General features: G+C 49.2%; 55 protein-coding genes (2 of these 55 running past the window's edge). 34 read left to right on the top strand and 21 right to left on the bottom strand.

Annotated features, from left to right (window positions below):
* The 5 genes from DUW71_RS00985 to rsgA form a co-directional block, all read right to left on the bottom strand.
* Positions 1-225 carry the 5' end (the start) of a ProQ/FINO family protein gene (locus DUW71_RS00985; RefSeq protein WP_119393365.1) on the bottom strand. The gene continues 378 nt to the left of window position 1, outside the view, so 225 of the gene's 603 nt are visible here — the first part of the coding sequence; the start codon lies at positions 223-225; the stop codon falls past the left edge of the window.
* 85 nt (positions 226-310) lie between these two features.
* Positions 311-1,144 carry an archaetidylserine decarboxylase gene (gene asd / locus DUW71_RS00980; RefSeq protein WP_119393364.1) on the bottom strand — a complete coding sequence of 278 codons (834 nt, stop codon included), beginning with the start codon at positions 1,142-1,144 and terminating at the stop codon, positions 311-313.
* Positions 1,145-1,236: 92 nt separating this feature from the next.
* Complete coding sequence (locus DUW71_RS00975) at positions 1,237-2,586, bottom strand: hypothetical protein (protein WP_119393363.1); 1,350 nt, start codon at positions 2,584-2,586, stop codon at positions 1,237-1,239.
* Between the two features lie 47 nt (positions 2,587-2,633).
* Complete coding sequence (locus DUW71_RS00970; protein ID WP_119393362.1) at positions 2,634-3,101, bottom strand: DUF7931 domain-containing protein; 468 nt, start codon at positions 3,099-3,101, stop codon at positions 2,634-2,636.
* Positions 3,079-4,050 carry a ribosome small subunit-dependent GTPase A gene (rsgA, locus tag DUW71_RS00965; protein ID WP_119393361.1) on the bottom strand — a complete coding sequence of 324 codons (972 nt, stop codon included), beginning with the start codon at positions 4,048-4,050 and terminating at the stop codon, positions 3,079-3,081. Before rsgA ends, DUW71_RS00970 begins: the two co-directional genes overlap by 23 nt.
* 80 nt (positions 4,051-4,130) lie before the next feature.
* Between rsgA and orn the strand changes: the two genes are divergently transcribed.
* Positions 4,131-4,673, top strand: coding sequence for an oligoribonuclease (gene orn, locus DUW71_RS00960; RefSeq protein WP_119393360.1), 543 nt, complete (start codon positions 4,131-4,133; stop codon positions 4,671-4,673).
* Between the two features lie 58 nt (positions 4,674-4,731).
* Here the strand turns inward: orn and DUW71_RS00955 are convergent, their stop codons facing one another.
* The gene (locus tag DUW71_RS00955) at positions 4,732-5,283 is read right to left on the bottom strand and encodes a hypothetical protein (protein WP_119393359.1); all 552 of its coding nucleotides are present in this window, start codon (positions 5,281-5,283) and stop codon (positions 4,732-4,734) included.
* A 64-nt stretch (positions 5,284-5,347) separates the two neighbouring features.
* Positions 5,348-6,394, bottom strand: coding sequence for a hypothetical protein (locus DUW71_RS00950; protein ID WP_119393358.1), 1,047 nt, complete (start codon positions 6,392-6,394; stop codon positions 5,348-5,350).
* A 133-nt stretch (positions 6,395-6,527) separates the two neighbouring features.
* On the opposite strand from DUW71_RS00950, the gene DUW71_RS00945 reads away from it, so the two are divergent.
* Genes DUW71_RS00945 through DUW71_RS00930 form a run of 4 tightly spaced genes read left to right on the top strand, consistent with a single transcriptional unit; the run spans position 6,528 to position 10,570 of the window.
* Positions 6,528-8,036, top strand: coding sequence for an ATP-binding cassette domain-containing protein (locus DUW71_RS00945; protein WP_119393357.1), 1,509 nt, complete (start codon positions 6,528-6,530; stop codon positions 8,034-8,036).
* 50 nt (positions 8,037-8,086) lie between these two features.
* On the top strand, positions 8,087-8,593 hold the full coding sequence (locus tag DUW71_RS17525; RefSeq protein ID WP_158583816.1) for a hypothetical protein: 507 nt from the start codon (positions 8,087-8,089) through the stop codon (positions 8,591-8,593).
* Positions 8,593-9,252 (top strand): response regulator transcription factor, encoded by a 660-nt coding sequence (locus DUW71_RS00935; RefSeq protein ID WP_119393356.1) that lies wholly within the window; start codon positions 8,593-8,595, stop codon positions 9,250-9,252. The genes DUW71_RS17525 and DUW71_RS00935 overlap by 1 nt, the downstream gene beginning before the upstream one ends.
* On the top strand, positions 9,194-10,570 hold the full coding sequence (locus DUW71_RS00930; protein WP_158583815.1) for an ATP-binding protein: 1,377 nt from the start codon (positions 9,194-9,196) through the stop codon (positions 10,568-10,570). The genes DUW71_RS00935 and DUW71_RS00930 overlap by 59 nt, the downstream gene beginning before the upstream one ends.
* Before the next feature lie 23 nt (positions 10,571-10,593).
* Here the strand turns inward: DUW71_RS00930 and DUW71_RS00925 are convergent, their stop codons facing one another.
* Positions 10,594-11,592, bottom strand: a complete 999-nt coding sequence (locus DUW71_RS00925; RefSeq protein WP_119393354.1) for an alpha/beta fold hydrolase — start codon at positions 11,590-11,592, stop codon at positions 10,594-10,596.
* Position 11,593: 1 nt separating this feature from the next.
* Positions 11,594-12,136: a PadR family transcriptional regulator gene (locus DUW71_RS00920; protein ID WP_119393353.1), complete on the bottom strand. Its 543-nt coding sequence runs from the start codon at positions 12,134-12,136 to the stop codon at positions 11,594-11,596.
* Between the two features lie 102 nt (positions 12,137-12,238).
* Here DUW71_RS00920 and DUW71_RS00915 point away from each other — a divergent pair, with 102 nt between their 5' ends.
* Entirely contained in the window at positions 12,239-12,631 is a 393-nt protein-coding gene (locus tag DUW71_RS00915; RefSeq protein ID WP_158583814.1) for a transporter substrate-binding domain-containing protein, read from the top strand.
* An 18-nt stretch (positions 12,632-12,649) separates the two neighbouring features.
* On the opposite strand, the gene DUW71_RS00910 is transcribed toward DUW71_RS00915, so the two are convergent.
* From DUW71_RS00910 to queG, 5 genes are all read right to left on the bottom strand, one after another.
* A complete protein-coding gene (locus DUW71_RS00910; protein ID WP_233546000.1) occupies positions 12,650-13,192 on the bottom strand; it encodes a GNAT family N-acetyltransferase in 543 nt (180 codons plus the stop codon).
* Between the two features lie 82 nt (positions 13,193-13,274).
* Entirely contained in the window at positions 13,275-13,829 is a 555-nt protein-coding gene (locus DUW71_RS00905; RefSeq protein WP_119393351.1) for a glutathione peroxidase, read from the bottom strand.
* Positions 13,822-14,433, bottom strand: a complete 612-nt coding sequence (locus tag DUW71_RS00900; protein WP_119393350.1) for a hypothetical protein — start codon at positions 14,431-14,433, stop codon at positions 13,822-13,824. The genes DUW71_RS00905 and DUW71_RS00900 overlap by 8 nt, the downstream gene beginning before the upstream one ends.
* A gap of 65 nt (positions 14,434-14,498) precedes the next feature.
* On the bottom strand, positions 14,499-15,476 hold the full coding sequence (locus tag DUW71_RS00895; RefSeq protein ID WP_119393349.1) for a transposase: 978 nt from the start codon (positions 15,474-15,476) through the stop codon (positions 14,499-14,501).
* Between the two features lie 440 nt (positions 15,477-15,916).
* A complete protein-coding gene (gene queG / locus DUW71_RS00890) occupies positions 15,917-16,990 on the bottom strand; it encodes a tRNA epoxyqueuosine(34) reductase QueG (protein WP_119393348.1) in 1,074 nt (357 codons plus the stop codon).
* 49 nt (positions 16,991-17,039) lie between these two features.
* Here queG and tsaE point away from each other — a divergent pair, with 49 nt between their 5' ends.
* The 23 genes from tsaE (at position 17,040) to DUW71_RS00775 (ending at position 44,108) form a co-directional block, all read left to right on the top strand.
* Positions 17,040-17,492 carry a tRNA (adenosine(37)-N6)-threonylcarbamoyltransferase complex ATPase subunit type 1 TsaE gene (gene tsaE / locus DUW71_RS00885; protein WP_119393347.1) on the top strand — a complete coding sequence of 151 codons (453 nt, stop codon included), beginning with the start codon at positions 17,040-17,042 and terminating at the stop codon, positions 17,490-17,492.
* Between the two features lie 12 nt (positions 17,493-17,504).
* Entirely contained in the window at positions 17,505-18,836 is a 1,332-nt protein-coding gene (locus DUW71_RS00880; RefSeq protein WP_233545993.1) for an N-acetylmuramoyl-L-alanine amidase, read from the top strand.
* Positions 18,829-20,721 carry a DNA mismatch repair endonuclease MutL gene (gene mutL, locus DUW71_RS00875; protein ID WP_119393346.1) on the top strand — a complete coding sequence of 631 codons (1,893 nt, stop codon included), beginning with the start codon at positions 18,829-18,831 and terminating at the stop codon, positions 20,719-20,721. Before DUW71_RS00880 ends, mutL begins: the two co-directional genes overlap by 8 nt.
* Positions 20,722-21,666, top strand: a complete 945-nt coding sequence (gene miaA / locus DUW71_RS00870) for a tRNA (adenosine(37)-N6)-dimethylallyltransferase MiaA (RefSeq protein ID WP_119393345.1) — start codon at positions 20,722-20,724, stop codon at positions 21,664-21,666.
* Between the two features lie 198 nt (positions 21,667-21,864).
* Entirely contained in the window at positions 21,865-22,107 is a 243-nt protein-coding gene (gene hfq, locus DUW71_RS00865; RefSeq protein ID WP_119393344.1) for an RNA chaperone Hfq, read from the top strand.
* A gap of 10 nt (positions 22,108-22,117) precedes the next feature.
* On the top strand, positions 22,118-23,428 hold the full coding sequence (gene hflX / locus DUW71_RS00860) for a ribosome rescue GTPase HflX (protein ID WP_119393343.1): 1,311 nt from the start codon (positions 22,118-22,120) through the stop codon (positions 23,426-23,428).
* Between the two features lie 56 nt (positions 23,429-23,484).
* Positions 23,485-24,555 (top strand): FtsH protease activity modulator HflK, encoded by a 1,071-nt coding sequence (gene hflK, locus DUW71_RS00855; protein ID WP_119393342.1) that lies wholly within the window; start codon positions 23,485-23,487, stop codon positions 24,553-24,555.
* A gap of 10 nt (positions 24,556-24,565) precedes the next feature.
* Positions 24,566-25,492 (top strand): protease modulator HflC, encoded by a 927-nt coding sequence (gene hflC / locus DUW71_RS00850; RefSeq protein ID WP_119393341.1) that lies wholly within the window; start codon positions 24,566-24,568, stop codon positions 25,490-25,492.
* A gap of 98 nt (positions 25,493-25,590) precedes the next feature.
* Positions 25,591-26,763 carry an ATP phosphoribosyltransferase regulatory subunit gene (locus tag DUW71_RS00845; protein ID WP_158583813.1) on the top strand — a complete coding sequence of 391 codons (1,173 nt, stop codon included), beginning with the start codon at positions 25,591-25,593 and terminating at the stop codon, positions 26,761-26,763.
* A gap of 1 nt (position 26,764) precedes the next feature.
* The gene (locus DUW71_RS00840) at positions 26,765-28,057 is read left to right on the top strand and encodes an adenylosuccinate synthase (RefSeq protein ID WP_119393339.1); all 1,293 of its coding nucleotides are present in this window, start codon (positions 26,765-26,767) and stop codon (positions 28,055-28,057) included.
* Positions 28,058-28,445: 388 nt separating this feature from the next.
* The gene (rnr, locus tag DUW71_RS00835) at positions 28,446-30,890 is read left to right on the top strand and encodes a ribonuclease R (protein WP_119393338.1); all 2,445 of its coding nucleotides are present in this window, start codon (positions 28,446-28,448) and stop codon (positions 30,888-30,890) included.
* A complete protein-coding gene (gene rlmB, locus DUW71_RS00830) occupies positions 30,891-31,643 on the top strand; it encodes a 23S rRNA (guanosine(2251)-2'-O)-methyltransferase RlmB (protein ID WP_119393337.1) in 753 nt (250 codons plus the stop codon).
* Positions 31,644-31,717: 74 nt separating this feature from the next.
* The gene (locus DUW71_RS00825; protein ID WP_119393336.1) at positions 31,718-33,904 is read left to right on the top strand and encodes an ATP-binding protein; all 2,187 of its coding nucleotides are present in this window, start codon (positions 31,718-31,720) and stop codon (positions 33,902-33,904) included.
* Positions 33,905-34,033: 129 nt separating this feature from the next.
* Positions 34,034-34,477: a 30S ribosomal protein S6 gene (rpsF, locus tag DUW71_RS00820; protein ID WP_119393335.1), complete on the top strand. Its 444-nt coding sequence runs from the start codon at positions 34,034-34,036 to the stop codon at positions 34,475-34,477.
* 17 nt (positions 34,478-34,494) lie between these two features.
* A complete protein-coding gene (gene rpsR / locus DUW71_RS00815; RefSeq protein ID WP_119393334.1) occupies positions 34,495-34,725 on the top strand; it encodes a 30S ribosomal protein S18 in 231 nt (76 codons plus the stop codon).
* A 79-nt stretch (positions 34,726-34,804) separates the two neighbouring features.
* Complete coding sequence (rplI, locus tag DUW71_RS00810) at positions 34,805-35,251, top strand: 50S ribosomal protein L9 (protein WP_119393333.1); 447 nt, start codon at positions 34,805-34,807, stop codon at positions 35,249-35,251.
* A 162-nt stretch (positions 35,252-35,413) separates the two neighbouring features.
* The gene (locus DUW71_RS00805) at positions 35,414-36,856 is read left to right on the top strand and encodes a hypothetical protein (protein WP_119393332.1); all 1,443 of its coding nucleotides are present in this window, start codon (positions 35,414-35,416) and stop codon (positions 36,854-36,856) included.
* Positions 36,857-37,349: 493 nt separating this feature from the next.
* A complete protein-coding gene (gene dnaB / locus DUW71_RS00800) occupies positions 37,350-38,708 on the top strand; it encodes a replicative DNA helicase (protein ID WP_119393331.1) in 1,359 nt (452 codons plus the stop codon).
* Positions 38,705-39,781: an alanine racemase gene (gene alr, locus DUW71_RS00795; protein ID WP_119393330.1), complete on the top strand. Its 1,077-nt coding sequence runs from the start codon at positions 38,705-38,707 to the stop codon at positions 39,779-39,781. Before dnaB ends, alr begins: the two co-directional genes overlap by 4 nt.
* 31 nt (positions 39,782-39,812) lie before the next feature.
* Entirely contained in the window at positions 39,813-40,796 is a 984-nt protein-coding gene (locus DUW71_RS00790) for a YhdH/YhfP family quinone oxidoreductase (RefSeq protein WP_119393329.1), read from the top strand.
* Positions 40,793-41,464, top strand: coding sequence for a uracil-DNA glycosylase (gene ung, locus DUW71_RS00785; RefSeq protein ID WP_119393328.1), 672 nt, complete (start codon positions 40,793-40,795; stop codon positions 41,462-41,464). The genes DUW71_RS00790 and ung overlap by 4 nt, the downstream gene beginning before the upstream one ends.
* A gap of 132 nt (positions 41,465-41,596) precedes the next feature.
* On the top strand, positions 41,597-42,130 hold the full coding sequence (locus DUW71_RS00780; protein WP_119393327.1) for a hypothetical protein: 534 nt from the start codon (positions 41,597-41,599) through the stop codon (positions 42,128-42,130).
* 244 nt (positions 42,131-42,374) lie between these two features.
* Positions 42,375-44,108 (top strand): AMP-dependent synthetase/ligase, encoded by a 1,734-nt coding sequence (locus DUW71_RS00775; protein WP_199671114.1) that lies wholly within the window; start codon positions 42,375-42,377, stop codon positions 44,106-44,108.
* Here the strand turns inward: DUW71_RS00775 and DUW71_RS00770 are convergent.
* Positions 44,105-44,755 carry an SOS response-associated peptidase family protein gene (locus tag DUW71_RS00770; protein WP_119393325.1) on the bottom strand — a complete coding sequence of 217 codons (651 nt, stop codon included), beginning with the start codon at positions 44,753-44,755 and terminating at the stop codon, positions 44,105-44,107. The two genes, DUW71_RS00775 and DUW71_RS00770, sit on opposite strands and share 4 nt — an antisense overlap.
* 120 nt (positions 44,756-44,875) lie before the next feature.
* Here DUW71_RS00770 and DUW71_RS00765 point away from each other — a divergent pair, with 120 nt between their 5' ends.
* The 3 genes from DUW71_RS00765 (at position 44,876) to DUW71_RS00755 (ending at position 46,922) form a co-directional block, all read left to right on the top strand.
* On the top strand, positions 44,876-45,871 hold the full coding sequence (locus DUW71_RS00765) for a hypothetical protein (RefSeq protein WP_119393324.1): 996 nt from the start codon (positions 44,876-44,878) through the stop codon (positions 45,869-45,871).
* Positions 45,872-46,010: 139 nt separating this feature from the next.
* Positions 46,011-46,475 (top strand): hypothetical protein, encoded by a 465-nt coding sequence (locus tag DUW71_RS00760; protein WP_119393323.1) that lies wholly within the window; start codon positions 46,011-46,013, stop codon positions 46,473-46,475.
* Between the two features lie 30 nt (positions 46,476-46,505).
* Positions 46,506-46,922 (top strand): META domain-containing protein, encoded by a 417-nt coding sequence (locus tag DUW71_RS00755; RefSeq protein ID WP_119393322.1) that lies wholly within the window; start codon positions 46,506-46,508, stop codon positions 46,920-46,922.
* On the opposite strand, the gene cbiB is transcribed toward DUW71_RS00755, so the two are convergent.
* Positions 46,888-47,808: an adenosylcobinamide-phosphate synthase CbiB gene (gene cbiB / locus DUW71_RS00750; RefSeq protein WP_119393321.1), complete on the bottom strand. Its 921-nt coding sequence runs from the start codon at positions 47,806-47,808 to the stop codon at positions 46,888-46,890. The two genes, DUW71_RS00755 and cbiB, sit on opposite strands and share 35 nt — an antisense overlap.
* Positions 47,805-48,797 (bottom strand): aminotransferase class I/II-fold pyridoxal phosphate-dependent enzyme, encoded by a 993-nt coding sequence (locus DUW71_RS00745; protein WP_119393320.1) that lies wholly within the window; start codon positions 48,795-48,797, stop codon positions 47,805-47,807. Before DUW71_RS00745 ends, cbiB begins: the two co-directional genes overlap by 4 nt.
* Positions 48,798-48,919: 122 nt before the next feature.
* On the opposite strand from DUW71_RS00745, the gene DUW71_RS00740 reads away from it, so the two are divergent.
* Positions 48,920-50,845: a cadherin repeat domain-containing protein gene (locus tag DUW71_RS00740; RefSeq protein WP_119393319.1), complete on the top strand. Its 1,926-nt coding sequence runs from the start codon at positions 48,920-48,922 to the stop codon at positions 50,843-50,845.
* 36 nt (positions 50,846-50,881) lie between these two features.
* On the opposite strand, the gene DUW71_RS00735 is transcribed toward DUW71_RS00740, so the two are convergent.
* Positions 50,882-51,829: a TRM11 family SAM-dependent methyltransferase gene (locus tag DUW71_RS00735; protein ID WP_119393318.1), complete on the bottom strand. Its 948-nt coding sequence runs from the start codon at positions 51,827-51,829 to the stop codon at positions 50,882-50,884.
* Positions 51,830-51,968: 139 nt separating this feature from the next.
* Between DUW71_RS00735 and DUW71_RS00730 the strand changes: the two genes are divergently transcribed.
* Positions 51,969-55,706 (top strand): metallophosphoesterase, encoded by a 3,738-nt coding sequence (locus DUW71_RS00730; protein WP_119393317.1) that lies wholly within the window; start codon positions 51,969-51,971, stop codon positions 55,704-55,706.
* Positions 55,707-55,763: 57 nt separating this feature from the next.
* On the opposite strand, the gene DUW71_RS00725 is transcribed toward DUW71_RS00730, so the two are convergent.
* From DUW71_RS00725 to DUW71_RS00715, 3 genes are all read right to left on the bottom strand, one after another.
* Positions 55,764-56,252 carry a GNAT family N-acetyltransferase gene (locus DUW71_RS00725; RefSeq protein ID WP_158583812.1) on the bottom strand — a complete coding sequence of 163 codons (489 nt, stop codon included), beginning with the start codon at positions 56,250-56,252 and terminating at the stop codon, positions 55,764-55,766.
* A gap of 73 nt (positions 56,253-56,325) precedes the next feature.
* The gene (gene metQ / locus DUW71_RS00720; protein ID WP_119393315.1) at positions 56,326-57,114 is read right to left on the bottom strand and encodes a methionine ABC transporter substrate-binding lipoprotein MetQ; all 789 of its coding nucleotides are present in this window, start codon (positions 57,112-57,114) and stop codon (positions 56,326-56,328) included.
* Positions 57,115-57,123: 9 nt separating this feature from the next.
* Positions 57,124-57,671, bottom strand: partial view of a methionine ABC transporter permease gene (locus DUW71_RS00715; protein ID WP_267896634.1) — the 3' portion only. It continues 124 nt past the right edge of the window; 548 of the gene's 672 nt are visible here — the last part of the coding sequence; its start codon lies off the right edge, out of view; the stop codon is at positions 57,124-57,126.

The following is a 57,671-nucleotide window of genomic DNA, read 5'->3' as shown; positions in this document are numbered from 1 at the left end:
TAGTTTGCCATCTTCTGCCAAAGCTTCATGGATACCAACTTTTAGCGGCCTAGCATTCTCTAAGGTGAATACTTCAGGATAGGCATCTAACAAAAGCTGCATCGCGGCAAGGTTTGCTTTGCGGTTTTTTTCCCGCTTGGCCTGCTCAGCTGCTTTCGCCTGGGCATCGTTTTCCGGTGCGGCATCTTGCTTGGCTGGCGGAACCTGTTTTTCTGCTTCTGACATAGATTTCAAACTACATTAATGACTAAAGCAGCGAGCATAACGGGACTTGCTGCGTTGCTCAAGACCCCAAGTGGTTAAATACACCTCAAATATCGTCTTTTCTGTAATTTAACGGTACATGTACCTGAACTTTTGTGCCTGGTTGGCAGTTTTCAAAGCTCGCTACGTCCTTAGGGGTTAACAGAATGACCGTTGATCCGAGTAAGAAGCGCCCCGACTCTTCACCTTGTTTTAACTTGTGATCATGACCACGGTTGCGTGGTGCTCGAGTAAGGACTTCACGGCCACCCCAGGGTGTTTCAATGCCAGCAACAATTAAAGCGCCCACGTAAACCATATAAAAGGGGCCTTGCTCGCCTTCAAAGCGACAAACGAGGCGCTCGTTACGGGCAAACAGAGCATCCACGCCTTGTGCGGTTTTCTGATTCACCGAAAATAGTTTGCCAGGAATATAACTGGTGTCAGTCAGCTTGCCATCACAAGGCATATGTATTCTATGGTAGTCACTCGGTGATAAGTAAATTGTGCAAAAGTCACCCCCTCGCACTTCTTGTGCCCAGTTGCTGTTGCCCAATAGTTGTGTGGCTGTGTAGTGCATGCCCTTGGCTTGTAAGATGCGGTCACCGGTGAGCTTGCCTGCTTGGCTAATTTCTCCATCAGCCGGCGATAACCAAGCGTGCGGGTTTGGCGAAAAAGGTCGCGCCTCGGGCGCTAGGGCGCGCGTAAAGAAGTCGTTGAAGCAGTCATAGGCTTCTAGGTTGGGCTCAAGCGCTTCGGCCATATTGACCTTGTATGTTTTGCTAAACCAGTTGATCAGCGGTTGTTTAATCCAGCTGGTACGGCTAGCCGCTAAACTCCCAATAATGCGAGTCAGAAGGTGTTGTGGGGTAATATGCTGTAGCAAAACAAACGGTGACATAAAGGTTCTCCTTTCATCACCATATTGTGCATTGATATTGAGCGTGCGGCTAGTGCAAGGATAAATTAGTTCAGTTGCCGTTTGTATGGTAGTTAAACGGCGTCTAAAGCGGTGCCGAATGCTGTCGCTAACTGGCGGAAGCGTTGATAATGATCTGGTGTGGCATTTTGATAGACGGCGACAATAACCGCTTGGCAGCGCCCTTGGTTCACAACCGAGCGCAACATGATCTCATTTTGCTCTGCTAAACCAGCCAGAAATGCCGGTAGATGAGGCAGGGTCGCGGCTCTGTTTTTTTCGTTTATCCACAAGCTAACCGACTGCTCACTCAGCTTCTTCATAATTGACGAAGGAGCGATTGCGCTTTGTGGTTTGCTCATGCCACGCCAGGCCATCACGTCATACTTGCCTAAGTGTGGCACAGCGATCAAACAGGCTTTGCTGTGCAAGCAGCTTTGCATGCCGCCCAGTAAACCATCGAATAAATCGATGCGGTCCAAATAGGCCAGTTGCTTGGGGTGCATTTTATAAAGCAGCGAGTTGAGACCATCATGATCAATAGGCTTTGCCATGACTGGCGCAGGTCGCGGTTTAATCTTGTGTTCGTATGGCTGGTCGGTGACGTACTGGCGCATTGCTTGGTTAGCCAAGCTTTGCGGATTGTTGTGGGTCACGTCTAGCATCCAGCCACGCAGCTGAGTGGCAAAATGATTGATACCCAAGGCAATGCCACCACGCCGGCAAGCATCAAGGAACTGATCACTACGCCAAGAGCGGCGAGCGCAGTGGGCAATTTCATGGCTAAAGGGTAAAAAGTACTTCATTGCCATGGCTTTTGGGTGTTTGCTGTTGGCTAGATTCAGTGCTACCGGTAGCTCCCATTGCATTTGCATGGCTTCTAATACTTGCAAGTAGCGGCAGTCTAAATGGCCGGCGATGCGCTGCTGAATCGACTTGGTAATAGCGGTGTTATGGTCAGCGCCTTCCATAATTAGCGGGTCTGTCCACCACATCGCAAAAATTGGTGCGCCATCAAAAATGGTTTGCCAATAGTCGGCTTCAGTAAATTCAATGTGGCGCATAGCAAACCAGCACTTGAGTAGCTCGGCGGCGAGCAGGGCATCGCCAACGCTGCGCAATAAGCCTTGATGAAGCGTATTGTTAAAATCGATACGTTTCATGTCTTTGCATAGCGCCAGCACTTGGCGAGGCCCGAGTAAATCGATTAGCTGACTTGCTGTCTCAATTGGCTGGCCTTTGGGAATGTGCTTGGCTGCCTGAAATAGACGCATGGCTAATAAAGGGTCGTTAAGTAACAGCGTCGACAATTCACCCGCCTCGACAGCACGCTCGATGTCGTGCTGTTGGCTAATGATGGCAATAGGCGTGCCACTAACGCGCCTTAGCCACTGGGTTAATTGACTGGCTTGAGTACTAATCACTATCGGCCCTCGGTCACTATGCGTTACGTTATTTTTATTGGTGAACGCTATATGGTTAACGGCAAAAAATATTTTGAACGCTGACTATAACGGCTAATTGATTCAAAGTCGTCTATCAGTGATCGATGCTCACCTGGTTGATTATTAATTATGCGAACTTGGTCATCTTTTTGCCAAGGGTAGAGCACGGCAGTGCCTTGGTCATTGGCTAAAAATGACGTGGGGAGGTCGTAACTAGGGGGCAGGTTGGTGATAACATTTACCGACGTTTTGCTGGTAACACGCTGGCAAAGTCGATTAAGGCCTCTTAGTTGTTCGTAGGCTGACCGTTCGTCCTGCAATATAATTTGCAGGTGATGGTTGCGGTGTTGTAGTAGCCAATCTTTGACCGGTTCTAGCCATTGCTCGTTCTGCAAAGCCTTCGGGATATCACTGCGCACAAACAAGTAAATGGTACGTAGTGCTTGGTCACTCAGTGTTGAATAATCCGGTTCAATTGAGTTGGCTTGGGTCATGGCGCATATCAACTTCTGTCAACGACTGAATAATGCCGTGCAAGCTATCGAGACGCCTGATTAATATGCGATCCTCTTCAACTGCTTGCAGTACAGCGCAGCCGGGTTCATTCCTGTGGGTACAGTCCCTAAACTTACAATATGCCGATTCTTGCTGGATCTCCAGAAAACCGTTGTATACATCTTGTTCATCTAGATGCCATAAGCCGAACTCGCGAATGCCTGGTGAATCGATCAAACTGCCGCCACTGGCTAGATGATAATAGCGAGAGGTGGTTGTGGTATGACGGCCTTTGCCCGTTGCTTGTGAAATGTTGGCAATGTCGATTTCTTGTTCGGGTAGTAGCGCTTTGGTAATGGAAGACTTGCCAACACCAGATTGGCCAACGAGAATCGAGCTATGATTGCCGAGTATTGCTCGAATTTGTTCAATGCCTTCTTCACTGTTCGCACTCACAACTTGAGTTGCATAGCCTAGCGCTTGGTATTCTGCTAGGTATTCATGGTATGGCGAGTCGTCCGTTAACAAATCGCTCTTGTTTAGTACGATTATTGGCTGCAATTGACTTGTATGGGCTGCCACTAGGTAGCGGTCGATCAAGTTAACCGGTGTTGGCGGGCTAGGCGCAACAATAACAACTAGCTGGTCTAGGTTGGCTGCCACGGGGCGCTTTTCACCACGCCAGTCAGGGCGAGTGAGCAATTGGCGTCGCTCGGCAAGCGCTACAATACTGCCCTCATTATTGTCTAGTTCAAGCAATACCTTGTCGCCGGCAACAACAGGCGGTACCGACCCTGACTTGCTGCACAAAAGCGATTCACCATCATGCTCAACAATAATTTGTCGACCATGGTGCGCCACCACCAAGCCGTTGGCTTCTTCTGGTTGGCAAAATCGACGTTTATTTACGCGCCCGCGCTGCTGCTTGCTAAGTTTTCTTTTGCCCATGTGTGCATCTATGTAGTTGGCGTGCCAAAATAGTAAAACAAAAAGCCTCGGGATGACACACGCACAGTAAGGGTGGCACAGTGAATAAAGAAACGAATTTAATTTGGCTAGATATGGAAATGACCGGCTTAGAGCCTGAGCGTGACCATATCATTGAAGTTGCAACGCTAGTGACTGATGAGCAGTTAAATGTGTTAGCCGAGGGGCCGGTGATTGCGATTCATCAGCCCGACAGTGTGTTGGCGCTAATGGATGACTGGAACCAAAAAACGCACGGTGAAAGTGGCTTGGTTGAGCGTGTGAAGCACAGCAACGTGAGCCTTACACAAGCCGAGCAGCAAACGTTGGACTTCCTGAAAGAGTGGGTTGCGCCGGGTTGCTCACCACTTTGTGGCAACTCCATTGGCCAAGATCGTCGCTTCATTTATCGATACATGCCGCAGCTTGCCAATTTTTTGCATTACCGCTCTATCGATGTGTCGACCATTAAAGAGTTGACTCGCCGCTGGGCACCAGACGTGCTGAAGGGCTTTGAGAAAACGGGTACGCACAAGGCAATGGACGACATTAAAGAGTCGTTAGCGGAGCTTAAGTACTACCGAGAGCACGTAATAAAGGTGTAGTTTTTATTTTAAAAAAGTAATTAAATTTAATTTATTATTTTACTTTATTTGATTTTTATTATTTTTTACTTTCTATGTTTTTTAGGTGGGCAATGAGCGTAAAACAAAGCTCGATATACTCTACCGCTTCAGTGCTCGCCACTTCGTAATCGACAGCGTGCGCAACCTTGTTGCGCAACTGGCGAAGTTCACTGAATAGCTTTACCTTTTTTGTGTCAATCATCGATTCACTGGCCAGTATGTCTTCTAGCAGCTTGTAGCGCCTGTCGATATTTAAATCTACATTTGGTTGGCGTTGGCGAATGAGTAGTTCAGCAGCATCGTTTACTTCTTTCCAAGCCCCTAGTACGGCAGCATTGGGCAAGTGTTTAGCTGTGGCAATGAGCTGCGCCTTGCGATCTTGCTTGAGTTCTGGGAAAGCGCCTTCGGCTTTTTGTTTTACCACGGCGAGCCCTTGGCCAAACTCAACTTCTAACTCTTTATACTTAAGCCGTTTGGCAAGTGGGATTAACCGGGCGAGCGGGGCGCGCAGGGACACCAGTGAAAACACGAGAACCGCAGGCCACACCAAGATGTCGATTAGCTCAATGGTGTACTGCATCCAAGTCATGGCTGTCCCTTATTGTGTTTCGCGTCAAGCATGGCGACGATGCCATTTTCCTGCGGTTTATCGGTTAAAAGTTCACTTCGAGCCCGACTAGGTACTCTTGTTCGGCAAATGTCTGGTTAGGAAAATCTAGTTTATCGTCGGCTAAGTCAACTTCGCTAAATAGTGTCCAGTTCGCAGCATAAAACTGACCAAGGTCGTAGTCTACTGTTAGCTCTATGCGATGTGCAACGTCGCCAGTCCAGCCTTCAAGATTATCCGACGTTTGCCATTTTTCTTGCGGCTGGCTAAGGGTGTGCTCACTTGCAAGCGTCAGTGCTTTGGTCGGGCGCCAGGTGAGCTCATTACTTAACTGCCAGTTTCTTTCTGTGGCCTGTCGATTGGCATCAAACTCTCGTTCTATACTGGCTTGCAACTGCCAACGCAAGCTGGAAGCAAGGCTATGGCGGGTTTCGAGCGCTAGTTCGATTTGGGTATTGTTGTCTTCACTGGTCGCCACGTATCTTTGGTGGGTTATCTCTCCGCTCAGCACTACTCGCCAATCGTTCAAACGATGCGATAAACCCGCCACCGTTTGATACAAATTAAAGTTGCGGTTGTCTCGTATCGGGTACTGCTCTTTGTACCAACGTCGGTCAAACTCGCCTTCAATAAACAACTGAGTATTGGCTGATATACGTGTGCGAAACTCGCTGCCAACTTCTAGTTGCCAGCGATTAAAGGCGCCACTGACATCAATTGTTTTGCCTTCCGCATCCTTAGTGCGTTCAGGCTCGCCGTATTTGTCTACATTAATGCGATTGGCGCTATGGCCGCTTAACCAATACTGCCAGCGCCACTGGCGAGTACTGTGCTGGTGCTGCAGCTTGCTGGCGATTACCTGGGCATTCACGGTATTTGGGTCGGCTATTGTTTGGCGAGCCGATAAGTCGAAGCGCCAGTCGTCAATACTTGCGCGCCCTCGCGCCGAGGTTTCAGCCACAATAGCAGACTGAGCCGGGGTGATGCCATGTGGGTTGTTTTGCCATGCGAGGGTTTGCTCGCCCACCCCCTGCCATTCAACCGCGTTGGCCATGCTGGTGGTAGCGAGCAGTGGAACTAGAAATCGGATCATTGCCTTTCCATAAAGCCGTTTGGTTTGACCAAAGTAAAAAATACTAGCTGACGAAAAGCTTACAGCTTTACTCAGGGCAATGTAATTTAGCCTAAGTAAGATAAGCAGAAATCTATTCATAGGACGTGTAAAGATGAACTGGCCTACCCTTTGGCAGCAGGCATGGCGTCGCCAAGTAGTCACCCTAGTGCTGATGTCGATTGTTGTTGCTGTGCTGACGTTTTTTTTGGCGTTACTCATGGCAAAACTATCGTTATTAGCAACGACTACCGGCTTGTTGCTGTTTATCGGGCTGCTGTTGTTTAGGTGGTTGTTATTAATTCTTGTGCGTACTCAGGGTGAACGCTTAGGGCAGCGCTATATAGCTCAGGTTCGGGCAACATTTTTCGAGCGCTGGCTAAATGTATCGAGTGATCAGGCGCCGCCAAGGTTTGGGGTGATGATCATGCGTTTAATATCCGATGCCAATGCGCTAAAACGATGGATTGCGCTTGGCTGGCTGCAGCTGCTGACAAGTTTGCTGACAGTGGCAGCCATTATATTGGCCAGTTTGCTCAACTGGCCTGCGCTTGTTGCACCCTTCGCAGTGTTCTTGCTGCTGTTCGTGATCTGGCATGCCGTGCTGACCTATTTTTTGGTGCAAAGCGAGCGAGCCATTCGCCGAGCGCGGGGTAAATTGAGTGGTCAAGTTGGCGAGTTTACGATGGCGCGCTTGGCGGCTATTCAGATGCGCTGGCTTGGCCGAATCACCCGTCGGTTAAACAACGCTAGCGAAGAGCTGGGGGCTAAAAGTGCAGCACAGCAATGGCCAGCCATGCTAGCCAATGGCCTACTCGATGCGGCAACGCCATTGTTAATTGTTTTTCTATCGATTCAGTTTGCCGGTGACGCAAGTAACTTGGCTGCCGCTCTGTTGATTTTAGGCTTGCTGTCGGCAAGCCTGGTTGAGTTATCTCAGGCTTGGCTTTTTGGCTGCAAGTTTTATGTCGCGCGCCAGCGCCTATCTCAGGTGGCAATCAATATGGCTAGCCCAAGTGCAGGTGGTTCGCTGAAAAAGTCTAGCGCTGCGGCTGTGGCGCTACGTAGTGTGCAGCTAGACGGGATGGGGGTTTGGCAAGCCTCGGCTGACGCCGGGCGGCGCATTTGGGTGCACGGTCGCGGGAAGTCAGCATTGGCGAAACTATTTTTTCGCCAACTTGCACCAAAAAGTGGCTATGTAATGGTTGGCGGGCGAAAAATGCATAACTTATCGCGCAAGGCTTTGTATGGCAGTATTGCCGTAGAAACGGGCGAAATCCCGCTAGTGCGAGGAAGCCTGAGGCGCAACCTAAGTGGCGGCGTTAGTGACGAACAGTTGCTAGAAATACTTCAGTGGGTTGGGTTAAAAGACTTTTCGCTTGAGCACAAAATTGGCGAGCTCGGGCGAGGGCTGACAAGCACCGAACAGTGGCAAGTGCGCCTAGCCCGAGCGCTGTCGAAAGCACCGGCGGTTCTATACTTAGATGATCCACCGGCGCGTTTGCTGCCGGCATTGGAAAGAATATGTGCTGCTTTTCCGGGTACGCTGTTAATTGCGAGCGATAGCCAAATGGACTTACCATTCGATGACCATTGGCAGCTTGATCCTGTCAGTATTGTGTAAGGTTTGACCCTATAATATGACACTGATCAGAAATTTAAGGTGACAAACAAATGTTACGCCCCTTGGCCTTAACGATAACCATGATTGCAGCGGCATCTCAGGCAGATGACCAAGTGTTTCAGTTGTTGCGTGATGTGCGTGAAACCCTCGCACCAGGCGACCAGCTGCTAGAAGCGCATGTGGTAGATCAAGGAAGCTGGCGGGTGCTAAACGTTGAAGTGTTAACCGCAGATAATAAATTATCGACCCGCCACTTTGAGATTGGCAGTGCTCGTGAGTTAGATAGAGATGAATGGCGCGCTATCCTTGCTGAGCAAGAGGATGATGAGTTTGTCGGCAGTGACTTTGAAGATGACGAATTTGAAGACGGCGAGTTCGATGATGACGACTTTGAAGAAGACGAGTTTGAAGACAGCGAGTTCGAGGACGACTTCGAAGACGACTTCGAAGATGAGTGGGAGGATGACGACTGGGAAGATGATGACTGGTCTGATGACAGCTCGAATGTCGCCGCTGACGATGAGCAGGATGACGATCTCGATGATGAGGACGAATAATGCGCGCACTGGTAGTTGAGGACGATAACGAACTCAATGAACAAATAACCCATGCGTTGCGCCGCCATGGGTTTGCCGTTGATCAATCATATGACGGCGAAGATGCCTGGTTTTTGGGTGATACTGAGGGGTATGAAATCGTTGTACTCGACTTGGGCTTGCCGAAAAAAGATGGCATTAGCGTGCTGCAAGCATGGCGCAATGATGGCAATAAAGTACCTGTGCTGGTGCTAACCGCGCGTGATAGCTGGCGCGAAAAAGTTGCCGGCTTGCGCGCTGGCGCCGATGACTACATGGCCAAACCCTTTGAAATGGAAGAGTTGCTGGCGCGTGTGGAAGCCTTGCATCGGCGTACGACAGGTCATGCGTCGTCGGTATTGGAGCTAAACAACCTAACCATAGATTTGTCGCAGCAAAAAGTATGGCTAAATGGTGCTTCCATTGAGCTCAGCGCGCTTGAGTACCGGTTAATAGCCTATATGGTGGCGCGTGAAGAACAGGTGATTTCCAAGTCTGAACTGACAGAGCATATCTATAATCAAGATTTCGACCACCAGTCTAATGTGATTGAAGTGTTGGTGAATCGAGTGCGCAAAAAAATTGGCAAAGACGCCATCAAAACTCGCCGAGGGCAAGGCTATTACTTCATCGCGCCGTAACTCAACCCTGTCACTTACATTGCGAGTGACCCTAGGCGCTGGCGTTAGTGCGCTGCTCGCACTAATTGCCGTGGGTGTGTTACTGGTATTCCTATTTAGCCAATACATAGAGCGACGGTTTGAACAGACGCTATCGGGCAAAGTGCTAGATTTAATTGCCACTGTTGATGCCTCGGTTGAGCGAATTAATATTGAATCGACCAACCCCGCGTTTCGCTCCCCCATCTCTGGCTGGTACTGGCTGATTATCGAACAACCCAACGTCATCGCCACCTCCCCCTCGTTAGTTGGTGGACACCCACCGATGTTAACCGCATTAACCTCCGATGGCTGGCACACTGCAATTGGCCCAGGCGGTAATCAACTGCGAGTGCTTCGCCAGACAATTATGTTCGAAGAGGCCAATCGCCAACTTACCTTTGTGGTCAGTGGACCACAGAGCGATATTAGCCAAGATGTGTGGGCGTTTAGCCGCCAAGCGGCCATATCTCTACTAGTTTTTCTAGCGGCCCTAGTAGCGGTCGTCTGGCTGCAAACTTATTTGTCGCTTAGGCCTGTCACTCGCATGACAGCGCAATTATCAAACATCCGCAGCGGCCAGCAATCCAAGCTTGCAGGAGAGTACCCAAAGGAGCTTCAGCAAATTGGTGACGAGATAAATCTGTTGATTGACCATAGTGAGCAGGTTGTAGAGCGCGGCCGGTTGCAAGCTGCCAATATTGCTCACTCATTAAAAACGCCGCTGGCGGTGATGAACAACGAAATGGCGAACTTGCCTGATGCCTCGGCCAAATTGCTGCGCCAGCAACTAAAGCAACTAGACCAAACCGTGCAGCTTTATTTGGCGCGCGCCCAAACCAGCCGCAAGCTCTATGTTAGTCATCAGGTCAATGTGCAGCAAAGCGTGGCAGAACTCGTCAATGCGGTGAGTTTGGCCTACCCAGATAAGCAAGTTGTGGTGAACTGCGAAATAGATGCAAAAAGCACGGTGCTTATGGAGCAGGGTGATTTTGATGAGTTGGTCGCCAACTTGATTGATAACGCGATTAAGTGGACAGACCAAAAGGTATTGATTACCTTCAACACCCGTCAGGCTGGTTGGCAGTTAACAGTGGAAGATGACGGGCCTGGTATTCCCAATGAACAACTACATAAAGTCACTAGAGTGGGTGTCCGCCTTGATGAAAGCGTGCCCGGCTCGGGCGTGGGCCTAGCAATCGTGCAAGATATCCTAGCCGTGTATCGCAGCCGGCTCACATTTAGCACCTCGCAAGCGCTAGGCGGCAACTGCGCCAGAATAGAATGTGACGTAGGCTAGCTAGTTCGTGGACACCCACTGGTTTATGGCATCAAATAGTGGTTCGTGGACACCCACTGGTTTATGGCATCAAATAGTGGTTCAGGGCACTCGATCTGTGGCAAGTGACCACACTGGGCAATCTCAATAAACGTCGAATTGGGAATCTGCTCAGCAACAAAGGCGCTTTGCTCAACTTTTACAATAGCGTCTTGAGTACCTGCTACGACTAATACTGGGTAGTCTGTTGTCGCCAATGTTTGCATTAGCTCGTTTTGGTTGTAACGCCAGTTACGCAAGTATTGCCATAGAGCGGTGTCCCAATTGCTAACTGCGGTGTTTAGTCGAGCACCTGCGAGCATATCAGAGGAAATGGCGCTTTCGTCGGCAAACATTGATCTGTAGAAACTTTCACTAGCGCCAAGCTGCCTTGCCAAAAGAACGCCAAGCCCGTCCATTTGCGGCAATTGCATTAGCCAAGTAGGGCTGTTGCCGCTAACGGTAACGGCCGGCGCGATAAAAACAGCACCGCTAACATAGTCGGGTTTGCGGGCGAGAAGCTCAGTTGCAATCACTGCACCAAAACTATTGCCAACTAAAATGACGTTGTCGAGAGCTAGTGCCTTCATCAGGGCGTCCAATCGGCTGGCAGCTGCAGGTAGCGAGTAGTAGTCTGCCTCCTGCACACCTTCTGGCAACGTTTTTGAGCTTAACCCGTAGGGAACCTGATCATATGCGATCACCCGTCCGAGCGCTGATAAGTCTTCTGTGATACCTGACCAGCTCGAGGCGTTTAGCGTGCTCCCATGAATTAAAACAAAGGTTGGTTTATTCCCGGTCGCATTGCCGAACGCCTGATAGTGTAGCTCGGTGCTTCCGCCGTCCTTATTCAATATTTGCACAAAATTACTCGTGCTAGTCGCGAGTGTTATGCTGTCTACTAGGTTTGGTAATGGGGTTGGCTTAATAAACAGTGGCAAGGTTGCTGCCATTACTAGTAACCCAAGTGCGCCAAAGGTTAGCCATTTTATAAACCTTTTCATGTTATTTACCCTCGTTCGGGAAACGTGTGTGAATCAATTGTTTAATCCATCGATATTCGAGCTCTGCGGATTGATGTAGAAAGTCGACGCTAGGGTGCATGGCGAGTTGCTCGTCAGTTAAAACATTAAAAGCGGCAAGCTTTTGCTCGGCAATCTGCTGCTTGACCTTGAGTAGACTTTTTACATGTTCAGCTTCAAGCGCATCGAGGAAATCAAACGCTACCAGCCAGCTGTGCATGCTAGGTGCTTGTTGAGCCAAAGACTGATTGATTAACTCAATGAAATTTTGCTTGCCAAGCTCCGTTATTTGATAAGTTTGTTTAGGTGGGCGCGAGCCGTCTTGCTCGCGTGTCACCGACAGCCAGTTGTCCTTTTCCATATCGGCTAATAGCTTGTAAGCGTTCGCTTTTGATACTCGCACTGCAGAGAATGGTCCCATGTCTAGCAGTTGTGCTAGTTGATACCCGTGTTGGCTACTGTGCTGCAGCGCACCTAGGATTAGAATTTTTTTCTCAATCACAATGGCACCCTCTTTATTAGTCATGTGTGACTAGTCATAAGTGACTATGGAAGTGATTTTATAAAAGCGCAAGCGTTTGATGACATCTACTATGTTGACGTGCCTATCACTGTGGGGAATATGGTAGTGGTACATCACAGTGGCCTTGATGTTAATGAACGCGCCGACTTATCTGGCCTGAAGATGGTAGGAATACTCAACAGCCAGGGTTACAAAAATTTAAGTGCGCAACTAAATGCCGAAGAGTTGATTGAAGCGGCAGACGACAAAGCCATGTTTCGCATGATCGACACAGGGCGCGCCGATTTTACCATTTTCATGGGAGTGATTGGGGAGGACATCGTGGATCAACTTTCACTGCAGAACACGGTTGTTACAGAGGTAAATATCGTCGATTTGTACTTCTATTTGCTAGTTAGTGGCAAGCATAAAAGTAAAATAGACGAAATAGCCAGTATTATGCGAGATATGATCGCTCAATCTCCTCAGCCTTCATCAACGCTCATTTGTCAGCCATGATTTTTTGCTTTTGAGTTGCTAGAAGCTTTTTTCGTAGTAAATATCAAACTCATCTTTATGAGTTTGTTTAAGTCCGTGCCTTTGATAAAACTCGTTAGCCTTGCTTTCTTTCAGAGCCCCCAGTCGAACGGGCAGTTTTTTTGATTGTGCGATCGCAAACACTTTGTTTAGCGCGCCTGCGCCTAATTGCTGACCTTGGAACCTTGGGGTGATGTAGAGGTGGTCGAGGTATATATGATCAGCCTTGAGGCGCACAACAAAAAAGCCCGCTAGCGTTTCATCAACGATGATCTTCGTGGTGTCTTCAGGTGTGAATGATTGTAAAAACCGTTCTCTTACTCGACTTTCATCATAACGGCCAATTGCCACTAAGCTCTCCTTCATGGAAGTTGCTCGAAGCTCAGCTAGTGCTTGAGCATCTGCATGGGTGGCGGCTTGGAAATTCATGGCTGTCCTTGCATAGAGATTAATCGTATGTTCGAGATGCTGGCCTAACGAGTGTTCTTTTTTTATTTGGCGTACAACGAAAATGATAAACCTAATGAGCAAGTAGGCAACCACTGCCAATAATACTATGGTGATTGCCGTGCATAGTAACGGGTAAACACAAGGTAGGCCAATTTGAATGTTCATAGTGCCAAGCTTATTGTTGGGTTTCGAAGGCTGCCTCTAACTCGCCCACCATTAACGGGTTGTTGGGTGAAAGCCTACTTGGTAAACGAAGCGCTACGCTACCATCTGGGTTGACCAAGTATTTAACAAAATTCCACTCTGGCGCTTTGCTCACTTGTGCCAAGTGCGAAAATACAGGATTCGAATTAGGCCCGGTAACGTCGGTGGGCGCCAGCATGGTAAAATCAACACCAAAGTTGCGATAGCAAACATCGGCGGCTTCTGCTTCGCTATTGGCTTCTTGGTTAAAACTATCGGATGCAAACCCAACAATTTGCAGCCCCAAGGGACCATATGTTTCATGTAATGCTTGCAGCGGCCCAAACTGATCAGTGAAGCCGCAAAAGCTTGCCGTATTGACGATAAGCATGGGTTTATCAGAGTGTAAATCGCAAAGGTTTATTGTTTGAGCGCTGTGCAGCTTGCGAAACTCATGATCCAAGTATGCTGGACACCCACCGCTTTCTTGCGCAAAAGCTAGGTTAATTGTGAATAAGCTGGCAATTAATATGATTAACTTAGTCATCCTGTGCTCCTTGGGAAATCATGTGTATGGCTTTGTTTGCGTCTATTGTGTGCTTCGGGTTTACGACTTGACTGAGCAGCTTGTGAAGGGGCAACTTTGCGAGGTTGCCAAGGTGAGCTGACACGCCTCTACTCATACCATAAGCAAGTACACGTTGATTAAAGGGTAAAGTATCGTCGTGGAAAGGAAGTAGTTCTTCTAGGGCTTTCTCAGAGTTGAAGTTATTGATATCAATGTTGCGATCGGCGATTAGTGCAAGCTTCTCTGGGCTATAAATATGCAAGCATTGCCAAGTGAGGTCACTACACAGCTGGCAGTCGATAACTGCTTTAGATGGCCAATCTGCGCCAAACTCAGCAGGTGATATCATGCTCAAGAGAGCTGATTCGTTGTGCCAATATAGGGTGTAGCGCGTAAATCTAGTAGGCTGAAACGAAAAACGGGCATTCAGTATCAACCTTGAAAAGATATAGCGCATCAGCACATTGTGTGTTGAATCGCTTTCCTCTACAACTGGCTGCAGATGGTTAATTTGTGCCAAAACGGGCACTAGCCCTTTGCCTTGCGGGTTTGGCGATTTTTTTGAGGTGTTGTGCATAATCATTCAAAGCGCGTCGTTTTTTAACCTATACGCAATGAACGAATCAGCAGAGCAGGTAATGATTTCTTTCAGGCAAATAGCTTTGCTAAGTCTGAGTTTTGAGGCCTTCGTTTTATGCCTCTTGCTTTATAAAATTGCTCTATTCTATCTAATGATCCCATTGCGCTTAGACCAAGCTTTTCTAGGCTGTAGCAAAGTAAGCACCAATCGCTTGCATTGAACGATAGTTGGTCGAGCAGTGGTGGCTGGTAGTCATCGACAACCCCAGTTTTGCCCCTCGCTGATTGACGGCTAGACCAGTCCAATAACTGGAAATATTGCCTTCGAGTGAATGGCAATGCATCTCTGTCTTGGTCATCTGAGTCGCCGATAAAGCTCATCAGTGGTTTTAGGGTGTGAGCATTACTCTCTCTGCAAGGTTTGCCATGCAATCGCTCATACGCGCTGGTAAATTCGCTGTCAGGTATGCTCTTACATAGTTTAGCTCTGATTGGGTTAAGGTCCACATACGTCATCGCGGCAAGCAGTGCTTTTTCATCTAGGAGTGGCTGTGATTTGAACCTGCCTTCCCAAAAGCGGCCGGTACAATCGTCTTCTTCGTTAGCTTTTTTGGCAATGTACTCGTTTAGAGAGCGCATAAACCAAGAAATATCGAACAGTCGGGCGCGCCACTTCGCGAGCGTAACCTGTGCGGTTTCAGCAACACTTTCATCTCCGGCCAGGTATCGATCTACTAACTTGTTTCCCTTGAACAGCATAAGCCACCTTTCGGCTACCTCGTGGTCGGTCAATTTTTTGGCAGCCGTTTGGTTAACATTCAGTACTAAATGGTAGTGATTTGACATGATCGCATAGGCGGCAACATCGATTGTAAAAACGCTGGAAAGTAGGTGAATGCGCTCTACAAGCCATAGCTTGCGGTGATCGAATGATGTCTGCGTCGCGTGGTCGTACCCACATAAAAAGGCACGGCGAACGCACCTAGATATGCAATGGTAGTACTGTGTGAGTGCTAGTTGAATGAGCTGAGCTCGAGCAATTGTCATGTCATCTACCTCCATCGTAAATATAAGATAGTGTATGAAAAGACAGTGGTCAAAAAATCAGTTTAACGTGATGGCAAAACTACGATGCCGTTGTGGTTATTAGATGTTGGACACCCATCAATATTAGATGTTGGACACCCACCAAAAAAGTGTGGAGTGCGATACAAAAATCGATAAGTAGGGAATGAACAAAATTCACCGTCTGCGGCATCGATCGCAAGAGAACGATGCATTCAATGCAAACGCGAGCTAGCCAAGTTGTTGTGAGTGCTAATCAAGACTTAATTGCTGCAAATAGGGTGGGTGTCTTAGGAAGTATCCACGCTGCGAATAGGTGGGTGTCCAACAAAGTAAAGCGCGGAATCGAAAAATACGGTGGGTGTCCATCGAAAAAAGATGAAATTGCTACAAATACGGTGGGTGTCCATCGAAAAAAGATGTTAATCCCGTGCTTGATGCTTTTGCAGCGCCCACTCGATGTGTTCGTCTACCATCGGCGAGATCTGGCCGAGTTTATCCTTTAGCGCAGTGATCACGGTTTGAGTGGTTGGTGCATTGCCAAGGGCTACGGCAAGGTTGCGGTTCCAGCACTCGTACCCGGTGCGGCGAATGGCACTGCCTTCGGTGGTGCGTAGGAAGGTCTTTTCATCCCAGTGCCATAGTTCGAGCAGGTCGGCGCAGTCGAGGTTATTGCGCGGTTGATAATCGGCTTCGTTGGTGAACTTGGCAAACTTGGTCCACGGGCAAAAGATTTGGCAGTCGTCGCAGCCAAAAATACGATTACCCATGGGTGTCCGGTATTCGACTGGGATGGGTTGGTTGGATTCGATGGTGAAGTAGCTGATGCATTTGCGCGCATCGATGACGCCGTCGGCAACAATGGCGTCTGTGGGGCAAACGTCTATGCAGCTGGTGCAGCTACCGCAGTGGTTTTTCTGAAAGCTCTGATCGGGCGACAGTTCTATATCAATGTACAGCTCACCCAACATGAACCAGCTGCCTGCTTTAGGGTGCAGTGTAAGGCTATTTTTGCCGGTCCAGCCCAAACCTGACTTTTCGGCGATTGGTCGCTCAAGTACGGGGGCGCTATCAACAAATGCGCGGTAGTTAAATGCGCCGCACTCATCGACGACGGCTTTGGCCAGCTGAGTGAGGCGTTTGCGCATTACTTTATGGTAGTCACGCCCCAACGCATAGCGAGCAATATAGGCTTTGCTTCGATCTTGCAGTTGAGTTTTCATTGGTTGCGCGTCCGGTAGCACATCCATACGCACCGCAATAATGCTTCTAGTGCCTTCGACCAGTAGCTCAGGCCGCCAGCGCTTTTCGCCGTGCGCAGCCATGTATTCCAAATCGCCATGGTACCCATGCGCTAACCATTGTTGAAAGTCACTCGCATAATCAGACAAGTCAATGTCGCAAACGCGCAAGTCAGCAAAGCCAAAGCTAGGAGCCAAGCGTTTAAAGGTTTGCTTTACTTGCTCTAAGTCGATTACAGGTAGGGTGCTGGTCATAAAAAACGTGCCAATGGTAAACTAGCGCTATGATACCCGAGGATAGCCCATGTTGTTAGCCAACGAAGCCGCCACTCTTGCTGCAGCGGAACAGTTTGTTGCCAAGTTACCTGCCCAGCGTCCCTTGATTATTTGGTTGCAAGGCGACCTAGGCGTGGGAAAAACGACGTTTACCCGTGGCTTTTTGCAGGCGCTTGGCCATACTGGCCGCGTAAAAAGCCCCACCTACACCCTGGTAGAAAGCTACGAGTTAGCATCGGCTACCGTGCATCACTTCGACCTTTATCGCTTAGCAGACCCAGAAGAGTTGGAGTTTATCGGCATACGTGACTATTTATCTGGTGATGCAATCTTATTATTTGAATGGCCAGATAAAGGAAAAGGCATACTAACTGAACCGGATCTCGCTTTAACGTTGACCGATCACGGCGAGGGCCGTAACTTATCTGTCGACTGTTTCACAGAAGTGGGGCGGCAATGGCAGCAAGCATTAGCGTTGTGAGGTAAAGGTAAGGTGCGTGGAATAACGGAGTGGGCACGTGGGTTGCTAACAGTCGCAGCACTATTTTGCGTGACATGGGCAGCAGCGGACAACAGCCTAAATGGCATTCGAATTTGGCCTTCGCCAGATAATACTCGGTTAGTGTTCGATCTAGAAGCTCGCGCTGAATATCGTGTATTCGAACTCGCCAACCCTAGTCGGCTGGTGGTGGACTTATTTGATACTGAACTAAATGCCGATCCTGACGCGCTGGCGCTCGACGGGACTGGCTTGAGCAATATCCGCACTGGGGTTCGTGATAATGGTTTGCGCGTCGTGCTCGATATGCCTGTAGCGCTCGATTATCGCGCCATGAAGTTACCGCCAAACAGTCAGCACCCCTACCGATTAGTGATTGATTTACAACGCAATACACCGCAGCAAGCAGCAGCGCCTGTGCGCAAGGTTGATACCTCTGGTCGGCGCGACTTGATCATTGCCATCGATGCCGGCCATGGCGGGGAGGACCCTGGTGCCATCGGCCCGGCTGGCACGCGTGAAAAAGATATCGTATTAGCGATTGCTAACGAGCTCGCCCGCCAAATTGATGCCGAACCTGGGTTTTCAGCCAAACTGATTCGCACTAATGATTATTTTGTGTCGTTATACGACCGCCGTGATCGTGCCCGTGAATTACAAGCTGATATGTTTGTATCCATTCATGCTGACGCCTTTAGAACGCCACAGCCAAGCGGCGCATCTGTATTCGCGCTGTCACGAGGCGGTGCCACGTCTACCATGGCTGCCTACCTAGCCGAGCAAGAAAACAAGGCAGACATTATTGGTGGTGTTGGTGGCATCTCACTAGAGGACAAGGACGAAACACTGCGCGAAGTGATCGTTGATTTGTCGATGAATGCCAATTTATCGGAAAGTTTGGCGATGGGTGCCGACATTCTTAAACATTTGGGTGGGGTAGCCAAGCTGCACAAAGATCGAGTCGAACAAGCAGGCTTTGCCGTGTTAAAATCTCCAGACGTGCCATCGGTTCTGGTCGAGACAGGTTTTATTTCCAACCCAGCCGAAGAGCGCAAGTTGCGCACAGAAAGTTATCGTAAAACCATGGCCCAAGCGATTTTCAAAGGCCTGAAAGAATACGGTTACAACACCGCCCCGGAAGGCACATATGTGTACTGGCGTGCCCATGAAGCACCACAATTTGTTGACTATAAAGTTAGCCGGGGTGACACGCTCTCTGGTATTGCACAGCGTTTCCAAATTCCACTTACAGATTTAAAAACGCTCAATGGCTTAAGTTCCAACAACATTCGCATTGGGCAAGTATTAAAGGTTCCAAATGTCTGAACATCGACCTATACGCCTCCTTGAGCAGCGCTTAGCCAACCAAATTGCTGCCGGGGAGGTGGTCGAAAGACCTGCCTCAGTAGCGAAAGAATTACTCGAAAACGCCGTCGACGCTGGTGGGCGCAACATTCATATGGATGTTGAGCAAGGCGGCGTAAAGCTTATTCGCATCCGCGACGATGGTTTTGGTATCGCCAAAGACGATTTGCCGCTAGCACTAGCGCGCCACGCCACGTCCAAAATTTACCAGCTAGAGGAACTAGAAGCGGTGGCCAGCCTTGGTTTTCGTGGCGAGGCACTGGCATCCATTAGTTCCGTTTCGCGATTGCGCCTAGCGTCAAAAACTGCCGATCAAGATAGCGCCTATGAAGTGACGGCTGCCGGGCGTGATATGGTGGCCGAGGTAAAACCCTGCCCACACCCAAACGGGACAACCATAGAAGTGCGGGATTTGTTTTTTAATACCCCAGCACGGCGGAAGTTCTTGCGTACCGAGCGTACTGAGTTTAATCACTTGGAAGAAACGGTGCGCCGCTTGGCACTGTCACGCTTCGATGTAGGCATTACGCTGACGCACAACCAAAAAACCATCATGCAGATGCGTCCAGCAGCACGGCAAATTGAGCAAGAGAAGCGCTTGGCCGACTTGTTGGGTAAGAACTTTCTGCAGCAAGCCATTCGGGTGGAGGTTGAGGCGGCTGGCATGAAGCTTTGGGGCTGGGTAGGCCTGCCGACGTTCTCCCGCAGCCAAGCCGATATGCAATATTTTTGCGTCAACCAGCGTGTTGTTCGCGACCGACTGGTTGCCCACGCGATTCGCCAAGCATATCGAGATGTGCTCTACAACGGCCGCCACCCAGTATTTGCGCTATATCTAGAAATTGATCCCAAGCTGGTTGACGTCAACGTGCACCCAACCAAGCATGAAGTTCGCTTTCGTGATGGCCGCCTAGTACACGACTTTTTATTCTCGTCACTACACAAGGCGCTCGCTTCAGTACGCCCGCAAACAACCGATACGGAAGAGCCGCTTGCACCACAACAGCTAGCGCCGCAAGTACCCGACCCGGTGCAAACCAATATGGCGCTGGCCGAGCAGCCAAACAACAGCTGGCAAGCTGGACACCCATCGACCAGTTCGCAAACTAGCCACTTAGCTGGACACCCACCAGTTAATGCAAGTGGACACCCACGGCCCTATGGGCAAGCTAGTCAGCCCGCCTCGCAGGCAGCCTATCAAGAAATGTATGCAGCCGCGCCGATTCGCCAGCCAATGCCAACCACCGAAGAAAATGGCGACATTCCACCTTTAGGGTACGCGGTTGCACAGCTGCATGGCATTTACATTTTGGCGCAGAACAAGCAGGGCATGATTATTGTCGACATGCATGCGGCGCATGAACGCATTACCTATGAGCGCATGAAACAACAACTTGAAGGTGGCCGGCTAGCGAGTCAGCCTTTGTTGGTGCCGGAACGCATGGCTGTCTCAACAAGAGAAGCCGATGCAGTTGAAGAACATGGGGATTACTTTCAAAGTATGGGCTTTGATGTGCGCCGCACAGGCCCTGAACACATTGCTATTCACCAAACGCCGGTACTGCTAAGCAAGGCTAAGCACGAGGATCTTGTTCGCGATGTGCTGTCTGACATTCTTACTTATGGGCAATCTGATCGGCTGATGGCGCAACGCAATGAAATACTTTCCACCATGGCCTGTCACGGTTCTGTGCGTGCCCATCACCAACTTAGCATTCCCGAAATGAATGCCCTGTTACGTGATATGGAGCATACTGAGCGCAGTGGTCAGTGTAATCATGGTCGCCCCACTTGGACGCAGCTTAGCATGGCCGAGCTCGATAAACTGTTTTTGCGAGGCCGCTAAATGAAACCCACAGTGATTGCCATCATGGGGCCGACGGCGGTTGGGAAGACCGACCTAGGGTTGGCGCTTGCCGATCGCTTCGACGTTGACTTAATCAGTGTCGACTCTGTACTGGTTTACAAAGGCTTGGACATCGGCTCGGCAAAACCGGAGCCTCAGTTGTTAGATAGGTATCCACATGCCTTGGTTGATATCAAAGACCCTTGTGAAGTATACAGCGCTGCCGACTTTGCCCGCGATGCCAATCAGTTAATAGCCCAAAGTCACGCATGTGGTCGAACGCCTGTGCTGGTTGGCGGCACCATGCTCTACTATAAAGCGCTATTTCATCCAATGGATGACCTTCCTAGCGCCGATGAAGCGCTGCGCGATGAGCTGACCAGAGAGTTAAACGAGCACGGGTTAGACCATATTGTGCAGCAGTTAGCTACAATCGATCCGGATATCATGCAGCGCCTTGAAGTGAATAATACACAACGCGTATTGCGGGCAATGGAAATCTATCGCTTAACAGGCAAACAGCCGTCTACGCTTTGGCAGCAACAAGCCTTCAGTGAGCAAACGATTGCCGACCTGCCATATCATTTGGTTCAGTTTGCAGTCATGCCACCTAGTCGAGAATGGTTGCACAAACGTATTAACTTGCGCTTTGAGCAAATGCTCGCGCAAGGCTTTGCCGACGAGGTGCAAGCCTTGATCGATCGAGGCGACCTCAATACTGATCTACCAGCCATTCGAGCCGTAGGATACCGACAAATGTGGTCTTACTTGCAAGGCCAACAAGACTGGTCTTCTATGATAGAAACTGGCCAGGCAGCAACCCGCCAGCTTGCCAAACGGCAACTGACATGGTTGAAAAAGTGGCCTAGTTTATTGACCTGTACAGCAGGGAATTCAGAAAATCTGAATGAATTGTTGAAAACGGTAAATTTGCCCTCACAATAGCAGTTATGACAGATACTGCCGTGCGGGCTTGATGGCGGCCCGAGTGAGTTGGTTTGTTTTAGTGAATTCTCTGCTTTTTACTGGCGATGTACCAGAATGTCGGTATAAACTGTTTAGACAGAGGCGGCGAACAATCAAAAGCATCGCTCGGCTTGCATACTGCGGCATCAATAATTATTAGAAATAAGGAGCCTCATCATGTCCAAAGGGCATAATCTTCAGGATCCCTTCCTGAACCAGTTACGCAAAGAGCGTATCCCAGTTTCCATCTTCCTGGTAAACGGCATTAAATTGCAGGGTCAAATTGAGTCATTCGACCAGTTTGTGATTTTGCTAAAAAACACCGTAAGCCAGTTAGTTTACAAGCATGCAATTTCTACCGTTGTGCCATCTAAAGTTGTTCGTATTCCATCAGAAGACGACGATAAGGCCGACGAATAAGGAGCTATGATTGTTCTTTGAACGTCATGCCGGCGGCGATCGTGCCGTGCTCGTGCATATTGAATTTCCAGAGGGCAATGAACGCGAAGATGTTTTAGAGTTTCAAGAGTTAGTCACGTCGGCAGGGGCCGAGGTGACTTCGCTTGTGACCGGTTCGCGCTCAAAGCCTGATCCCAAAACTTACATTGGTGTAGGTAAGCTCGAAGAGCTACATGCAATTGTTAAAGCCGAAGAAGCCGATGTTGTCATTTTTAACCATGCTTTATCTCCTTCGCAGGAACGTAACGTCGAGAGCGTAATTGAGTGCCGAGTATTAGACCGTACGGGTTTAATTTTGGATATTTTTGCGCAGCGTGCCCGAACGCATGAAGGTAAATTGCAGGTTGAACTGGCTCAACTTGAGCATCAATCTACACGCCTTGTTCGTGGATGGACGCACCTTGAGCGCCAAGCGGGTGGTATTGGTTTGCGGGGGCCGGGTGAAACCCAGCTTGAAACTGACCGGCGTTTATTGCGCGCTCGAATCACCACCATCAAAGAACGGTTGGCTAAGGTGCAGCGCCAGCGTGATCAAAATCGTCGCGCCCGTGATCGCTCGCAAACGCACTCCGTTGCAATTGTTGGCTACACTAATGCCGGCAAGAGCACGCTGTTTAATCGCATAACGGAATCCGACGTCTACGCGGCTGATCAATTGTTTGCCACGCTAGACCCAACATTGCGAAGATTTGAAGTACCAGATCTGGGCAATATTGTTTTGGCCGATACTGTGGGGTTTATCCGCCACTTGCCACACAAACTGGTAGACGCGTTTAAAGCAACTCTGCAAGAAACAGCCAATGCCGATTTATTGCTACATGTTGTTGATGCAGCCAGTGATGAGCGCCAGGCGAATATCGAGCAGGTGCAATTGGTGCTAAAAGAAATTGGCGCTGATGATATTCCGCAGTTGATGATCTATAACAAAATCGACTTGCTTGACGATTGGCAACCAGCAGTTGAATATGGTGAACGGGGTCAACCGGAGCGCCTGTGGTTGTCAGCGAAGTCGGGCGAGGGCTGCGACCTAATTGCGCCAGCGATCGCCGAGTTATTAGGTGACGACTTGGTCATCGATACTTTTCGATTATTGCCGCAAGATGGCAGCCTTAGGGCGCAGTTGCATGCTTACAATGCGGTAACCGACGAAAGTTACGATGAGAATGGCGAAATTTTGCTAAGCGTGCGTATCCAACGAAAAGACATTATGCAGATCTTTAGTCGCCTAGGTATTTCCCCAGAGCGATTTATTGCGCAAGATGTACCAGATTATTTGAAATAACGGGTTATATACCCATTTAAACTTGAAAGAAGTTTACTAACAGGCGAGGAGTAACCATGGCTTGGAACGAACCACCAGGCAATGACCAAGATCCTTGGGGCAAAAAGCGCCCTAACCAGGACGGTCCACCTGACTTAGATGAAGTATTTAATAATCTAAGCAAGCAATTCGGCAAGCTACTAGGCGGTAAAGGTGGTAGTGGTAACCGAAATAGCAACAATAACGGCGGCGATGGCGGTTTTAGCGCACTCACTCTGTGGGGTGTGTTAGGCGTAGCGCTGGTGATCTTTATCGGTTGGAACTCAGTCTACACCGTAGGTGAGCAAGAGCGTGGCGTAGTGTTGCGCTTGGGTAAATTCCAAACGGTGCAGCAGCCAGGCCTTAAATTTAAAGCACCAATCATCGACACGGTTGAAATTGTTAACGTTACCCAACTTCGCGAGTACTCGTACCGTTCAACCATGTTAACCAAAGACGAAAACATCGTTGATGTACGCATGTCGATCCAATACAACGTAGAAGATCCGAAAGCATTTGCGTTGAATGTTCGTTCTCCGTCAATGTCGCTTGAACAATCGGCTGAGTCGGCACTTCGCCATGAAGTTGGTTCTCGCAACCTAGAAGAAGTTTTGGTATCTGGGCGTGTGGGCTTGGCTGAAGAAGTGGATAAGCGTTTACGCAGCTTTATGGAAACCTATGGTACTGGCGTGCAAATCTCAGCGGTAAACATTGAAGAAACTTCTGCACCAAGGCAAGTAGTGGATGCGTTTGCCGATGTGGTAAAAGCTCGCGAAGACCAGCAGCGCTTCATCAATGAAGCTGAGTCTTACCGCAACCAGATCGTGCCGGTCGCACGTGGTGAAAAGCAGCGTATGATTGAAGAAGCACAGGGTTACTTTGCTTCTAAAACCGAAACGGCTTTAGGTGAAGCGGAACGCTTCGAGGCTCTGCTGGCCGAGTATCAACAATCACCAGACGTCACGCGCCAGCGTCTATACATAGAGACCGTATCAGATGTATACAGCCGCAGTGGCAAGGTGCTAATGGGTGCTGATGGTGAAGGCAGTGATAACGTGCTCTACTTGCCGCTTGATCGCTTAAACAACCGTTCAAACTCAGGCCAATAAGGAGGACCGAATGAATAAGAGTATTTTTGCATTGGTTCTAATCGCGGCCGTTGTGTTTATCGGTGCCAACTCACTTTATATCGTTAGTGAAAAAGAACGTGCTGTGCAGCTACGCTTCCGCGAGGTGATTAAAGCCGATGTGCAGCCAGGTTTGCATGTAAAGGTGCCATTTATCGACACCATTCGTCGTGTAGATGGTCGTGTGCTCACCATGGACACCCAGCCGGGTCGTTATCCAACAGCCGAGCAGAAGTTCTTGGTCGTGGATTACTTTACTAAGTGGCGCATTGTAAACCCGCAAGTTTACTTCCAAGCAACCAATGGTGATGAGCGCAGTGCAACTTTGCGTTTAAGCCAGCGTATCGACCAATCGTTGCGTAACGAAATTGGTGTTCGTCCGCTACTTGAGGTTGTCTCTGGTAAACCATTAAACGACGATGGCGTCACCGTTAGCGAACTTGCACCGGGCGATTTGGACATTCGTGACCAAATCATGGCAAGCATCACTCGCATTGTGAACGAAAACGTGGGTGATGACTTGGGTGTTGAAGTGCTGGACGTGCGCGTAAAAGCCGTTGATCTACCGGAAGAAGTTGAGCTAAACGTTTTCGAACGTATGCGCTCAGACCGTGAACTGGTAGCGCGTGACCTGCGCTCTCGTGGTCAAGAGCAGGCGGAAATTATTCGCGCTAACGCCGACCGTCAACGTTCTGAGTTGATCGCTGAAGGCCGTCGTGAAGCGGAGATTATCCGTGGTAACGCAGATGCTGAAGCGGCTGGCATCTATGCGGAATCATTCGGCAAAGACCCTGAATTCTTCGAATTCACTCGCTCGTTGCGTGCGTACTCAGAGTCATTTAACTCTGGCAATGACGTGTTGGTGTTAGATCCAAACGATTCGTTCTTCAAGTACTTGCGTGATCCAAACGGAAATTAATTAAATTTGAGCTGTAAATCTCCACCAGTAGGTGTAGAATCCATCAACCGGGTCATATGGCCCGGTTTTTTTTGGTTTACGCGAAGCTAAGGCTTATCATGACAATCGCTGAACGCTGGTTACTACCGGACGGCATGGAAGACGTGCTACCGGCTGAAGCCGCTAGAGTTGAGTACTTACGTCGAATGCTACTAGACCTCTGGCGTGTACATGGCTACCAACAAGTAGCGCCGCCGCCGGCGGAATTTCTAGAATCCCTAATCACCGGCACCAGCCGGGACTTAGACCTACAAACCTTTAAACTGATTGACCAGTTAACAGGCCGCCAACTTGGTCTTAGTACCGACGTTACCCAACAGGTAGCGCGCATTGATGCACACGCCAACCCAACGCCTGGCCCAGCCCGTTATAGCTACTGCAAATCAGTACTTCGAACCCGTCCAACAGCGGCCAACAATCAGCGAGCTGTACAGCAGATTGGTTGTGAGTTGTTCGGCTCGCCAGTGCTCAATGCCGACAAAGAAATTATTGGTTTATTACTCACCACGCTCGAGCAGGCTGAGAGTCATTCGCTAACACTAGATTTAGGTCACATGGGTGTCCAGCGCGCCTTGTTGGCACAGGCAGACCTAAATAGCGAAGAGGTAAAAGAGTTAACCGATATGTTGCGCCGCCGTGCACTGCCAGAACTGGCTAAGTGGCGAGAAGGTCGCTCAGGTGCTGCGGCAATGTTGGCGTCACTCGATCGCCTAAGTGGTGGCAGTGAGGTCATTGCGCAAGCTAAGGTTAGGCTGGCGGAGTTTGGTGACGATATCGCGAATGCCTTGGCAGACTTAGGCGAGATTATTGCTTATGTAGAGCAGCGCTGGCCAAGTGTAAATATTCATATCGATCTAGCCGAAGTTCGTGGTTGGGCGTATCACACTGGCTTAATGTTCAGTGTGTTTGCACCAGCAATTGGCCGACCAATTGCTGAGGGTGGTCGCTACGACGCCACAGGGCAAGTGTTTGGTAAAGCTCGCCCAGCAACAGGATTTACCATCGACCTACGTGGATTGGTGTCTACCAGCCCAGTTACGGTTGCTGGTGAAAGGATTTTTGCGGCGCATGATGTGCCAGAAGACGTGGTCGCGCAATGGCGCGCTAGAGGAAATGTGGTTGTGCAAGCACTGAGCGATGAAACAGCCGTGCTCGCTGGCTGCACAAGTGAATTGGTACAAGTGAGCGGCGAATGGCGCGCACTTTCTGTAGATGAAGCAAGAGACAACTAAAATGGGCAAAAACGTCGTCGTACTAGGTACCCAATGGGGTGACGAAGGTAAGGGTAAAATTGTTGACCTACTCACAGACGAAGCAACAGCAGTTGCACGTTTCCAAGGTGGTCACAACGCGGGTCATACCCTGATTGTTGGCGGTGAAAAAACGGTATTGCACCTGATTCCATCGGGTATTTTACGTCCTAACCTAACGTGCATTATCGGCAACGGTGTCGTCGTTGCGCCAGACGCACTTCTAAAAGAAATGGCGATGCTAGAAGAGCGTGGCGTACCAGTACGTGAGCGCCTACGTGTGAGCCTATCTTGCCCATTGATCTTGCCAGTACACGTAGCGCTCGACCAAGCCCGTGAAGAGCGCCGTGGTGACAAGAAAATCGGTACAACTGGTCGTGGTATTGGCCCTGCCTACGAAGACAAAGTGTCTCGTCGTGGTTTACGTATTGCCGACCTTTACCGTGACGACCTTGAAGTTAAACTTGCGGAACTGCTGGACTACCACAACCACCAGTTAACAACTTACTACAAGCAGCCTGCTGTTGATCTGCAAGAAACCTTGCAACAGTGCCGCGAATGGGGCGCTGCGATCAAAGAAATGGTTGCAGACACCGTAACTTTGCTACACGACCTACGTCGCGACGGCGCCAATGTCATGTTCGAAGGTGCACAGGGTGCACTATTAGACATCGACCATGGCACCTACCCATACGTAACGTCTTCAAACACCACTGCTGGTGGTGCGGCGACTGGTACAGGCCTTGGCCCACGTTACCTAGACTACGTTTTGGGTATCACAAAAGCTTACACCACTCGTGTTGGTGAAGGTCCATTCCCAACGGAACTATTTGATGACGTTGGTGCTGGCTTGGCTAGCCGTGGTCATGAGTTTGGTGCAACCACAGGCCGTGCTCGCCGTTGCGGTTGGTTCGACGCCGTGGCGGTACGTGAGTCAATCGCCATCAACTCCATGACAGGTATGTGCCTAACTAAGTTAGACGTATTAGACGGCATGGACGAAATCAAGGTGTGTGTTGGCTACCTAGACAAGAATGGTAACCCAACTGGCCTACCAGCTGACTGTGACGACTTCGCTGACCTACAACCTCAATACGAGACACTACCTGGTTGGTCTGAAAGCACGGTTGGTGCAAAAACACTTGAAGCGCTACCTGAAAACGCGCGTCGTTACATCAAGTACCTGGAAGAAGTCTGTGAGTGCCCAATCGACATTATCTCGACTGGCCCAGACCGCGAAGAAACCATCGTTCTTCGCCATGCATTTGGTGAGTAATTACTAAATGATTGTGAAAACGCCGGCCTTACGCCGGCGTTTTTGGTTTTTGTCGAGTGGGGTTTTACGGTATTTAGCTGGCTAACCATTGGCTAAATGTTGCTCACCAAGGCTTCGCAACCTAGGATATAGGTGTCAACTGAGGACGTAGGTTTTACAAAGCGAAGCTTTGGGAAACAATTTTTTGCAATATATTCGTTGCCCGACAAGTCGTGCAACCTACGACTAATTCAATTGTCACTCCCGCAGTCTTTTGAGCGGGAGTCTAGTTAGAGACCCTGAATGTTGGGTGGCTAGATCCCCCCGCGTGCGGACCAGCTAAAGCATGCGGGGATGACTTAAAAACGGAAGTAATATTATTAAACAAAACAATAACCGAGGACGTCACGTGAAAGCATGGCAAAAACAAGATCCTGAAGCCAAGGCTGAAGCAGGCAAATACGAAGACCCTGTGCCGTCGCGTACCTACTTATTGGCATGGATTGAACAGCATGACGCACCAGTAGACCTAGAAACTGTCTGCCGGGCGCTTAAAATTTTTGAAGAAGCGCAAATTGAAGGCGTGCGTCGCCGCCTAATTGCCATGTCGCGTGATGGTCAATTGGTCAGTAATCGCCGTGGACAGTTTGGTTTGGCTGCTAAAATGAACCTAACCATAGGTCGCGTTCGTGGCCACTCTGATGGTCATGGCTTATTAAAACCTGAGAAAGGCGACCCGATTTGGCTGCCAGCAAGCCAGATGCAATTATGCATGGATGGCGACAAGGTGAGCGTGCGCACCGAGCGTGGCTTTAAAGGTCGCTTAGAAGGCTTTGTTACCGAAGTGTTGGAGCGCGCCAATCAGCGGTTGGTTGGTCGTTTTTACCAGAACCATGGCATCGGTTACCTAATTGCCGAAAACCCTCGTATTCGCAACGAAATTCTCATTCCAAGCGAACTCGCTGGTCCGGCGCAAGACGGCGAGATGGTCGTTATAGAAATGCAGGAGTTCCCAAGCCGTCGCAAGCAAGGTATTGGTAAAGTGGCTGAAGTGCTAGGTAAGCACATGGCGCCTGGTATGGAAATCGACGTGGCGCTGCGCACTTACAATATTCCGCATGAGTTTCCGGCGGAAGTTAAAAAGCAGGCGCGTGCACTATCTGCCGAGGTAGCAGAAGCAGGCAAAACTGGTCGCGTTGATCTACGTAATCGTCCATTTGTAACCATTGATGGCGAAGACGCCAAAGATTTTGACGATGCCGTGCTGTGTACTGTTCGCCCAGGTGGTGGCTTTAAGTTGTTTGTTGCCATTGCCGATGTGTCACACTACGTACAGCCAAATAAGCCTTTAGACGATGAAGCCTATGAGCGCGCAACGTCGGTTTATTTCCCAGGCCAAGTGGTGCCAATGCTGCCAGAAGAGCTGTCCAATGGTCTGTGTTCTTTAAACCCAGAAGTCGACCGATTGGCCATGGTCTGCGAAATGACACTCGATACTGATGGTGAAATTGAAGATTATAAATTTTATGAGGGCGTGATTCACTCGCATGCTCGCCTAACTTATACCCAGGTTGCAGCGCTACTGGAAGACCCTTCAGCCCCAGCTGCAGCGCGTTTCGTTGATCGTGATAAAAAACTCATTAGGCCACTGAAAGCGCTCAATCGTCTTTATGAAGTGCTAGTAGCCAAGCGCAAAATACGTGGCGCCATTGAGTTTGAAACGCCAGAACCAATCATTGTGTTTAACGAGCATCGAAAAATCGATCAGATTGATGTGCGTACCCGCAATGTGGCGCATAAGATTATCGAAGAGTGCATGCTGGCGGCTAATACTTGTGCTGCCAAACTACTTGAAGGGTTAAAAATTCCGGCGCTTTATCGTGTGCACGAAGGGCCCAATGAAGAAAAGCTCGACAAGCTTCATAACTGGCTAGCTGCCCTAGGGTTATTCTTGCAAGGTGGTTTTGAGCCGTCACCCCGTGATGTGCAAAAGCTGCTGAAAGACACCGCTAACCGGCCAGATGCTGAGCAAATTCAGACCATGGTACTGCGCTCGATGAACCAAGCCGTGTATCAGCCAGACAACCATGGCCACTTTGGTTTAGCTTACAAGGCTTACACGCACTTTACCTCGCCAATTCGACGCTACCCAGATTTGTTGGTACACCGAGCCATTCGCGCCCAAATCCGCAGCTATCGTCGTTGTGCCAATATCAAACGTGTTGCCGATACGCGCAAAGAGCAGTTTGAGCATAACTACCCATATACGCTAAGCGATATGGCAGAAATGGGTGAGCACAGCTCGATGTGTGAACGTCGGGCCGACGAAGCCACTCGCGATGTGGTCAATTGGCTGAAATGTGAGTTTATGCAAGACCGTATCGGTGAAGAGTTTGCCGGTAAGGTCACCGCGGTGCGGCCATTTGGTTTGTTTGTTCAGCTGGATGATTATTTCATCGACGGCATGATTCATATTACTGGTTTAGGTAATGACTATTTTGTCTTTGATGAGCAGCGCCAAATGTTACTTGGCGAGCGCACGCGCAAGGTTTATCGCTTGGGTGATGAAATTAATGTGCAAATTGCTCGAGTAGACCTAGACGAGCGCCAGATCGACTTTGAAATTGTTGGAGTTGAGCGTCGCCAAGGTGGTAAGGCTGCAGCCAAGCGAGCACCTGTGAAGCAAGGTCACCGTAAAGGCAACAGTGGTAGCTTTGCCGATGACAAAATCGGCTCACTAGAAAAGCCAAAGCGTAAAAAACGCGGTTCGGCGGCCAAAAAAGGCAAAGCTGCAAAAAATAGTCGTAAAAAAACGGCCGGTAAAAAAGCTGGCAAAAAGAAGAGTAAAGGTTAAATGGAATCTGTCATTTATGGCATTCACGCGGTGCAAGCCGCGCTTACCGAGCAAGTAGATCAAATACGCGAAATCTGTGTGGCAGAAGATCGCAAAGACAAACGTATCGCCGTGATCAGCAAAGATGCCAAACAAGCGGGCATTCGTGTTAAGCGAATGAACAAAGATAGCTTCAACCGCTTGTGTAAAACCCACAAGTTGCCAGAGCAAGGTATTCAGGGCGTACTGGCAATGGTGGTTGAAATGTCGATGGCTCGTGAGGAGCAAATTGAAGACATTTTGAATGCCGTTGAGGGAGACCCGTTTGTGCTAGTGCTCGATGGCGTCACCGATCCGCACAACCTAGGCGCGTGTCTGCGCAGTGCCGATGCATCAGGCGTGAACCTAGTGATTGCACCAAAAGATAAAAGTGCCCCACTGAACGCCACAGCGATCAAAGTAGCTTGTGGCGCTGCCTCGACCGTGCCCTATGTGCAAGTGACTAATTTGTCGCGCACATTAGAGATGCTAAAAGATCGTGGTATCTGGTTCTATGGTGCCGCCGGTGAGACCGACGCAACCATTCATCAAACTAGCCTAACAGGCCCAGTGGGTATCGTGATGGGTGCTGAAGGAACTGGGCTGCGCCGTTTAACGCGCGAGCATTGTGATGGTCTGATGAAAATTCCTATGGTGGGTACTATGGAGAGTCTTAACGTATCCGTTGCGACCGGTATTATTTTGTTTGAGGTGCTGCGCCAGCGCACACTGTAATGATACTTACTCGGCCAAAATGTAATAACTCAGCTAGTCTTTGGTAGTATCTACTGTACATATTGAGGACTAGCATGGGAGACTTGCAGCCGCCAAAGTTCAGGCAAGCCGTTGTCGCTTCCATGCCTATTTTGTTATTGATAATAGCGCTAGCAGCCGTTTTTGCATTCATGCAGGCTCGCCAGACATCCCTGCAAGCCATTGCAGAAGTAAGCAGCGAACTACAAGCATTAGCGGCCGATCAGCGGCAACAATTGAGCAACCCAATTCAGCACTTGCAAGGTACTGCCCGTGCACCCGCAATGATGGCGGTCTATCCGCAGCCAATAAGCAGCGATAAGATCGCGATCGTCACCAATGAACTATCGTCTTTGGTTTACCGCAATCCCGACTACTACCAAGCGCGTTGGCTGTCGCCTCAGGGCGATGAGCTAGTTCGAATCGAGTTTATAGACGGCCAAATTGTAAATGGCCAAGAGCGCCTGCAGAATAAATCCCACCGAAGTTATCACCAGCACGCTTTGGCTGGCGATCCCTTTGATGTATACATAGGCCCACCCTCCCTTAACCGCGAGTTTGGTGAGATTGTTCTGCCCATTCAGCCTACTATTCGATATGCCATTAACTTGCCTAATAACAATGGCTACTTAATCATTAATTACCTTATTGAACCCAAGTTATGGGCTGGCGCATATTCGGTGCCATTTCGCCTAGCAGCAGAGAATGGCGACTGGATTGTTCATGAGGATGTCAATAAGCTTTGGGCAAGTGAGTATGGCCACGACTTCCGAGTTGATCATCAGTTTCCCAATGTATTCAATAGTGAACAAGGTTTTGCTGACCTAGAGGGTGAACATTGGCTCTGGAAGCAAGTTCAACCCGCTGGTAACTCATACTACTCTGGTGATATTTACAGTCGAACTCGCTTGGCGATGTTTGCCAGTGTTAATCAACAGCAGGTTGGCATGTTTGTTAGTTGGCAGTTGGCACCTACATGGCTGGTAGCGCTTTTGTTATTGATCGCTTCTGTTGGGTGGGTGAGAAAAAACCAACTGCATAAGCACCAAAGTCGACTACATGAGTTACAGTTGGCCGAGAGGACGGCCCTAGCAGAAAAAAATGCACAGGCAAAAAGTCAGTTTTTGGCCAACATGAGCCACGAAATTCGCACACCAATGAATGCTATTGTTGGTTTTGTACAAGTGCTAAAACAGAGTTCCTTAAACGAGCAGCAGCGCCAACAGTTAGGCCATATAAGCAGAGCAACGGAGTCGCTAACCACCATAATTAACGATATTTTAGACTTATCAAAGCTAGAAGCAGGCAAAATGTCGTTGTCACCTCGGCCAGTTAACCTAACTGAGCTGTTTGAGTCCACGGTCTCGCTTTATAGTGATGTGGCAAAGGCTAAAGATTTACAGCTTCGCTTGAATGTTAGTCCAGACATTGATCATCTAGTGGTAGTTGACGATCAGCGTCTTGGGCAGATACTGAATAATCTAGTGAGCAACGCGATTAAGTTCACTGAGCGAGGCAGTGTGGAAATAGGGGTTGTGGTGCAAGAGCAGACCTCACAAGCCTATCAGCTTCGGTTTTTTGTGGCAGATACAGGCAAAGGGATTAGTCGTGATAAGTTGAACAATATATTTGTTCAATTTAGTCAGGAAGATGACAGTATTACTCGCAAGTTTGGTGGTACCGGGTTAGGACTAACCATATGTAATAGTTTGCTTGAGTTGATGTCTTCAGCGCATTTGCAGGTAGAAAGTGAGCTCGGTGAAGGCAGCCGGTTCTCATTTTTACTTACCTTGGCGAAAGCAGGAGACATAAAATCCACCGAAAAACTGGCTTCAACCCATGTTGAAGCCAACGAACTGCCACAGTTTCCCAACGCTAAAGTAGTGGTTGTCGACGACACGCATGCAAACTTGCTTGTGGCGCAAGCGATGCTTGGGTTGTTTGGCGTTGTTCCCATTACCTTTGAGTCAGGCGGTGCTTTTTTGGCCTGGCAGGCGAATGAACAATTTGATCTGCTGTTTTTAGACATCCATATGCCGCAGTTGAGTGGCTACCAAGTGGCTCAGCAACTCCGCCAGACGGGCCTGCTGGCACCAATAGTGGCGCTAAGTGCGGCAGCAATGCCCGAAGATATTGCCCAAGCAAAAAAAGCAGGCATGACCTCGCATTTACCTAAGCCGTTCACAATTGACCAGTTAGCCGATGTGTTAGCTCTCTACTTAGACGCCACTGACGAAACTTGAACGATCCAAGCGTACTGGTTGCTTTTTGGGCAATAACCCAGTAAACTCCGCGCTCCCATTTTGGGCTTAACATTAACTCCTTACCTTATCGCGACGCAGCGAAAGGTTGTAAAACCGGAAGGAGCATTTATGCGTCATTACGAGATTGTGCTGCTGGTCCACCCAGACCAAAGCGAGCAAGTCCCGGCTATGGTCGAGCGTTACACAACTTCTGTTGTTGAGAACGGCGGTGCGGTGCACCGTAACGAAGACTGGGGCCGTCGCCAACTGGCTTACCAAATCAACAAAGTTCACAAGGCTCACTACATCTTGTTGAACATCGAAGCTGATGCAGAGACTGTTGAAGAGCTGAAAACTACTTTCCGCTTCAACGATGCAATTCTGCGCAGCATGTTCATCCGTCGTGATGAAGCGATCACTGAGGCTTCGCCTGTTAAGGCACAAGAGCAACGTGATCAGCGTAAACGTGAAGAACGTGCCGCTCGTGAAGAAGCTGCTCGTGCCGCTCAAGCTGATGCTGAAGAGTCTGCTGATGAAGCAGATTACGATGCTGAAGAAGACACTAACGAGTAATTCTGAGGAGGTCTATCATGGCTCGTTTTTTCCGTCGCCGTAAGTTCTGCCGCTTCTCAGCGGAAGGCGTTAAAGAAATCGATTACAAAGATATCGATACGCTGAAAGGCTACATCACTGAAACTGGTAAGATCGTTCCAAGCCGTATCACTGGCACTAGCGCTCGTTACCAGCGTCAGCTGGCTACTGCTATCAAGCGCGCTCGCTACTTGGCTCTATTGCCATACAGCGACGCTCACGACCAGTAATAGGGTGGCTTAGCAAGAACGCTAAGCTTAAGAATTTGATCGTCACGCTCATAGAGCGTTACAACCAGAGGACGACGAGATGGAAGTAATCCTACTCGACAAAGTTGGCAAAATCGGCGGCTTGGGCGACCAAGTTTCTGTTAAAGCTGGCTACGCGCGTAACTACCTGATCCCTCAAGGTAAAGCAGTTCGTGCAACCAAAGAAAGCATTGCTGAGTTCGAAGCGCGTCGCGCTGAACTTGAAAAAGCCGCAGCTGACAAACTAGCTGCAGCACAAGCGCGTGCTAACGAATTGAACGACCACCAAGTGACCATTACAGCTAACGCTGGTGACGAAGGTAAACTGTTCGGTTCTATCGGTACTCGTGACCTAGCTGAAGTAATCACTTCTGCACTAGTTGAAGTTGACAAGTCTGAAGTACGTCTACCAAACGGCGCTCTGCGTCAAGTTGGTGAGTACGACATCGAAGTACAACTTCACCCAGAAGTTACTGCAACAGTAAGCATCGTTATCGAAGCTGAATAATTTGCAGTAAGTCTAAAAAGCGCTGCCCTCGGGTGGCGTTTTTTTTGCTCGCAACATTGCCTTGCGCTCAGTGTATGCCAGCTACATATGCTTACAAAACTAGCATGCATAACCACTGAAGACTGCCGATAACCAAACCACTCACGGTGCTAGGATGGCAGCATGAAAATAACGTCGTTTCCCATTACCCAGATAAAACCAGTTGCATCGCAGACGTTGCCAACCGCATCCTTATCGATCACGACGGCAGCTAATCAAAGTGACACGCCAGTCATATTGATGAATCACAAATCGCTCTCGCATGCTCAAGGCGATGAGTTCGTTAGTACCGTGCTAGCCATGCAGCACGGGCAGAAGAACCCCTTTAAAAACCTAGATGCACTCACCCAATATGGCCTTAAACAAGGTGAGTCCTTTCGCGCAAGTTTTTCTACAATTGATTTTACTTCTAACGGCGACCCCATTGATGATTTAAAAAGCATTGAGCGATTAGTTAGCGGCCAACAGGCAAAAGATGGTGTTTCACTATCGCTTACCACAAGTGATGGCGATGAAGTAAGTATTCGCTTATCACATGTTAAATCTAGCCGAGGTGGCGCGCTGTCGGGTTTGAGCTTTGAATTCTCCGTGCAAGGTGAGCTGAGTGAAGAAGAACAACAAGCGATAACCCAGGTAGCTAGCAGCTGGCAAAGTCAAATAGACCGCCTTACTAAGGGCGATATGCCAGATATGAGCTTGTTTAAAGACCTACCAAGCAATATTACAGCGCTTAATATGGCGGTGAATGTTGGCCGCAATGAGTTCAGCGTGGCACTTAGTCAAGTGGATGGGGAGAAACAAATCACTGCTAAGTTAAACGGCCATCAAGCCAGTATGACCGTTGATTTAACTACAGTGCTGGCCACCAATGAAGCTAAACGCCAAGCAGCCGTTGCCCACTATGTTGGACTGTTAGAGGATGCCGGCCAGCGCAGCAAAGCAGATGACAAGGTGGTCGATTTTTTTAGTCAAACATTCGCAATGATGCAATCTGTGCCCGTCGCAGAGCCAAAAACTACTGATTTTCAAGCACAACGAGATGAGTCGCTGTTAAGTGGGTTGGCAGACTATCAGTTTGATTTTTCTGCCAAGCGCCAGCGATTAAACTTTTACCCAGGCAAAGAGCATGAAGTGGTACGCTTTGATGTTAGCGGCTCTCAAGAAACCAGCGTGAGTGGTGAGTGGAAAGAGCGTTTAATAAAACAAACTCAAACGCTTGAACTCACTTCTAGCTTTTATGAGCCATTACCGGGTTGGCAGGACATCGAGCTTGGTATGACGGCCGATAAACAAAATTACCGCTATGTTGAACTCAACGAAGCGGTGCGCAAAACCAGTGAGCAACAATACAAAGATGGTGAACTGGATTACGCCAGTATGCTCACTGAGCAGTCGCAAAGCCGCCGCGTGCGCGACTATCTAGCCAATGATCTAATCAAAGATGACCATCAGCAGCAAACTTCAGTAGAGTTGAAAGACTTTACCGACGAAATCAAAGCCGCCTCGCTAAACCTTGACCTTGAGCTGCTTGATGAAGTGCTCATTCAATGGCCGGATTTGTTGTAGGTTTGACGAATCTTTGATTCGGCTAACAAGTATCACCACCGACCAATGTTTCCCAAACCTACGGTTTGAAAAACCTACCTAGCCGCACCCTGAACCATGCTGGCATAACGGTAGGTTTGACGAATCTTTGATTCGGCTAACAAGTATCACCACCGACCAATGTTTCCCAAACCTACGGTTTGAAAAACCTACCTAGCCGCACCCTGAACCATGCTGGCATAACGGTAGGTTTGACGAATCTTTGATTCGGCTAACAAGTATCACCACCGACCAATGTTTCCCAAACCTACGGTTTGAAAAACCTACCTAGCCGCACCCTGAACCATGCTGGCATAACGGTAGGTTTGACGAATCTTTGATTCGGCTAACAAGTATCACCACCGACCAATGTTTCCCAAACCTACGGTTTATAAAACCTACCAGCCAGTCCCCGAACAATATCGACCTACGAGCCGCCAATACGTTACTATATCCTTTCGTTGAAGGAGAGTTTATGTCGAGCAATCGCCTACCGCCACAAGCCATTGAAGCCGAGCAGTCATTGCTAGGGGCCTTAATGCTGGATACCAGCAAATGGGACGACCTGTCGGAAATGGTTGAGCCGGCCGACTTTTATCAACCTGCGCACCAGTCTATTTTTGCCGCCATTCAGGCACTTCTTAACGAGGCGCACCCGGCTGATATGGTGACGGTAGCCGAGCAGTTGGAAAAACAAGGCGAACTGGATGAAGTAGGTGGCCGCGAGTACCTGCTCACATTGATTGATGAAGCCGGTGACCCCTTCAACGCCATCGCTTATGCGGAAATTGTTCGCGAGCGCTCTATTACCCGCAGCCTGATTTCTACCTGTAGTGATATTGTTGACCGCGCTTACGATCCGTCATTAGCCGATGCCGGCGCATTGTTAGCCGATGCCGAGCGCTCGGTATTAAAAATTGCTGAATCACGCCAAGGTGATGGTGGTTTGGTCAGCATTAAAGAAATCGCCAAAAAGGCGCTGCAAGATATTGAGGCCAAGTTTGAAGCTGGTGATGCGGTAACCGGTTTGCCGACTGGCTTTGATGAAATGGACAAAATGACCGCCGGCTTGCAGAAAGGTGACTTAATTATCGTTGCTGCCCGTCCATCGATGGGTAAAACGGCATTTTCGATGAACTTGGTGGAAGCCGCGCTGCATGCCGAGAAAGACAAACCAACAGTAGTGTTTTCACTAGAAATGCCATCGGCTCAGCTTGCTGGGCGTATGCTGTCGTCGATGGGGCGCATTGATGCACAAAAACTGCGCACCGGTAAGTTAGAACGTGATGATTTCACCAAGCTCACCGGCGCCTATAAAATGTTGTCATCGATGAACCTGCATATTGACGATACGCCAGGTTTAGGGCCGAATGAGATGCGAGCCCGCTTGCGCCGCTTAAAGCGCGAGCACAATGGCGTGGCGATGATCATGATCGACTATTTGCAGCTCATGCAGATTAAAGGCTTCAGCGAAGGCCGCACCGGTGAAATTTCTGAAATTTCGCGTAACTTAAAAGCCATCGCCCGTGAGTTTGACTGCCCAGTGATTGCCCTGTCGCAGCTAAACCGCTCGGTAGAGCAGCGTCCGAACAAGCGGCCAATGAACTCGGACTTGCGTGAGTCTGGGGCCATTGAACAGGACGCCGATATCATTATTTTCCTCTACCGTGATGAATACTATAACCCCGACAGCCCAGACAAAGGCACGGCGGAGATTATTTTGGGTAAGCACCGTAATGGCCCAGTTGGTTCGATTCGCTTAGCTTACCTCAACCAATACACGAGGTTTGAAAACCTCGCCCCAGATTATGAATATGGAGCACCTGCCGGATGAGTCGCGGGACCCGGGCGATAATCGATTTAGCCGCCCTTAGATTTAATCATCAAAAAGTTCGCCAGTTGGCACCTAACAGCAAAATTTGGTCAGTGGTCAAAGCCAATGGTTATGGTCATGGCGCCACTCGTATTGCACAAGCGCTAGCAGCGAGCACCGATGGTTTTGCCGTGGCTACCTTGGATGAAGCTTGCGAACTGCGCCAAGCAGGTATTGATAAGCCAATTTTGTTACTCGAGGGCACCGCGTCGGCTGGGCAAACTGGTGTTGCCTGTGAAGAAAACATCGAGTTAGTGATTCACAACCCAGAACAGTTGCAGTGGCTAGTTGAGCAGAAAAAGCCTGCTCGTGTGTGGTTAAAAATCGATACCGGCATGCACCGTTTGGGGATTTCTGTTGCGCAAGTGGCCGAGTTTGCCAAGCAAGTTTCTAATCAACTACATCTAACTCTGGTGGGCATAATGACCCACCTCGCCAGCGCCGATGAACCTGATAATCCACAAACCGACGAACAGCTAGCTCAGTTTGCGCAAGCGCAGGCTCTGCTGCCAAATGTTCAACACTGTATTAGCAACAGCGCCGCTACCGTTAGTTTGGTGGACACCCACGCTAATTGGATTCGCCCCGGCATCATTCTTTATGGAGCATCGCCTTTCGCCGACAAAACCGCCAAGCAACTAGGCTTTAAACCTGTAATGAGCTTGTTAGCACCGGTAATTGCTGTGCGAAACATCGATGTGGGCGAAAAAGTTGGCTATGGTGGTAACTGGACAGCCAAACGCCCAACCAGTGTGGCAACACTCGCCATTGGCTATGCCGATGGTTACCCAAGGCATGCCCCCAATGGCACGCCCGTCTGGCTTAATGGTCAGCAAGTTGAACTCATTGGGCGGGTGTCGATGGATATGATCACCGTCGACGTTACCGACTTGGCACATGTTGAGCTAGGTGATGAAGCGGTATTGTGGGGCGAGCAAGTCAGCGTCGATACCGTTGCCAGTGCCTGCAATACCATTGGCTATGAACTATTAACGCGGCGCAGCCTAAGAGTACCACTACAATTTCGCGATTAGTGCAAACAAGGTCGCTAACTAGGGAGCAGACATGAAAGCAGTACGAGTTAGTCAACAGCAAGACCAGATGCAAGTCAGTGTCGAATCAATGCAGCTTTCAGACTTGCCCGACCACGAGGTACTGATCAAGGTTCACTGGTCGTCGATCAATTATAAAGACGCCATGAGTGCCGCCGGTAACAAAGGCATTACGCGCAGTTTTCCACATACCACAGGGTTAGATGCTGCTGGCGAGGTGGTAGAAGATGCCAGTGGTGAGTTTCAGCCGGGCGAGCAAGTCGTGGTGATTGGTTACGACCTAGGGATGAACACCTGGGGTGGGCACTCGCAGTATATTCGAGTACCTGCCAGTTGGCCGGTGCGCTTACCCGAGGGCATGTCGGGGCGTTATGCTATGGCACTAGGCACGGCTGGCTTAACCGCTGGCTATTGTTTAGACAAGCTGCTCACCCATGGCTATCGTGCCGAGCAAGGGCCAATTTTGGTATCTGGTGCCACGGGTGGTGTAGGCTCGGTGGCCACCATGCTTTGTAGCCAATTGGGGTACCACACCATTGCCTTAACGGGGAAAGCAGACCAGCATGACTACCTTAAGCAGTTAGGCGCCAGCGACATTTGGCCTCGTGAGCAGTTTAAAGAAGGCAGTGAACGAGCACTAATGAAACCAGACATTGCTGCCGCCATTGATGTCGCCGGTGGTGAGCAACTGGTCACCATTTTAAAGCGCTTGCAGTTTGATGGCGCCGTAGCCGCTTGTGGCATCATTGATAGCCCAGAACTGCACCACATGATTTTCCCGTTTATTCTGCGTGGCACTAGCCTACTAGGCGTTGCGAGTGCCGATGCCCCGCGCAGTGCGCGCGAGCGCATGTTAGCGAAGTTTGCAGGCCAGTGGGCACTGCCCAAGCTTGAAGACTTTTGTGATCAAATTACCCTAGATGAGGTGCCAGAAATCATTACCAACATGATTGATGGCTCAAATACTCGTCGTATTGTTGTAAAGGTAAGCGAATGAACTTAGCCAGTGGCTGGCAGCCAGTACTAGAACCACATCTGGCTGCACCTTCGATGCAGCAGCTGCGTGATTTTTTGGCCAGCGAAGTGCGAGCCGGTAAAACCATTTTTCCGGCGCAAAAAAATGTGTTCCGTGCCTTCGAAGCGTTAGCGTTTAGTGATGTGAAAGTGGTGATTTTAGGGCAAGACCCCTACCACGGGCCGGGCCAAGCCGAAGGCTTAAGTTTTTCTGTACCACCCGGCGTGCCGGCGCCACCATCGCTGAAAAACATCTATAAGGAAATGGTGACCGATGTAGGCCTGCAACCGCCTAACCATGGCCATTTAATGCACTGGGTAGAGCAAGGGGTGCTGCTGCTCAATACCGTGTTAACGGTAGAAGCCGGGCAAGCTGGTAGTCACCAAAAGCGGGGCTGGGAGCAATTTACCGACGCCGTGATTCAAGAAGTGAATGCTCGCTTGGATAACGTGGTGTTTATGCTGTGGGGCGCACCGGCGCGTAAAAAAGCAGCCATGTTGGATAGTAGCCGCCATTGCGTTTTAGAAGCGCCACATCCAAGCCCACTTTCAGCCCACCGCGGTTTTTTTGGTTGTCAGCACTTCTCCAAGGCTAATGTCTACCTTCGCGCCAATAATCGCCCAGCGATAAACTGGCAGCTGCCAGAGTAAACCGCGCATCGCCACCTGAACCATTCAAGAACAGCGTGTTGACCATTCAGCATGCTGTCATCTTTTGCTGTTGCTTCGCCGTTAAACTGTGGGTGTCCAACAACAGGGCTGTCCAACAAAAGGAAATGACCCATGAAAAAGATTGCATTAATGATGACTCTGGTCGCGGGCTCAAGCGCCGCGCAAGATACCTTGTTTGATAAAGGCGTGAAGTTTGGTGGCTTTGGTGGCCCTGCTGCCAAGTACTACAACATAGAAGGTGAAGATTTATTCGTAGTAGGCGGCAAGGGTGGCTTGCTATTTGGTAGTGAACGCCATGAGTTTACCTTTGGTGGTGCTGGTTATTCGGGGGCGACATCCTTTGATAGTCAATATAGCTTTGCTGGTTTGTTGCTTGGTTATGCCTATAACACTGATGCAGTGGTACACCCTGAATTAGAACTAGCCATTGGTTCTGCTTATATTTATACCGAACTAAACGAGGATGAGGAAGTAGGTGAGTTTGGTCAGTTTGTCGATTTGACGCTCAGTGCTGAAGTGAACTTGCTAAGCTTTCTTCGTTCAGGCGTGGGCATCGGCTATCATCACTCTAATATCGATGCATTCAACAGCAGTAACCCATCTGGCTGGCACCTAGGCGTAGATTTTGAGTTTGGTGGTATGTAACTCACCCGCAGTGCAGTTGATTTCGGCTGTGCGATAAAATTTGGTTGTATCAGTTTGCTACCAATATGGCCGGTAGCAAACTAAAATTCCCTTGTATTTCAAATTAAAACCGCTACTGTTATCGCTCCGCCAAACAGTCAGCGGTGTAGGTGATTGCGCCATTTACTGTAAACAATGTATGGCTTCACCTGTAAGTTTGGTGCGAGGGAGTTGCACAGTTCGTTCAGTATTTGAGGATTTTATTGTGCAACATCCAATTGTTTCTTTGCAGGCGCAAGTTGCTAGTCAGCCAAATGCCCATGCGCTATCGTTTCAAGCTGCCCAACAGTGGCACCACCTAACTTATCAGGCGCTTTGGCAACAGGTAGAGACCCTTGCTGGTAGTATCACGCAAGTCGCCGAGCTTTCACCGATCGCTATTTTTTCAAACAACTGTCCTGAATGGATCGTCAGTGATCTCGCTGCTATGGCGACAGGTCATGTTGTGGTACCTATTTATGCAACCAGTACCGCAGAGCAGCTCAACCATATTTTAACCGACAGCGCGGCTAAGCTGGTGATTATAGGGGAACAGGCGCAATACGATGTGCTGGTACAAGCGCAACCTGAGGGTGTAGAAACTGTAGTGGTTATCTCCAACAAGGTTGTTATGCAAACAGACCTGCCATACCAGCAATTTACTTGGCAGCAGTTTGTAGCGCTGGATTGTCCTGCTGCCACGCTAAAAACCAATGACTTAGATAAACTAGCCACCCTTATTTACACTAGTGGTACAACCGGCAACCCAAAAGGGGTGATGCTAGACTTTAAAGCCTTGGCAAGCACTATCGAGCAGCACCAACAAGAACTTGGTTTTAAACCGCAAACTCGCTCATTGGCCATGTTGCCACTTTCACATATTTTTGAGCGTGCTTGGAGCTTATTTGTACTGTGCTCTGGTGGCCACAACTATATATTGCGCGACCCACAAGCACTGCGTGACGCTCTTCCTGAAGTGCAGCCACAAGCCATGTGTGTAGTGCCGCGAGTGTTAGAAAAAGTGTATAGCACCGTGCATGATAAAGTGGCGCATGCAAGCCCTGTTAAAAAGCTATTGTTCAAATTCTCTATTGCGCAAGGCGAGCGCGCGTTTGCCACGGGTAAACAAGGTGTGCTGTATCGCTTGGCCGACAAACTAGTGTTGTCAAAACTGCGCGCCACGCTAGGTGGTAAGCTCGAGCTCGTGCCTTGTGGTGGCGCCAAGTTAGACGAAAAAGTGAACCAGTTTTTCCAAGCCTTGGGTGTGCCGGTGATGTGTGGTTATGGCTTAACTGAAACAACAGCCACGGTTTGCTTTAATCGCGCCAATGCGCGCTCAATTGCAGACAACGGCTCGCCGCTGCCAAAAGTGGAAGTAAAAATAGGGGCTAAGAATGAGGTGCTAGTGCGCGGTGATACCGTGATGCGTGGCTACTACAATTTGCCGACTGCTACGAGCGAAGCGTTTGAAGATGGTTGGTTTAAAACTGGTGATGCAGGCTACCTAGATGAGCATGGCCGCCTAGTAATTACCGAGCGCATAAAAGAGCTGATGAAAACTTCAAATGGCAAGTACATAGCCCCACAGCGTATTGAAGGGGTGGTGGGTAAAGACTCGTGGATTGAGCAAATTGCAGTGGTTGCCGACTCACGTCACTTTGTTAGCGCCTTGATTGTGCCAGCATTTGAAGCGCTCGAAGCCTGGGCTAATGAGCAGCAAATTGCGTTTAAAGATAAAATGGAGCTACTACAGAATCACCAAGTGCGTGAGCACTTCAACCAACGCCTCAAAGAGCTGCAATCAGAACTGGCTAACTTTGAACAAATTAAAAAGTTCACGCTACTTAGCCGGGAGTTCAGCATGGAGCTTGGTGAAATTACCCCAACGCTTAAATTGCGCCGTAAAGTGATTATGGAGCGCTTTCAGCAAGAAATTGAGGCCATGTATAAGCCAGCCTAACTATCTTTGCTGAACACTAGTGTATCCGAGGCTAGAGGCGTGGATAAATCACTGGTCACAGCTTGAGCGGTTAAGTCGCAAAAAAGTCTGCTTTGTAGCAGGCTTTTTTTATGCTGCCAAGGTTCATGAGTTAGCCACTGGTTTTGTAAGTTAGCGGGCAAAATAAGGGGTACCGACTTGTTATGAATCTGGCTGAAAGTTGGATGTGGGGCAAGGGTGACCACTGCACAACTAAATGCCCAATCGCCACTTGCAGTCGGCCAGGCTTTGGCAACGCCCGCAAGGCAAGCATTGGTCTGCCAATGTACCCAGTAGGGTAGTTTGTTGTGCCACTCATAAAAACCATTGCTCGGTATTAAAATTGGGAAGCTGCGCGGGCGCTGATAATGGCTTGAGCTGGGCGTAAGCAGCTTGCTCGCTTTGGCATTAAAGCTGACAAACTTGGTATTGGGGTGGCCATTTGCTTGTCGTAATAACCACCAGCTAGCCGAAAAGCTGTGAAAGTCACCTTGCTTGCCTTGGGCAATGCACTGTAGCAAGTCGGTTGGCCGGCCCTGTGCTTGCTCGTAGGGTGTGAATGTAACGCCATACTGCTCAAATACAGCTCTTATGGCGTCGTTGTCGATTAAATTGAGTCGCCCGCACATGGCTTCTTTGGGTTTCCTTTCTACTATATTTGGTCATTATAGAATGGTTGCAGCAATGCCATGAACCTTAACACTGTCTTTGCTATGATAGCGAAAACCAATAAAAAAGCGTGATGCACCATGTTTAATGCCATTAAACAGCGTTTAAACGGCGGCGTAAGCTACAGCCCGTTGCCGTTGGTGACCAGTTTGCCCGACTGGCAGGCGGCACTGAAACAAAAGGACCTTGCGCAGCTAGACGAGCTGCTTAATGGTATGTCGTGCGCCGAACGCTACCCAGCTTGGTTAACGCTTGCTAAGTTGCCCAATAAAACCCTGCGCCAGTGGTATAACGACGCTGGCCATGCTGCGATAGCACTAGCAGTGCAATTATTCGAGCAAGCCATGACAATACGTGGCGATGGGTTTCCAGAGCAAGTAGACACTAAAATATGGAACCGATTCTTTGCGCTAACCGATGAAGCACAAGGCTGGTTAGAGCAGTTTAATCCGGGGGCGGATAATATCTTTTTTAGTGACTGGCAAAGCTGGATGATGCTAACTCAGTTAACGCATGCCGAGGGGGTGCACGCCATGCATGCTTGTAGAGTGGCGGCAAGCAAGCACTGCCCAGATAACTTTGTTGCCGATCGACACTATTTTTTGGCCATGAGCCGCCGCTTTGGTGGCGATAACGAGCAAATGTTCCAGTTTGCTCGCCAGGTACTTAAGCCAGCTTTGGGCGCTAGTCAGCATAGTCTATTAGCCTTTGCTTATAACGAGCTTGCCGCAACCTTGCGCGTTGATAAAGGGTTGGAAGCCTCGCAGCGCTACATGCAACGACCGGTATTTGTTGATGAGTTAAGTGAGTCGTTTCGCAAGTGGCTTGGAACGAAAGAGCTGTCTGTTGCCAATATTCAGCAACGCGCCCATACACCAATGGGGGTGTGGCAGTTAAACGAGTATGCCTTGGCCTTTGCGCAAATAGGCGAAGAGACTCTGCTGCCGCGAATCTTGCAAGCCATTGATGGCAACCTGATTGGCCTAAGTTGGCAACGGTTAGCAATGAACAAAAGCGAGGCAAAACAGCCGCGCAAGCACTATCAAAGGCTGCTAACGCAAGTGAAAAGTGGCTAAGTAGTCACAATGCGAGCAAATGGTGTTGGCAACCTAAAGATTGTTCAGCTTAGATTACAGCCACTGTGACACACTTGTAATGCATGTAACCCACATGCAATGAATTAGCAGATGCAAACAACAATAATTGGAGTCGATTATGAAGAAGCTGTTATTGGCTGCCACACTTGGCTTGGCTACCTTCGCGCAAGCAGGCGACTTAACTGGTGAGTGGCTGTGTCGTATCGAAATGAACAGGAACGACATCACGGTCAAATCTGAGCTGCGTTACCATTTTTACGAAGATGGCACCATGATGATTGAAAACGACTCAACCTACTATTTTGGTGGCCGCCAGCCAAATACTGAAACCTTTAGCCGCTCAGATGGTGAATATAAGTTAGCCGACGACAAACTGACGTTGATTTATGGTGAAAGTGAGTTGATTAGAGCCTTTGAAATTGTCCCTGAAACTGCGGAAAAAGTGGCAGCCGAAGTGCCGGAAGACCAAGTATTGATTCCTGCTGGTTACCAAGAAACGCAAACATTTCGCTTTGATGGCAGCCGTATTTTCTTTGTTGGACAGCCACCAAACGATCTAAAGTGTTTTAAACAGAACGTTTAACACTTCTCCTTTAATTGGTTGGAGGCCTTTATGAAACGCATTGCATTACTGGCATTGGCTGCAAGTTTGTCGGCCTGTCAAAGCACCGAAGCGGTCCGCATAAGTGCTGATGACATTCAAGGTATTGAATGGCAGCTAGTTGAACTAAATGGTGGTTCGCTAGTGGCTCAGCAAACCCCAGTGTTGTTATTGCAAGAAGGCCGTATGGGTGGTGTGACAACCTGCAATAATTATTTCGGCCAAGCACAAGTTACAGACAGTGACATCTCACTAGAAGTAATGGGCGTGACCGAAAAGTTTTGTCAGTCCGAGATGGAAACCGAGGACGAAATCCTCTCTGCGTTTGCCAAGGTGACCGCTTGGCAAGCCGATCAAACCAGCTTGACCCTACTGAGTGAGCAAGGCGTTGAGCTTATGCGCTGGCAAAAACAACTGCCAAAACAATAGCCAAAGCGAGTGTTATGCCATAGGCCGTTGCAGTTATGCGAACGGCTTTTTGCATATCCTCGGCAGTTAACACGCGCTCGACCTCGCCGATATAGGGTTTAACTACACGCTGACCAAAGTAGTCATTTGGGCCACCAAATTGGCAGTTTAGTCTACCTGCAAGGGCTGCTTCAGGGTAACCAGCATTTGGGCTAGCGTGTTGATTTCCATAACGCCAGATAAATGCCCATGCGCGCCGGCTATTTGCGGCGATCAATGCTGCTGTGATCCGAGCCGGTAGCCAGTTAGCCAGATCATCTATTTTTGCCGCTGCCCAGCCAAACTGCCAATAGCGTTCGGTTTTGTAGCCAATCATGCTGTCTAGCGTGTTGATCATTTTATAGGCTGTCATGCCAGGCAGCCCAAGTACGACAAACCAAAATATGGGGGCAATGACGCCATCACTTAGATTCTCAGCCAGCGTTTCTAGCGTGGCCTGCCGCACTTGTTGGGCCGTTAATTGACTGGTATCGCGCCCCACAATACGCGCAACTTGCTGGCGCCCAGCCGTGATGCCCTGTTCGTCCAATACCTCAAATACCATGCGTGCTTCCCGCACTAGGGTTGTATACGCCAACATATAAAATGCGCCGACGGCGTTCACTGCCAGTGCCAACCAAGGAGATATCCAGCTGGAGACAATCAGGATTAGACTAACGAGCAGAAATACACCGGCTACCATACCGCCAGCTAATAGACTGCCTGTTAACTTTCTGTACCGCCCTCGGTTGAGTGCCTTTTCACCCTTGCTGATTGCTTTGCCAAAATAGACAATCGGGTGGCCAGCTCCTGGGTCACCTAAGGCTTTATCCAATAGTGCTGCCAAAATAAGGGCTAGCCAGGTCATTGCAGAACTCCCTCGACAGGGGCCTCGACAGTCTCCTCAGATAAGCTGTTGAGCGTGCTAGTTAAACTATCGACCAAATACTGATCCGCCTCTTGGCCTTGACTGCACACGCGCACACAATATGGACTGCAGCCCCTAATGTTGCTTGCATCACGCACTAGAGTGCCAAACTTCTGACCAAGCAGTTGCTTTAATCGGGGGGCGGCAATTGGGGTGGTAAAAACAAAATAGCTGAGCTTACTAGGGTGAACCGTCACACCAGGAATTTGCGCCAACTGTTGTTGCAACCATTGGCTAGAACAGGCTTGCACTGGTTGATCTAATAACTGCTCAGCGCAGTGCAGGGCAATGCTATTCACTGGCCATGGAGGTTGCAAGCGCTGCAAGGCTTTAATCACTGGTGCGGGTGCCAGAATGTAGCCGATACGCAACCCTGCTATGGCCAACTCTTTAGTGAGTGAACGAACAATGACAAGGTTCTCATCATCACTTACTGCGCCGACTATACTAAGTTGTGGCTGCTGATAACCATAAGACTCATCAATAACTAGCCAACGGTCTGTTAGCCACTGCATCATTTGCTCTGGTTCATAACACTTGCCTGTGGGGTTGTTTGGGTTGCAAAGCCACAGCACATCGCACGGCTGAACGCTGTTAGCATAAGTTAACTTGTGGTCGTTGGCTGAGCAGGCCAACTCATACTCGCAAAACGTGGGCGTGATGATATGGCTATGTTTGCCACGAAAGTACTGCGCTAATAAGTAGATGGCTTCCGCCGCACCATTGCACAGCAGCAATTGGGTTGCCGCAACTGAGTGCTTGTTACATAGCTTTTGTTTGAGTTTATTCGCTTGCGGGTACTGGGATAACAACGGCGAGCTTTGCAATAATGCTTGCACATTAGGCGCTGGCCCTACATTGCTGCTGAAGTTGTAGCGTACTTCAAAACCGCAGGTTTCAATATCGTCTCCGTGCAATGCAGCTTGCATCTGATGTGGACACCTAAAACTGATCAATAGAGCCCGTATTCTGCCTACGCAATTGTGATTCTGCCAGTGATGATGGCTGTGGTATAGTTTTCTAGCGTTTTACACTATTACAGGGATTTATCATGCGCTTTGCATTGTTACCAATATCAGCGGCAATCTTGCTAAGTGGCTGTAATCAAGCCATTAAACCAGTTGAGCAGTTCCAAGAAGTACGAGTCACTGTATTGGTAACGCCTGAGGTAGACCCTAAGTTTATCGATAGTGATGGCGACGGTGTGCAGAATGCCCTCGACGACTTCCCATTTAATGGCAACGAAACGCTAGACTCGGATGGCGATGGACTGGGTAATAATGCCGATCAAGACGATGACAATGATGGTGTACTAGACGCTCAAGATCGTTTCCCCCTCAATGCCGATGAATGGGCCGATGCCGATAATGATGGCATTGCCGACAATCAAGATAGCGATGACGACAATGATGGCGTAGTCGATAGTCAGGATCGCTTCCCAAATAATGCCAGTGAATGGGCAGACAACGACAACGACGGTATTGGCAATAACGCCGATACTGATGACGATAACGACGGCGTTGACGATACGTTTGATGCGTTCCCTTTTAATGCAAGCGAATCGCTAGATACGGATGGTGATGGTATAGGCAACAAGCAGGATACGGACGATGACGGCGACGGCACCCTAGACTCAGAGGATTTATTACCGCTAAATGCTGCTAATGCAACGCCACCTGTATGGCAACTTAGCCTTTTGCCCGGCCAATTTGGTGGCACGGCGCGAATTGTTGAAGGGGCCAAAGCGAGCAACTTTCAGCTGGAAGACCTCAATCAAGATCGCCGCCCAGAGCTTATTGTCAGCGCTGATGCAGGTGGCAAGTTAGGCTGGTTTAACTTTGCCTCAGGCGCGTTTGAGTATTTTGCTCGCGCCGAGCGTAATAGCTCAACGCTTTTTGCAACCTCGCTCATGTCGCCCACCGAGCTTGGCCTTATTCTAGCCACAGGCACAGACATGACCTTGCTTGAGCAAGCAGGAAGTAGCTGGACACCCAACAATGTCTTTCAACAGTCATTTCCTTTTGCCTATATTCAGCCCTACACAGTCGTCAACAGCAGCAATGCATTTTTTGTAGGGCGCTATCAGTCAGGGGCGCAGCAGCTATTTCAATTGCGCGAGGTAATACCACCAGAGGGGGAGAGGGTTATTGTACCAAGTGCTATTGGCTCTTGGTCTTGCGCTAGCATCACAGCAAATCGCAACTTTGCCGTTGCTGACATAACGCTCAATGGCCTAGACAACATTGTTATGGCTTGCCCAAATAGTGATGTCATTCGTATCAGTGAACTGTCTTCTGATTTAAGCGAGTTGTTAACATTATATACCTTGCCGGTAAGTGCTTATAAACGTGCTGAACTGGAGTTAGCTAACCTTAATGCCGGCTCAGAGCCCGAAATTGTTGCGGTGTTGGATGATCGTTTGCTGCTTATTACCAACCAAGGCAACACCTTTACTAGTAACTTACTGGGGCGCGTGGCAGCCGTCACTGATATTTCAGTTCTTGATGTGAATCGCGACGGGCGCAAGGATATTGTTTTGGCTCACGAATCTGGCGGATTATCCTGGTTTGCTCAAAACGAGAACGGCGCGTTTTTGCCAAGCCAGCTAACCCTGCAAGCCAAGGCCAAAGCACTCGCCGCCTATGATGCGGATCAAGATGGATATGACGATTTGATCTATGCAACGCAGGAAGCCGGTGATGTGTTTGTGGCGTTCAACCAGCCAGACTTAACCGTCACCGTAAAAAATGGTGCCAGTAAAGTTGCCACCCTAGTGGCAGAAGATGCTGAACAAGGGGTTACCTACCGCCTAGTAAGCGGTGATGGGTTTGCTATCAATCGCCAAACGGGTGAGTTGAGTTTTGCAAGGCCCGCGGTACATTTTGCCAATGGCCAGAATAAATACTCGGCCATTGTTGAAGCGACCGACGGTGACTTTTCGATTTCACTGAGTATCGACGTCACCGTTGTCCCTTAAGCGCGCCTAGTGGTTTTGCTCCTGTTGGTGGAGCTACTAGCCATGCTTGATGACTATGACATCGCGCACAATGGATTCGCTCATACGATGGCCAGCACTAAACTCAAGCACTTGCATGCCAGCATCAGTAAAGGTTTTTTCTATAAAGGCGCGGCGTGGGTTATTGCGGTTAAAAGCAATAACCATAACGCCGTGTTTTTTTAGCACCGCTTGCCATGCCGGAATGGCTTGTTGAATCACTTCAATTGGGTTGCGGGTGTTGTCTTCTGTGGTGTGCTGTACCCCATAAGGAATGTCGCTAACAATCAGGTCGAACTTCTCCTTACTAAATAGCTCATTGGCTTTTCTGGCATCACCTGTTACCACTCGCAGGCTTGTTTCAGCTGCAGCAAAATCTAAAAACTTGCCTTGATTTTGCTTGTTAGGTTTACCAATAAACCCTTGGCTAAGCTTGTGTTTAACCTTGTGAAGCTTGGTCCACTTTTTGGTATTTCGCTGAATATCGTCTAGGGCCTTGGCATCCTGCTCAATGCCGCGCGCTTTTAAGCCATATCGCATTGCCCAAAACAAACTCGTTCCACGCCCCGCCATCGGGTCGAGCAAGCTGATTGTTTGATTTTGTGTTGGGATATGGGCAAGGCCTACATTAATGAGTAGTTGTGTCAGGCGCTCACTGGTTTTGCCGCGGTATTTACTACCAAATACAAAATCTTCATGTAGCAAAAAGCTGGCTTCATCAGCAACGGGTGTCAGTTGCTCCCTGTGCTCGGTAAACAAACCTTGAGCAAACGAGAGCTTAAGTAAGGTTTGCGGGTTAATCTCAGTGGCTTGACTGACTTGTAAGAACTCAAATGGTCCACGTTTTACCATCTGACATTCTGCGTCTGGGCATACTGCGGCAAATTCTTGCTCTACAACACTTTGATAGTCAGCGAAATAAGCTTGTTTGGCTTCTGGGGAAATTAAAATAAGACAGTGGTTCATTGGCGTGGCCGAGTTAATTATCTAAGCGATTAATCATAGCAGAACTCTTGTCAAAATAGATTCTTCAAATCGCCACTCAATTGAAACCGGTTTTTAATGCCTTTTCTTTTAACTGGTATATACCACTAAGGGAGGGGTTATGAAATACTATTTATTAGGTTTAACTGTGCTTGCCAGTGTTGCTACAGCAGCACCCTGGCAAGCTGACCGTATGTATCAAGCAGGTGACCAGGTCAGTGACTCTGGCGATGTTTTCCAGTGCAATGAATGGCCGGCGAGCCAATGGTGCCATTTGGCACCCTACCAACCTAAGCATGGAGCGTTTTGGCCACTGGCTTGGACCAAGCTTGATGAAACAATGAATCATACGAAGCACCCAGAGTTTATTCTGGGCGAAACACAGGCCGAGAACGGAGAGGTATACTTCTATCAAGAAAACTGCTGGCAAGCGCAGAATAACCCTGGAGTTTGGGAAACACCAAGCGAGGGTTGGTTCTGGCAGTCTGTCGCCTGTGTTAGTCAACCAACAGTGCCGATGATGGCGGTAAGCTTGGGTGATGAGCATTTTATTTGGCGCAATGATCAATCTGTTGCCCGCATTGATTTTGACTTCAATGTGGCGTCTTTGCTAACCGAAGAAATTCAAAATACGAAGTACTCAGGTCTATACCAATATGCTGGTTCACTAGCAGGCGCCTATCAAGTGAACCTGGATACGATTGGGGTGTTCTTAAACACCGATGAGTATTTGCAGTATTCAACGGCAAGCAAATCAGTGCTGCCCGGATTTCCGGTGCCAATGACTGACTACTTCGCTGGTATGCAGTCAGGGGTTGTAGGCATTATGCGTTGGCGCAACCATGACCGCATTTATGCGTTTTATGACAATGGCACCTACGACCGCATTACGCTTAGCCGTAAGCAAGTCGATGGTGGCTATCCTAAGCCTATTGAAGGCTATTGGCCGGGGCTGGGCGAGTTTGCTAATGACATCCAGGCGATCTCAACCGTACTGCCAGACTTCGCCGATGTTTTCATCTCAGATAACCGCGTTGTTCGCTATGATTTAGCAGCCGATAGAGTAATGCCCGGTTATCCGCAAACCCTACCAAGCCAGCTCGTTAACCTTCCTTACAATGATGCCTACGAGATTTTAGCCGGGGCGAACAACTCTGGCTGGATCAGTGCTGCTGGTTATGCTGGCTACAATACTTGGCAGTCGAATTTTGACAACGCTGCCAAGCTATCTGCGGCATTCGAGTTATCACCTACCACTCAAGGTTGGTTGTTAAACAATGGCACATATGCCGAAGTGAGTACCGAAACGGGTGAAATGTTACCTGGGTATCCCGTTGCTCAGTCTCAGGCGATTGCTGGCCTTAGCGATGCGCAGCAGGTGGTGGGCGCGTTAAAATGGAATGACAACAGAGTGCACCTGTTTTTGTCGGATGCTAGTTATGTGCGGGTGAACCTAGCTCAAATGAGCGTTGACTCAGGCTACCCGAAAGCAATTAGCAATGGCACCTGGCCAGGTTTGGCGGACTATGCCTCGTCCATTCAAGCGGTGTTGAACCATGGTTATGAGTTTGCCGATATTTTACTCACCGACAACAGAGTAGTGCGCTACAGCATAGAGCAAGACAAAGTGGTGCGTGGACCTTTGCCACTCGGATGTGTAAGTGATTATCTTGGCTTGGTGCCAGACGCTAGCTGTGAACTGTCGTTTATTGCTAACCCTTATTTACAAGCGCCTAGCCATAACAGCATGACCGTGATGTTTGAAATGCAACCTGTTGGCGCACAAGTGCAGTATTGGCGGGAAGGGGAAGCTAAAAAAACAGTACCCGCACAGGTTGCCAGTGATGACCCACTCGGCTTGGTACACGAAGCAAAACTAGACAACCTAGATTCAAATACTAGCTACCAATACCAAATTGTGGCCAATGGGCAAGTATCTGCAACCTACCGATTGCATACCTATCCGGCCACTACCACACAACGCAGCGAAGGTAAGTTTATTGCTGTGTCGGATGTGCAAAATGGCAATGTGAATGTGCTTGCCGATATCGTGCAGGGCATCATAGATACGGAATGTGAAGGCATTGCCGAAAACTGTGCGCAAGCGTTAGCGGGCATCATTATGGCGGGTGATATTACCCAAACCGGTGGCAATAGGAGTCATTGGCGAGACCATGTGTTTGCGCGCATTAAGGCAATCTCCCCATATGTGCCACTGATTCCCGTAACTGGTAATCATGATTATTACTCGGATGGCGAGCTAGTTAACTATCGCAGCTATTTTGCCCCACCGAGCAATAACGACCCACAGTTTGAGGAACATTGGTACCAGCTAGACTATTTAGATTTTCGCTTCATCGGTCTCGATAGCTACCCAATCTCTGGTTTAAACGGCCGCTTTAATCGAGCAACGCTCGCCACACAGCAAGACTGGCTGTTGCAAACTCTGAATGATTCGCTGGACAAAACTTTCGTTGTGGCGGCGTTTCATCACCCATGTTTATCTGAAATGTGGCTAAAAGGTGAGTCGATTGCATTGTGTGAAGCAGTAAAAACGTTAGAAAACTTTAGTGCTCAAACTGGTATCACCACAGGCCATGTATTCGGTCATACCCATAGTTATTCACGTGGTCAATCTCGTGACGTGGCTCACTTATGGCTCAATGCCGCCAGTGTTTCTGGCAGCTTGGAGCCACTGAATGACCAAGCCTATTTAAACCGTGAGGTGTTTGACTACGACACCATTGCCGTATCGAACAATCACTACGGTTACAGCACGCTGGCATTCGACTTCGCACAAGGCACAATGACTAGTGTGCGCCGCGACTTCGATCGCCAAGCTGGTGAGTTTCCACTCACTGATCAAGTTCGTTTTGCTCAAAACAACGCCCCAGCAACGCCCAAGGCAAACTCTGCGGTTGAGCAAAGAATCGATCAACTTGAGCTCAGTGTTGCTGGCAGTGAGTCGGCTTATGAGTTGCATTGGCAATTGAGCAAAAACGCTGATTTTAGTGGCGAGGTGTTTGATCTTTGGGGCAACTCGACACGCACCGAGAACTGGCAGTATCAGCAAGATGCAAGTCTAATAGACGGGGAGCGAGCTTATGGTCATCAACCGATTAACAAACAAGCCGAGCAAGATATCAGTAAGCTAAATCTGACTCAATTGCTAGCCGAGCGTGGTCAAGCAGTGGGAGGAGATGAGCAGTTCTATTGGCAAAAGTTATACACTGGGCAAGCAACCCATAGTTCACAGTTAAACCAATATGCCCAGACACATCGCCCAAGCTTAACCATTCAACCAGGCGATACGTGGTTTTGGCGAGCCCGAGCACGTTCACAGGATATGGTTTGGAGCCAGTGGACGCCGGTTAGTCAGCTAAAGGTTGCGGGGCAGGCTGGTAATGAGCTGTTAAACGACAATCAATGGCAAGTAACCGATGGGGTGATGCAAAAGATCGCTGTGCCAACAGCGGCATTATTTGCACCGGCGGCGAATGCGATGATTTGGGCAGGCCATGGACACGGTGGCAGCACAGCCGCTGGCAGTGTCGACCGTATGGAGCAAACCGTATCGGTGAACCCGGGCGATCAGTTAGTGTTTAAGGTTGCTATGACTACTTGGGAAAACCGTGATCAGCCTTATGCAACAGTCGTTGCCATCATGGCAGATGGCAGCGAACAAGAACTGACCAGATTAACGACAAGGTACGCAAGAACCTGGGATCTCAGGCAAGTGGTGTTTAGCGTGCCAGTAGGTGCGCAGGAGGTAGAAGTTGTGATGGGTGGCAAGCGCAATGCCGGCTCAGATAACGATATCTACTTTGACCAGGTGTCGCTCAGAAAAGTTCAGTACTAACTAGATAGGGGGGCATTGCTTGCAGTGCCACCCGCTATTTATCTGAGCTCAAGGCCGCTACAGCCGCGGCAACCCTTTTTTAAAGCGCATTTCGGCTAGGTTGTCGTGGCGATTGCGGTCTTGCTGGCCATCAAAGCTAAAACCATGATGTTGCAGAAACTCAATACCTGCTTGGTTTTTCTGAAAGGTCCACATCAGTACATTGAAGCAAGCGTCATCCGACAGCTCAGTTAGGGTGCGGGTTAATAGCATGCTAGCAATGCCTTGACGATATTGGCTCGGATGCACATGAATCGATTTAATGGTTGCCGTGCTGTCATCACGCTCAAAATGACAGAACCCCTGCAAAGCCCCATGGTTCATCGCCAGCAAAAGTTTGCCTTGGCTGGTGGCAATAACATTCTGCCAATATTTGCTGTACTCGTGCTCTTTCATCGCAGCTAGGGTTGCTGCGGGCACTAAGCTTGCGTAGGCCGTGCGCCATGAATGAATGTGTAGCTCGGCTATGCTGTCAATGTCAGCTAGCGTGGCTTGGCGAATAAACATGAAAATCACCAGTATAATCGTTGAGAGACCCCAACGATTATACAAACAATTCATTGCACCGCTATGGCATTGCTTACCAGCCTTTTACCACGCCGTTGTTAAACAACTCGTTGGCTTTCGCCAGAACTTCATCGGTTTGATACGCTTTAACAAACTGAGTTAAGCGCGGGTCGTCGGCATTGTCGGCGCGCGCTACAATCAAGTTTACGTATGGAGAGTCTGCGTCTTCAACGAATAGCCCATGGTCATTTGGGTTAAGGTCAACTTGAGCAGCATAGGTATTGTTAATAATGGCAATGGCGACGTCCGCGAGTGCGCGTGGCAGTTGTGGTGCTTCTAGTTCAACAATTTCTAGGTTCTTTGGGTTGTTAACAATATCCAGCACAGTTGCCTCTAAGCCAGCGCCGTCTGCTAGGGTAATTAACCCTTGCGCTTGCAATAGAATTAAAGCCCGACCTAGGTTAGTTGGGTCGTTAGGCACGGCAATTTTAGCGCCATCGGCAAGCTCATTTAGTGCTTCGATGGTCTGTGAGTAACCAGCAATTGGGTAAACCAAAGTATTGCCAATCACCTCAAAATCGTAGCCGCGGTCAGCAACTTGCGCATCTAAATACGGGCGATGCTGGAAGGCATTGGCATCAATCGAGCCTTCGTCGAGGGCTGAGTTGGGTGTCACGTAATCATTAAATTCAATTAACTCAACACTAAGACCATACTCACGCTCGGCGACCTGTGCGGCAACTTCGGCTACTTGCGCTTCAGCGCCTGCCATAACACCAAGTTTTAGGGTGCTGTTGTCACTTTGTCCACAACCAGTAAGCAGGGTGGCAATGGCTGTAGCGGCAATGAATAACTTTTTCATTTTCTACTCCTATCTATGATTTACGCGGCGAACTAGGGCGTCGCCAATGCTTTGAATTAGTTGCACAAAGGCCACCAGCATCACTATGGTAATCAGCATGACTGTGCCATCGAAGCGTTGATAGCCATAACGAATGCCAACATCACCTAAACCACCACCGCCTACGGCACCGGCCATGGCTGAATAGCTGACCAGTGTTACCAAGGTGATGGTAATGGCGTTAATCAGCCCTGGCAGTGCTTCGGGTAGCTGTACTTTAAGGATGATTTGCTGTGGCGTTGCCCCCATAGCTTTCGCCGCCTCGGTTAACCCTGATGGCACTTCCATCAAGGCACCCTCGAACAAGCGTGCGATAAATGGCACCGCCGCCACAGCTAGTGGCACGATGGCCGCCGCCGTGCCAATGGAGCTACCCACTAGCCAACGGGTGAAGGGAATAATGGCCACAAGCAAAATGATAAAAGGCACCGAGCGCCCGGCATTCACAATGGCCCCAATGATTTGATTCAGGCGTTTATGCTCATACATGCCACCAGCTTGGGTTTCGCGCAGCAATA

The sequence above is a fragment of the Salinibius halmophilus genome (assembly GCF_003577475.1).
GTDB lineage: Bacteria > Pseudomonadota > Gammaproteobacteria > Pseudomonadales > Natronospirillaceae > Salinibius > Salinibius halmophilus.
Note: the sequence above shows the minus strand (reverse complement) of the source record. Positions and strands in the feature narration are given on the sequence as shown.

Coding starts and splice junctions, on each gene's coding strand:
- asd (WP_119393364.1), bottom strand. CDS start 1,144: ATGTCACCGTTTGTTTTGCTACAGCATATTACCCCACAACACCTTCTG.
- DUW71_RS00970 (WP_119393362.1), bottom strand. CDS start 3,101: ATGACCCAAGCCAACTCAATTGAACCGGATTATTCAACACTGAGTGAC.
- rsgA (WP_119393361.1), bottom strand. CDS start 4,050: ATGGGCAAAAGAAAACTTAGCAAGCAGCAGCGCGGGCGCGTAAATAAA.
- DUW71_RS00955 (WP_119393359.1), bottom strand. CDS start 5,283: ATGACTTGGATGCAGTACACCATTGAGCTAATCGACATCTTGGTGTGG.
- DUW71_RS00950 (WP_119393358.1), bottom strand. CDS start 6,394: ATGATCCGATTTCTAGTTCCACTGCTCGCTACCACCAGCATGGCCAAC.
- DUW71_RS00945 (WP_119393357.1), top strand. CDS start 6,528: ATGAACTGGCCTACCCTTTGGCAGCAGGCATGGCGTCGCCAAGTAGTC.
- DUW71_RS17525 (WP_158583816.1), top strand. CDS start 8,087: ATGTTACGCCCCTTGGCCTTAACGATAACCATGATTGCAGCGGCATCT.
- DUW71_RS00935 (WP_119393356.1), top strand. CDS start 8,593: ATGCGCGCACTGGTAGTTGAGGACGATAACGAACTCAATGAACAAATA.
- DUW71_RS00925 (WP_119393354.1), bottom strand. CDS start 11,592: ATGAAAAGGTTTATAAAATGGCTAACCTTTGGCGCACTTGGGTTACTA.
- DUW71_RS00920 (WP_119393353.1), bottom strand. CDS start 12,136: ATGACTAATAAAGAGGGTGCCATTGTGATTGAGAAAAAAATTCTAATC.
- DUW71_RS00905 (WP_119393351.1), bottom strand. CDS start 13,829: ATGACTAAGTTAATCATATTAATTGCCAGCTTATTCACAATTAACCTA.
- DUW71_RS00900 (WP_119393350.1), bottom strand. CDS start 14,433: ATGATTATGCACAACACCTCAAAAAAATCGCCAAACCCGCAAGGCAAA.
- DUW71_RS00895 (WP_119393349.1), bottom strand. CDS start 15,476: ATGACAATTGCTCGAGCTCAGCTCATTCAACTAGCACTCACACAGTAC.
- queG (WP_119393348.1), bottom strand. CDS start 16,990: ATGACCAGCACCCTACCTGTAATCGACTTAGAGCAAGTAAAGCAAACC.
- tsaE (WP_119393347.1), top strand. CDS start 17,040: ATGTTGTTAGCCAACGAAGCCGCCACTCTTGCTGCAGCGGAACAGTTT.
- mutL (WP_119393346.1), top strand. CDS start 18,829: ATGTCTGAACATCGACCTATACGCCTCCTTGAGCAGCGCTTAGCCAAC.
- miaA (WP_119393345.1), top strand. CDS start 20,722: ATGAAACCCACAGTGATTGCCATCATGGGGCCGACGGCGGTTGGGAAG.
- hfq (WP_119393344.1), top strand. CDS start 21,865: ATGTCCAAAGGGCATAATCTTCAGGATCCCTTCCTGAACCAGTTACGC.
- hflK (WP_119393342.1), top strand. CDS start 23,485: ATGGCTTGGAACGAACCACCAGGCAATGACCAAGATCCTTGGGGCAAA.
- hflC (WP_119393341.1), top strand. CDS start 24,566: ATGAATAAGAGTATTTTTGCATTGGTTCTAATCGCGGCCGTTGTGTTT.
- DUW71_RS00845 (WP_158583813.1), top strand. CDS start 25,591: ATGACAATCGCTGAACGCTGGTTACTACCGGACGGCATGGAAGACGTG.
- DUW71_RS00840 (WP_119393339.1), top strand. CDS start 26,765: ATGGGCAAAAACGTCGTCGTACTAGGTACCCAATGGGGTGACGAAGGT.
- rlmB (WP_119393337.1), top strand. CDS start 30,891: ATGGAATCTGTCATTTATGGCATTCACGCGGTGCAAGCCGCGCTTACC.
- DUW71_RS00825 (WP_119393336.1), top strand. CDS start 31,718: ATGGGAGACTTGCAGCCGCCAAAGTTCAGGCAAGCCGTTGTCGCTTCC.
- rpsF (WP_119393335.1), top strand. CDS start 34,034: ATGCGTCATTACGAGATTGTGCTGCTGGTCCACCCAGACCAAAGCGAG.
- rpsR (WP_119393334.1), top strand. CDS start 34,495: ATGGCTCGTTTTTTCCGTCGCCGTAAGTTCTGCCGCTTCTCAGCGGAA.
- rplI (WP_119393333.1), top strand. CDS start 34,805: ATGGAAGTAATCCTACTCGACAAAGTTGGCAAAATCGGCGGCTTGGGC.
- DUW71_RS00805 (WP_119393332.1), top strand. CDS start 35,414: ATGAAAATAACGTCGTTTCCCATTACCCAGATAAAACCAGTTGCATCG.
- dnaB (WP_119393331.1), top strand. CDS start 37,350: ATGTCGAGCAATCGCCTACCGCCACAAGCCATTGAAGCCGAGCAGTCA.
- alr (WP_119393330.1), top strand. CDS start 38,705: ATGAGTCGCGGGACCCGGGCGATAATCGATTTAGCCGCCCTTAGATTT.
- DUW71_RS00790 (WP_119393329.1), top strand. CDS start 39,813: ATGAAAGCAGTACGAGTTAGTCAACAGCAAGACCAGATGCAAGTCAGT.
- ung (WP_119393328.1), top strand. CDS start 40,793: ATGAACTTAGCCAGTGGCTGGCAGCCAGTACTAGAACCACATCTGGCT.
- DUW71_RS00780 (WP_119393327.1), top strand. CDS start 41,597: ATGAAAAAGATTGCATTAATGATGACTCTGGTCGCGGGCTCAAGCGCC.
- DUW71_RS00770 (WP_119393325.1), bottom strand. CDS start 44,755: ATGTGCGGGCGACTCAATTTAATCGACAACGACGCCATAAGAGCTGTA.
- DUW71_RS00765 (WP_119393324.1), top strand. CDS start 44,876: ATGTTTAATGCCATTAAACAGCGTTTAAACGGCGGCGTAAGCTACAGC.
- DUW71_RS00760 (WP_119393323.1), top strand. CDS start 46,011: ATGAAGAAGCTGTTATTGGCTGCCACACTTGGCTTGGCTACCTTCGCG.
- DUW71_RS00755 (WP_119393322.1), top strand. CDS start 46,506: ATGAAACGCATTGCATTACTGGCATTGGCTGCAAGTTTGTCGGCCTGT.
- cbiB (WP_119393321.1), bottom strand. CDS start 47,808: ATGACCTGGCTAGCCCTTATTTTGGCAGCACTATTGGATAAAGCCTTA.
- DUW71_RS00745 (WP_119393320.1), bottom strand. CDS start 48,797: ATGCAAGCTGCATTGCACGGAGACGATATTGAAACCTGCGGTTTTGAA.
- DUW71_RS00740 (WP_119393319.1), top strand. CDS start 48,920: ATGCGCTTTGCATTGTTACCAATATCAGCGGCAATCTTGCTAAGTGGC.
- DUW71_RS00735 (WP_119393318.1), bottom strand. CDS start 51,829: ATGAACCACTGTCTTATTTTAATTTCCCCAGAAGCCAAACAAGCTTAT.
- DUW71_RS00730 (WP_119393317.1), top strand. CDS start 51,969: ATGAAATACTATTTATTAGGTTTAACTGTGCTTGCCAGTGTTGCTACA.
- DUW71_RS00725 (WP_158583812.1), bottom strand. CDS start 56,252: ATGTTTATTCGCCAAGCCACGCTAGCTGACATTGACAGCATAGCCGAG.
- metQ (WP_119393315.1), bottom strand. CDS start 57,114: ATGAAAAAGTTATTCATTGCCGCTACAGCCATTGCCACCCTGCTTACT.